At 61.1% G+C, this 54,474-nt stretch carries 63 protein-coding genes and 1 tRNA gene (1 of these 64 only partly in view); 41 read left to right on the top strand and 23 right to left on the bottom strand.

Going from position 1 to position 54,474, the window contains the following annotated elements; all coding sequences use genetic code 11:
• Positions 1-3, top strand: partial view of a VOC family protein gene (locus tag EOA13_RS22390; protein ID WP_127295919.1) — the 3' portion only. It extends 435 nt beyond the left edge of the window; the window shows 3 of its 438 coding nt (coding positions 436-438); its start codon lies off the left edge, out of view; the stop codon is at positions 1-3.
• 10 nt (positions 4-13) lie between these two features.
• On the opposite strand, the gene EOA13_RS22385 is transcribed toward EOA13_RS22390, so the two are convergent.
• The gene (locus EOA13_RS22385; RefSeq protein WP_013531854.1) at positions 14-319 is read right to left on the bottom strand and encodes a ribbon-helix-helix domain-containing protein; all 306 of its coding nucleotides are present in this window, start codon (positions 317-319) and stop codon (positions 14-16) included.
• Positions 320-527: 208 nt separating this feature from the next.
• Here EOA13_RS22385 and EOA13_RS22380 point away from each other — a divergent pair, with 208 nt between their 5' ends.
• From EOA13_RS22380 to EOA13_RS22370, 3 genes are all read left to right on the top strand, one after another.
• On the top strand, positions 528-923 hold the full coding sequence (locus EOA13_RS22380) for a VOC family protein (protein ID WP_127295918.1): 396 nt from the start codon (positions 528-530) through the stop codon (positions 921-923).
• An 81-nt stretch (positions 924-1,004) separates the two neighbouring features.
• Positions 1,005-1,535, top strand: a complete 531-nt coding sequence (locus tag EOA13_RS22375) for a gluconate 2-dehydrogenase subunit 3 family protein (protein WP_127295917.1) — start codon at positions 1,005-1,007, stop codon at positions 1,533-1,535.
• A 46-nt stretch (positions 1,536-1,581) separates the two neighbouring features.
• On the top strand, positions 1,582-3,153 hold the full coding sequence (locus EOA13_RS22370; RefSeq protein WP_127295916.1) for a GMC family oxidoreductase: 1,572 nt from the start codon (positions 1,582-1,584) through the stop codon (positions 3,151-3,153).
• A 64-nt stretch (positions 3,154-3,217) separates the two neighbouring features.
• On the opposite strand, the gene EOA13_RS22365 is transcribed toward EOA13_RS22370, so the two are convergent.
• Positions 3,218-3,631 (bottom strand): hypothetical protein, encoded by a 414-nt coding sequence (locus tag EOA13_RS22365; protein WP_127295915.1) that lies wholly within the window; start codon positions 3,629-3,631, stop codon positions 3,218-3,220.
• 312 nt (positions 3,632-3,943) lie between these two features.
• Here EOA13_RS22365 and urtA point away from each other — a divergent pair, with 312 nt between their 5' ends.
• The 6 genes from urtA to EOA13_RS22335 all read left to right on the top strand — a co-directional run bounded on the left by urtA (position 3,944) and on the right by EOA13_RS22335 (position 10,158).
• On the top strand, positions 3,944-5,254 hold the full coding sequence (gene urtA, locus EOA13_RS22360) for an urea ABC transporter substrate-binding protein (RefSeq protein WP_027036733.1): 1,311 nt from the start codon (positions 3,944-3,946) through the stop codon (positions 5,252-5,254).
• A gap of 97 nt (positions 5,255-5,351) precedes the next feature.
• Positions 5,352-6,965: an urea ABC transporter permease subunit UrtB gene (urtB, locus tag EOA13_RS22355; protein WP_127295914.1), complete on the top strand. Its 1,614-nt coding sequence runs from the start codon at positions 5,352-5,354 to the stop codon at positions 6,963-6,965.
• Positions 6,962-8,194, top strand: coding sequence for an urea ABC transporter permease subunit UrtC (gene urtC / locus EOA13_RS22350; protein WP_127295913.1), 1,233 nt, complete (start codon positions 6,962-6,964; stop codon positions 8,192-8,194). Before urtB ends, urtC begins: the two co-directional genes overlap by 4 nt.
• Before the next feature lie 6 nt (positions 8,195-8,200).
• A complete protein-coding gene (urtD, locus tag EOA13_RS22345) occupies positions 8,201-8,947 on the top strand; it encodes an urea ABC transporter ATP-binding protein UrtD (RefSeq protein WP_127295911.1) in 747 nt (248 codons plus the stop codon).
• A gap of 69 nt (positions 8,948-9,016) precedes the next feature.
• The gene (gene urtE, locus EOA13_RS22340) at positions 9,017-9,712 is read left to right on the top strand and encodes an urea ABC transporter ATP-binding subunit UrtE (protein WP_023813006.1); all 696 of its coding nucleotides are present in this window, start codon (positions 9,017-9,019) and stop codon (positions 9,710-9,712) included.
• A 269-nt stretch (positions 9,713-9,981) separates the two neighbouring features.
• Positions 9,982-10,158, top strand: coding sequence for a hypothetical protein (locus tag EOA13_RS22335; RefSeq protein WP_081738697.1), 177 nt, complete (start codon positions 9,982-9,984; stop codon positions 10,156-10,158).
• A gap of 48 nt (positions 10,159-10,206) precedes the next feature.
• Here the strand turns inward: EOA13_RS22335 and EOA13_RS22330 are convergent, their stop codons facing one another.
• The 8 genes from EOA13_RS22330 to EOA13_RS22295 all read right to left on the bottom strand — a co-directional run bounded on the left by EOA13_RS22330 (position 10,207) and on the right by EOA13_RS22295 (position 18,281).
• On the bottom strand, positions 10,207-11,358 hold the full coding sequence (locus tag EOA13_RS22330; RefSeq protein ID WP_127295909.1) for a GGDEF domain-containing protein: 1,152 nt from the start codon (positions 11,356-11,358) through the stop codon (positions 10,207-10,209).
• A 115-nt stretch (positions 11,359-11,473) separates the two neighbouring features.
• Positions 11,474-12,295 carry a DUF72 domain-containing protein gene (locus EOA13_RS22325; RefSeq protein ID WP_127295907.1) on the bottom strand — a complete coding sequence of 274 codons (822 nt, stop codon included), beginning with the start codon at positions 12,293-12,295 and terminating at the stop codon, positions 11,474-11,476.
• Between the two features lie 25 nt (positions 12,296-12,320).
• Entirely contained in the window at positions 12,321-12,785 is a 465-nt protein-coding gene (locus tag EOA13_RS22320; protein ID WP_127295905.1) for a GNAT family N-acetyltransferase, read from the bottom strand.
• Between the two features lie 31 nt (positions 12,786-12,816).
• Complete coding sequence (gene uvrA / locus EOA13_RS22315) at positions 12,817-15,738, bottom strand: excinuclease ABC subunit UvrA (RefSeq protein ID WP_127295903.1); 2,922 nt, start codon at positions 15,736-15,738, stop codon at positions 12,817-12,819.
• 575 nt (positions 15,739-16,313) lie between these two features.
• Entirely contained in the window at positions 16,314-16,748 is a 435-nt protein-coding gene (locus EOA13_RS39575) for a hypothetical protein (RefSeq protein ID WP_348629762.1), read from the bottom strand.
• 88 nt (positions 16,749-16,836) lie between these two features.
• Positions 16,837-17,442 (bottom strand): ATP-dependent Clp protease proteolytic subunit, encoded by a 606-nt coding sequence (locus tag EOA13_RS22305; protein WP_127295901.1) that lies wholly within the window; start codon positions 17,440-17,442, stop codon positions 16,837-16,839.
• Between the two features lie 24 nt (positions 17,443-17,466).
• Positions 17,467-17,970, bottom strand: a complete 504-nt coding sequence (locus tag EOA13_RS22300; RefSeq protein ID WP_127295899.1) for an SRPBCC domain-containing protein — start codon at positions 17,968-17,970, stop codon at positions 17,467-17,469.
• Positions 17,967-18,281 carry a metalloregulator ArsR/SmtB family transcription factor gene (locus EOA13_RS22295; RefSeq protein ID WP_013531836.1) on the bottom strand — a complete coding sequence of 105 codons (315 nt, stop codon included), beginning with the start codon at positions 18,279-18,281 and terminating at the stop codon, positions 17,967-17,969. The genes EOA13_RS22300 and EOA13_RS22295 overlap by 4 nt, the downstream gene beginning before the upstream one ends.
• Positions 18,282-18,508: 227 nt before the next feature.
• On the opposite strand from EOA13_RS22295, the gene EOA13_RS22290 reads away from it, so the two are divergent.
• The gene (locus EOA13_RS22290; RefSeq protein ID WP_127270744.1) at positions 18,509-19,030 is read left to right on the top strand and encodes a single-stranded DNA-binding protein; all 522 of its coding nucleotides are present in this window, start codon (positions 18,509-18,511) and stop codon (positions 19,028-19,030) included.
• Positions 19,031-19,147: 117 nt separating this feature from the next.
• Complete coding sequence (locus EOA13_RS22285) at positions 19,148-19,573, top strand: OsmC family protein (protein WP_127295897.1); 426 nt, start codon at positions 19,148-19,150, stop codon at positions 19,571-19,573.
• Positions 19,574-19,600: 27 nt separating this feature from the next.
• Here the strand turns inward: EOA13_RS22285 and EOA13_RS22280 are convergent, their stop codons facing one another.
• Together EOA13_RS22280 and EOA13_RS22275 are read right to left on the bottom strand one after the other, a co-directional pair.
• A complete protein-coding gene (locus EOA13_RS22280; RefSeq protein WP_127295895.1) occupies positions 19,601-20,230 on the bottom strand; it encodes a MarC family protein in 630 nt (209 codons plus the stop codon).
• Positions 20,231-20,371: 141 nt separating this feature from the next.
• On the bottom strand, positions 20,372-20,902 hold the full coding sequence (locus tag EOA13_RS22275; RefSeq protein ID WP_127295893.1) for a hypothetical protein: 531 nt from the start codon (positions 20,900-20,902) through the stop codon (positions 20,372-20,374).
• Positions 20,903-20,987: 85 nt separating this feature from the next.
• Here EOA13_RS22275 and EOA13_RS22270 point away from each other — a divergent pair, with 85 nt between their 5' ends.
• A complete protein-coding gene (locus tag EOA13_RS22270) occupies positions 20,988-21,812 on the top strand; it encodes an AraC family transcriptional regulator (RefSeq protein ID WP_127295891.1) in 825 nt (274 codons plus the stop codon).
• Between the two features lie 222 nt (positions 21,813-22,034).
• Positions 22,035-24,836 (top strand): DNA gyrase subunit A, encoded by a 2,802-nt coding sequence (gene gyrA, locus EOA13_RS22265; protein WP_127295889.1) that lies wholly within the window; start codon positions 22,035-22,037, stop codon positions 24,834-24,836.
• Between the two features lie 68 nt (positions 24,837-24,904).
• Here the strand turns inward: gyrA and EOA13_RS22260 are convergent, their stop codons facing one another.
• Positions 24,905-25,057 (bottom strand): hypothetical protein, encoded by a 153-nt coding sequence (locus tag EOA13_RS22260; RefSeq protein WP_081714296.1) that lies wholly within the window; start codon positions 25,055-25,057, stop codon positions 24,905-24,907.
• A 323-nt stretch (positions 25,058-25,380) separates the two neighbouring features.
• Here EOA13_RS22260 and coaD point away from each other — a divergent pair, with 323 nt between their 5' ends.
• The 7 genes from coaD (at position 25,381) to tgt (ending at position 29,876) form a co-directional block, all read left to right on the top strand.
• Positions 25,381-25,881 carry a pantetheine-phosphate adenylyltransferase gene (gene coaD / locus EOA13_RS22255; protein ID WP_127295887.1) on the top strand — a complete coding sequence of 167 codons (501 nt, stop codon included), beginning with the start codon at positions 25,381-25,383 and terminating at the stop codon, positions 25,879-25,881.
• 109 nt (positions 25,882-25,990) lie between these two features.
• A complete protein-coding gene (locus EOA13_RS22250; protein WP_245490450.1) occupies positions 25,991-26,485 on the top strand; it encodes a peptidylprolyl isomerase in 495 nt (164 codons plus the stop codon).
• A gap of 42 nt (positions 26,486-26,527) precedes the next feature.
• Entirely contained in the window at positions 26,528-27,040 is a 513-nt protein-coding gene (locus EOA13_RS22245; protein ID WP_127295883.1) for a peptidylprolyl isomerase, read from the top strand.
• A 12-nt stretch (positions 27,041-27,052) separates the two neighbouring features.
• On the top strand, positions 27,053-27,502 hold the full coding sequence (locus EOA13_RS22240; protein ID WP_109669161.1) for a DMT family transporter: 450 nt from the start codon (positions 27,053-27,055) through the stop codon (positions 27,500-27,502).
• Positions 27,502-28,590 (top strand): tRNA preQ1(34) S-adenosylmethionine ribosyltransferase-isomerase QueA, encoded by a 1,089-nt coding sequence (queA, locus tag EOA13_RS22235; protein ID WP_127295881.1) that lies wholly within the window; start codon positions 27,502-27,504, stop codon positions 28,588-28,590. Before EOA13_RS22240 ends, queA begins: the two co-directional genes overlap by 1 nt.
• Positions 28,580-28,753: a hypothetical protein gene (locus tag EOA13_RS37975; protein WP_164780251.1), complete on the top strand. Its 174-nt coding sequence runs from the start codon at positions 28,580-28,582 to the stop codon at positions 28,751-28,753. The genes queA and EOA13_RS37975 overlap by 11 nt, the downstream gene beginning before the upstream one ends.
• Complete coding sequence (tgt, locus tag EOA13_RS22230) at positions 28,746-29,876, top strand: tRNA guanosine(34) transglycosylase Tgt (protein WP_127295879.1); 1,131 nt, start codon at positions 28,746-28,748, stop codon at positions 29,874-29,876. The genes EOA13_RS37975 and tgt overlap by 8 nt, the downstream gene beginning before the upstream one ends.
• Before the next feature lie 4 nt (positions 29,877-29,880).
• On the opposite strand, the gene EOA13_RS22225 is transcribed toward tgt, so the two are convergent.
• A complete protein-coding gene (locus tag EOA13_RS22225) occupies positions 29,881-30,300 on the bottom strand; it encodes a DUF4864 domain-containing protein (RefSeq protein WP_127295877.1) in 420 nt (139 codons plus the stop codon).
• 266 nt (positions 30,301-30,566) lie between these two features.
• On the opposite strand from EOA13_RS22225, the gene EOA13_RS22220 reads away from it, so the two are divergent.
• The 16 genes from EOA13_RS22220 (at position 30,567) to EOA13_RS22145 (ending at position 47,317) form a co-directional block, all read left to right on the top strand.
• Positions 30,567-30,803, top strand: a complete 237-nt coding sequence (locus EOA13_RS22220) for an Lrp/AsnC family transcriptional regulator (protein ID WP_010909609.1) — start codon at positions 30,567-30,569, stop codon at positions 30,801-30,803.
• Positions 30,804-30,973: 170 nt separating this feature from the next.
• On the top strand, positions 30,974-32,386 hold the full coding sequence (locus EOA13_RS22215; RefSeq protein ID WP_023812984.1) for a circularly permuted type 2 ATP-grasp protein: 1,413 nt from the start codon (positions 30,974-30,976) through the stop codon (positions 32,384-32,386).
• Between the two features lie 156 nt (positions 32,387-32,542).
• Positions 32,543-33,484 carry an alpha-E domain-containing protein gene (locus tag EOA13_RS22210; protein WP_023812983.1) on the top strand — a complete coding sequence of 314 codons (942 nt, stop codon included), beginning with the start codon at positions 32,543-32,545 and terminating at the stop codon, positions 33,482-33,484.
• 85 nt (positions 33,485-33,569) lie between these two features.
• Entirely contained in the window at positions 33,570-34,364 is a 795-nt protein-coding gene (locus tag EOA13_RS22205; RefSeq protein ID WP_023812982.1) for a transglutaminase family protein, read from the top strand.
• Positions 34,365-34,496: 132 nt separating this feature from the next.
• Positions 34,497-35,228 (top strand): peptidase, encoded by a 732-nt coding sequence (locus EOA13_RS22200; protein WP_023812981.1) that lies wholly within the window; start codon positions 34,497-34,499, stop codon positions 35,226-35,228.
• Between the two features lie 101 nt (positions 35,229-35,329).
• Complete coding sequence (locus tag EOA13_RS22195) at positions 35,330-36,739, top strand: aspartate aminotransferase family protein (RefSeq protein WP_127295875.1); 1,410 nt, start codon at positions 35,330-35,332, stop codon at positions 36,737-36,739.
• Between the two features lie 78 nt (positions 36,740-36,817).
• Entirely contained in the window at positions 36,818-37,585 is a 768-nt protein-coding gene (locus EOA13_RS22190; RefSeq protein WP_127258922.1) for a DeoR/GlpR family DNA-binding transcription regulator, read from the top strand.
• 124 nt (positions 37,586-37,709) lie between these two features.
• Positions 37,710-39,236 (top strand): glycerol-3-phosphate dehydrogenase, encoded by a 1,527-nt coding sequence (gene glpD, locus EOA13_RS22185; protein WP_127295873.1) that lies wholly within the window; start codon positions 37,710-37,712, stop codon positions 39,234-39,236.
• Positions 39,237-39,278: 42 nt separating this feature from the next.
• Positions 39,279-40,358 carry an ABC transporter ATP-binding protein gene (locus tag EOA13_RS22180; protein ID WP_127295871.1) on the top strand — a complete coding sequence of 360 codons (1,080 nt, stop codon included), beginning with the start codon at positions 39,279-39,281 and terminating at the stop codon, positions 40,356-40,358.
• 10 nt (positions 40,359-40,368) lie between these two features.
• Positions 40,369-41,436, top strand: coding sequence for an ABC transporter ATP-binding protein (locus EOA13_RS22175; protein ID WP_127295869.1), 1,068 nt, complete (start codon positions 40,369-40,371; stop codon positions 41,434-41,436).
• Positions 41,437-42,303 carry a sugar ABC transporter permease gene (locus tag EOA13_RS22170; RefSeq protein ID WP_023812975.1) on the top strand — a complete coding sequence of 289 codons (867 nt, stop codon included), beginning with the start codon at positions 41,437-41,439 and terminating at the stop codon, positions 42,301-42,303.
• 1 nt (position 42,304) lies between these two features.
• Positions 42,305-43,228, top strand: coding sequence for a carbohydrate ABC transporter permease (locus EOA13_RS22165; RefSeq protein WP_027036701.1), 924 nt, complete (start codon positions 42,305-42,307; stop codon positions 43,226-43,228).
• Positions 43,229-43,230: 2 nt separating this feature from the next.
• Positions 43,231-43,512, top strand: coding sequence for a DUF2160 domain-containing protein (locus tag EOA13_RS22160; protein WP_023812973.1), 282 nt, complete (start codon positions 43,231-43,233; stop codon positions 43,510-43,512).
• 78 nt (positions 43,513-43,590) lie between these two features.
• The gene (locus EOA13_RS22155; RefSeq protein WP_127295867.1) at positions 43,591-45,315 is read left to right on the top strand and encodes an ABC transporter substrate-binding protein; all 1,725 of its coding nucleotides are present in this window, start codon (positions 43,591-43,593) and stop codon (positions 45,313-45,315) included.
• Positions 45,316-45,411: 96 nt separating this feature from the next.
• Positions 45,412-46,905 carry a glycerol kinase GlpK gene (gene glpK / locus EOA13_RS22150; RefSeq protein WP_127295865.1) on the top strand — a complete coding sequence of 498 codons (1,494 nt, stop codon included), beginning with the start codon at positions 45,412-45,414 and terminating at the stop codon, positions 46,903-46,905.
• 34 nt (positions 46,906-46,939) lie between these two features.
• Positions 46,940-47,317, top strand: coding sequence for a DUF6882 domain-containing protein (locus EOA13_RS22145; protein WP_245490449.1), 378 nt, complete (start codon positions 46,940-46,942; stop codon positions 47,315-47,317).
• Positions 47,318-47,514: 197 nt separating this feature from the next.
• Here EOA13_RS22145 and EOA13_RS22140 read toward each other — a convergent pair whose 3' ends face one another.
• On the bottom strand, positions 47,515-48,000 hold the full coding sequence (locus EOA13_RS22140; RefSeq protein WP_023812969.1) for a BA14K family protein: 486 nt from the start codon (positions 47,998-48,000) through the stop codon (positions 47,515-47,517).
• Positions 48,001-48,258: 258 nt separating this feature from the next.
• Here EOA13_RS22140 and EOA13_RS22135 point away from each other — a divergent pair.
• A tRNA-Lys gene (locus EOA13_RS22135) sits at positions 48,259-48,334 on the top strand.
• A 479-nt stretch (positions 48,335-48,813) separates the two neighbouring features.
• Here the strand turns inward: EOA13_RS22135 and EOA13_RS22130 are convergent.
• Genes EOA13_RS22130 through EOA13_RS22120 form a run of 3 tightly spaced genes read right to left on the bottom strand, consistent with a single transcriptional unit; the run spans position 48,814 to position 50,182 of the window.
• Complete coding sequence (locus EOA13_RS22130; protein ID WP_127295863.1) at positions 48,814-49,290, bottom strand: hypothetical protein; 477 nt, start codon at positions 49,288-49,290, stop codon at positions 48,814-48,816.
• Entirely contained in the window at positions 49,287-49,598 is a 312-nt protein-coding gene (locus EOA13_RS22125; protein WP_127295861.1) for a hypothetical protein, read from the bottom strand. The genes EOA13_RS22130 and EOA13_RS22125 overlap by 4 nt, the downstream gene beginning before the upstream one ends.
• On the bottom strand, positions 49,595-50,182 hold the full coding sequence (locus EOA13_RS22120; RefSeq protein WP_127295859.1) for a hypothetical protein: 588 nt from the start codon (positions 50,180-50,182) through the stop codon (positions 49,595-49,597). Before EOA13_RS22120 ends, EOA13_RS22125 begins: the two co-directional genes overlap by 4 nt.
• A 182-nt stretch (positions 50,183-50,364) precedes the next feature.
• On the opposite strand from EOA13_RS22120, the gene EOA13_RS22115 reads away from it, so the two are divergent.
• Positions 50,365-50,538, top strand: coding sequence for a hypothetical protein (locus EOA13_RS22115; protein WP_164780249.1), 174 nt, complete (start codon positions 50,365-50,367; stop codon positions 50,536-50,538).
• A complete protein-coding gene (locus EOA13_RS22110) occupies positions 50,535-51,038 on the top strand; it encodes a hypothetical protein (RefSeq protein WP_127295844.1) in 504 nt (167 codons plus the stop codon). Before EOA13_RS22115 ends, EOA13_RS22110 begins: the two co-directional genes overlap by 4 nt.
• Positions 51,039-51,082: 44 nt before the next feature.
• Here EOA13_RS22110 and EOA13_RS22105 read toward each other — a convergent pair whose 3' ends face one another.
• The 4 genes from EOA13_RS22105 to EOA13_RS22090 all read right to left on the bottom strand — a co-directional run bounded on the left by EOA13_RS22105 (position 51,083) and on the right by EOA13_RS22090 (position 53,446).
• A complete protein-coding gene (locus tag EOA13_RS22105) occupies positions 51,083-51,625 on the bottom strand; it encodes a hypothetical protein (RefSeq protein ID WP_164780247.1) in 543 nt (180 codons plus the stop codon).
• The gene (locus tag EOA13_RS22100) at positions 51,612-52,043 is read right to left on the bottom strand and encodes a type II toxin-antitoxin system antitoxin SocA domain-containing protein (RefSeq protein WP_127295840.1); all 432 of its coding nucleotides are present in this window, start codon (positions 52,041-52,043) and stop codon (positions 51,612-51,614) included. The genes EOA13_RS22105 and EOA13_RS22100 overlap by 14 nt, the downstream gene beginning before the upstream one ends.
• Before the next feature lie 73 nt (positions 52,044-52,116).
• Positions 52,117-52,428, bottom strand: a complete 312-nt coding sequence (locus tag EOA13_RS22095) for a hypothetical protein (protein ID WP_348629761.1) — start codon at positions 52,426-52,428, stop codon at positions 52,117-52,119.
• A gap of 79 nt (positions 52,429-52,507) precedes the next feature.
• Positions 52,508-53,446: an RNA ligase family protein gene (locus EOA13_RS22090; RefSeq protein ID WP_245490448.1), complete on the bottom strand. Its 939-nt coding sequence runs from the start codon at positions 53,444-53,446 to the stop codon at positions 52,508-52,510.
• Between the two features lie 29 nt (positions 53,447-53,475).
• On the opposite strand from EOA13_RS22090, the gene EOA13_RS22085 reads away from it, so the two are divergent.
• On the top strand, positions 53,476-53,703 hold the full coding sequence (locus EOA13_RS22085) for a hypothetical protein (RefSeq protein ID WP_127295835.1): 228 nt from the start codon (positions 53,476-53,478) through the stop codon (positions 53,701-53,703).
• Between the two features lie 348 nt (positions 53,704-54,051).
• Here EOA13_RS22085 and EOA13_RS22080 read toward each other — a convergent pair whose 3' ends face one another.
• Positions 54,052-54,258 carry a hypothetical protein gene (locus EOA13_RS22080; RefSeq protein WP_127295833.1) on the bottom strand — a complete coding sequence of 69 codons (207 nt, stop codon included), beginning with the start codon at positions 54,256-54,258 and terminating at the stop codon, positions 54,052-54,054.
• Between the last annotated feature and the right edge of the window lie 216 nt (positions 54,259-54,474).

Genomic DNA, 54,474 nt, shown 5'->3' with positions numbered 1-54,474 from the left:
TGAGCGCAATGCGCTAAGCAGCCTCCCGCTTCGGCACCATCTGCTCATCCATTCCTGGCCGATGGCCGCGCAGATAGAGCGCGCAGGTGGTGCGCAGCATCGACGCAAAGTTCGGGATGGCGCCGTTGATCTCTATGGCTTCGTCATAGAGCTTGGAGATGAATTTTGGCGTCGTCAGATTCTGGTTTTCAGCGATTTCGTCCAGCAAAGCCCAAAATGTCGCTTCGAGCTGGATGCTGGTCGAGTGGCCGTCGATGCGAATCGACCGGTTGATCTGGCGATAGCCTTCGGGATCCTGGCCCGCAAACACCCTGCACATCCGACAAACCTCCCATGATTGTTGATCTTGGGTGGACGGGCGTGCAGTTTGATACTGCTTGACCTGTCCCCATATGCATTCTCAGGCAAAATTGCCGGGCCGGCAATCGGACTTTCGTCCCGTTCGCGGTTGCTGGCGTGGTAACCGGCTGCCACCACCTTTTGTCCGTGCCGCGCATAATCGCCTCCACACCAGCGCGGAGACTGATTTGGCCAAGGCGATACACAGTATGATCCGGGTCCTCGACGAAGCCCGATCGGTCGATTTCTACAGAAACGCCTTCGGGCTCGATGTCGCCGACAGGCTGGATTTCGAGACATTCACTCTCCTTTACCTCAGCAATGCCGAGGCAGGGTTCGAGCTCGAACTGACCGTGAACAAGGATCGGCAGGAGCCTTACGGGCTCGGCGACGGCTACGGCCACTTTGCGGTCTCGGTCGTCGATCTCGACAGCGAACATGACCGTCTCGGTGCGCTCGGCCTCAACCCGAAGAAGATCGTCGAGTTCAATCGCGACGGGTCGCTGATCGCCCGCTTTTTCTTCATCGAGGATCCGGACGGCTACAAGATCGAGGTTCTGCAACGCGCAGGTCGCTTCCAATAGGAGACATAGCAGCCGCGCCGGCAGGCGCGGCGCCAGCAAACGCACTCTCAACAGTGCACATAGCAAGCAGGGAGGAATAAAATGGTCACGATCTATGACGCGAAGCCCGGGCTTTCACGTCGTGAGCTTCTCAAACGCGGCGGCATCGGCGCGCTGCTCGTCATCTCCGGCAGCGCCGTCATCAGCCCTGAGCATGCCTGGGGGCTCGAGACATCGGCACTCAAGCCCGAAACCATGGCGACGCTGATCCAGATGGCGCGCGACATCTATCCGCACGATCAGGTTCCCGACAAATATTACGCCGTTGCCGTGAAAGGCCATGACGAGCAGGCCGGCAAGGACGTCGCCTACAAGACAATGATCGAAGACGGTATCGCCGACCTCGACAAGAAGTCCGGTGACGGCGGCTACCGCGGCCTTGGCTGGGAGGACCAGCGAGTCGCCGTGCTGAAGCAGGTCGAGACGACGCCGTTCTTCCAGGCCATCAGAGGCGGCCTCGTGGTCGGCCTCTACAACCAGAAAGAGGTGTGGCCGATCTTCGGTTACGAGGGCGAGTCCTATTCCAAGGGCGGCTACATCGCGCGCGGTTTCGACGACATCGAGTGGCTCTGAGCCCCGTTGTTCCTGAACCCGCAAACAGAAATCATGGGAGGAAACCATGGCAGCTTCATTTGATCTGAACAACGACGGCGTCGTCGTCATCATCGGCTCGGGCGCCGGCGGCGGCACGCTCGGCAACGAACTCGCCCAGAAGGGTGTCGACGTCGTCATCCTGGAAGCCGGCGCGCGCCACGAATACGAAGACTTCATCAATGACGAGTGGGGTTCGTTCAGCCAGCTCGCCTGGACCGACAAGCGCACCACGTCGGGTGACTGGCGTGTGGCCAAGGATTTTCCCAACCTGCCGGCCTGGATCGTCAAGTCGGTCGGCGGTTCGACCACGCACTGGGCCGGAGCCTCGCTGCGCATCCAGGAGCATGAGTTCAAGACGCTGTCGACCTACGGCAAACTGGAAGGCGCCAACCTGCTCGACTGGCCGATCACGCTGGCCGAGATGGAGCCCTACTATGCCAAGGCTGAGGCCAAGATGGGCGTCACCGGCACCAATGACTGGCCGCGACTGCCGGGCAACAACAATTTCAAGGTGCTGAAGGCCGGTGCCGACAAGCTCGGCTACAAGGAATGCCACACCGGCAACATGGCGATCAACTCGGTTGATCGCGACGACCGCATGTCCTGCCAGCAGACCGGCTTCTGCTTCCAGGGCTGCAAATGGGGCGCCAAATGGTCGACGCTCTACACCGAGATACCCAAGGGCGAGGCGACAGGCCATCTCGAAGTGAGGCCCAATGCCATGGCGATCAAGATCAACCATGACGCCAGCGGAAAGGTGACCGGCGTCGTCTACGCCGACAAGGACGGCAAGCTGCAGGAGCAGAAGGCCCGCATCGTCGCGGTTGCCGGCAATTCGATCGAGAGCCCAAGGCTGCTGCTCAATTCGGCATCGGGAAAATTCCCCGATGGGCTTGCCAACTCATCGGGGCAGGTGGGCAAGAACTACATGCGCCACACCACCGGCTCGGTCTATGCCATCTTCGACAAACCGGTGCACATGTATCGCGGCACCACCATGGCCGGTATCATCCGCGACGAGGCGCGCCATGATCCGTCTCGTGGGTTCGTGGGTGGTTACGAATTCGAGACACTGTCGCTCGGCCTGCCGTTCATGGCAGCCTTCCTCGATCCGGGTGCCTGGGGCCGCTCGTTCACCACCGCACTCGATCACTACGACCACATGGCCGGCCTGTGGATCGTCGGCGAGGACATGCCACGGGCGGAGAACCGCATCACGCTGCATGCCGACGAGAAGGACGCGCACGGCATGCCGATCGCCGACGTGCATTTCGACGACCATCCGAACGACACGGCGATGCGCAACCACGCCTACAAGCAGGCTACGGCACTTTACGATGCGGTCGGCGCCACCCGCATCTTCCCGACGCCACCCTATCCGTCGACCCACAATCTCGGCACCAACCGGATGAGCGAGAAAGCGGAAGACGGCGTCGTCAACAAGCACGGCCAGGCGCACGACATCAAGAACCTGTTCGTGTCCGACGGCAGCCAGTTCACCACCGGAGCCGCCGAAAACCCGACCCTGACGATCGTGTCGCTCGCGATCCGTCAGGCCGACTACATCGCCGCGCAGATGTCAGCCAAGACGATCTAGTCACATCCTCCCGACTGACTGCTGGCGCGGAACCCGCAAGGTTCCGCGCCTTTTTCTTGCCGCCTTATTGCCTGGTGCAGGTCGAGGCGGTGAAGGCGCCGTCGGGTTGCTTCATGATGATGTCGAACGAGGGCACGGTTTCGCCGTCCAGCGTCGCCTGGGTCAGCGACAGTGAATTGCCGCCGGCGGTGTAGCCGCCCAATGGCCCCAGCCACGAGATCACGCCGTTTGCGTCCATTTGATAGTTATAGCCCTGCTGCACGGGGCCGAAGACGCGGAGGCTGGTGTAGGCCGGGCCGCTGTAGACGTTCCCCTTGATGGTGATGTCGCCGAGGCTGAGGAACATGCCAAGCAGGTACACTTCGCAATGATAGGTGCCGTCAGGCATCTTGCCGTCGCTGAAATCGGCTCGCGCGGCCCCGGGTGCCGCGGCCAGAAGCAGTATGCTGATGAAAATGCGTGAAATCCCTGAAACCATGACGTCGCTCGCTTGAAGAGCGAGCTTGCCCTATTTTTGCACCGCCCCGCAACATCGGTCGCCTGAGGCACGGCCGTTGAGATCAAAATCTAGGCAGTCGGAAGGAGTGAGTGAAAATTAGGCAATGACTGCGTAAGCTGCGCAAATTTCCCTCAATCGATTTCTGGCCGCCTCACTTTGTTTTGGAAGCCCTATATTCCAAGGCGCTGATATCTCTGAGCTATTTGTATCCTTTCGGGATCGCCAGAGCGGTTGGCATGGGGGTTGCATTGTAGTGTTGCGGTGCAATCAAACAGCTTGGGAGTCCGTAATATGAGGGGTAATTTCTCGACAATAACAAAAATGTTTTCGGCTGGTGTGGTCGCCGCCGGCCTGTTGACGTCCGCTCCTGTCAAGGCCGCCGACGATACGATCAAGGTCGGCATTCTCCATTCGCTGTCGGGGACCATGGCGATTTCGGAGACGACGCTGAAGGACGCCATGCTGATGCTCATCGACGAGCAGAACGCCAAGGGCGGCCTGCTCGGCAAGAAGCTCGAGGCGGTGGTTGTCGATCCGGCTTCCAACTGGCCGCTGTTTGCCGAAAAGGCGCGCGAACTGATTTCCAAGGACAAGGTCGCGGCGGTGTTCGGTTGCTGGACCTCGGTGTCGCGCAAATCGGTGCTGCCGGTGTTCTCCGAACTCGACAACATCCTGTTCTACCCGGTCCAGTATGAGGGCGAGGAAAGCGAACGCAACGTGTTCTACACGGGTGCTGCGCCGAACCAGCAGGCCATCCCGGCCGTCGACTACCTGATGAGCGAGGATGGCGGTTCGGTGAAGCGCTGGGTGCTGGAAGGCACCGACTACGTCTATCCGCGCACCACCAACAAGATCCTCGAAGCCTATCTGAAGGCCAAGGGTGTGGCGGCGGAAGACATCATGGTCAATTACACGCCGTTCGGCTTCTCCGACTGGCAGACCGAGGTTTCAGCGATCAAGAAGTTCGGTTCGGCCGGCAAGAAGACCGCCGTCGTCTCGACCGTCAACGGCGATGCCAACGTGCCGTTCTACAAGGAACTCGGCAACCAGGGCATCAAGGCCGAGGACATCCCGGTCATGGCCTTCTCGGTCGGCGAGGAAGAGCTTGCCGGTCTCGACACCGCGCCGCTGGTCGGCCATCTCGCCGCCTGGAACTATTTCGAGAGCGTCGACACGCCCGAGAACAAGAAGTTCATCGCCGACTGGCACAAGTTCATCAAGAACGACAAGCGCACCACCAACGACCCGATGGAGGCCCATTATATCGGCTTCAACATGTGGGTGAAGGCGGTCGAGAAGGCCGGGACCACCGATCCGGACAAGGTCATCGACGCCATGATCGGCGTGTCGGTGCCGAACCTGACTGGCGGCTATTCGACGATGATGCCGAACCACCACATCACCAAGCCGGTGCTGATCGGTGAAATCCAGGCCGACGGCCAGTTCGAAACTGTGTCGCGCACGCCGGGTCTGGTGATGGGCGACGAATGGTCCGACTATTTGCCTGATTCCAAGGACCTGATCTCCGATTGGCGCGCGCCTCTGTCCTGCGGCAACTTCAATGTTGCCACCGGCAAGTGCGGCGGTAAGGGAACGAACTGATACTCCCAGGGCTGACTTAGTCAGACCGCGCGTCCGGACGGCTTCCTCCGTCGTCCGGACGCCCATTTAAAACCTTCGAAAAGGGTAACGGAAGCCGATGACCTTTATCCGCGCAGGCTTGACGCTGCTGTTCCTGCTGGCGACGCTGTCGTCATCGGGCGCTGCCGAAGCCGATCTGCGCGGCATCATCGCCAAATTCGCCGCGGCCAAGGGCTTTTCCGAGATCGGAGCCGTCGTCCACGAACTGGCTGCTGCCGGCGATCCGGCGGTGGAGCGGCCGCTTGCGGCACTGGCCGACGGCAACCTCTATGTCCGCAAGGCCGATTCCCTGGTGTTCGTCGGCAAGGAAGCGGGCGAAAGCGTCCAGCTTTCCGACCCGTTGAGCGGCGAGGCATCGGGCGAGGCGGCCAAGGACGACATCACCAAGATCAAGGTCAACAACACGCTGCGTCGCGTCATCCGCGATGCGTTGGGCACGCTGACGCTCGGCGCCAAGGATCCGGCCGTGCGCATTGCCGCCGCCGACACCATGTTCAAGACGCCCGACGCCGCAAACATCGGACCGCTCGATGCGGCAATTGCCAGCGAGACCGTGGCCAGAGTCAAGGCTCTGCTCGAACAGGCTCGTGCCGCCTCCGTTCTGGTCTCCGACCGGCCTGAAGCCGACAAGCTCGCAGCAATTGCCCTGATCGGCGCGCGTGGCGACCGCGATGCGGTTTCCCTGCTCACCTCGGTCGAGGCGAATTCCACCGACGCGGTCAGGCAAGCGGCGACAGCCGCGATCGCCAACATCAATTCGACGCTGGCCTTCTGGGATGCCGGGCAGAACATCTGGTACGGCATCTCGCTGGGCTCGGTGCTGCTGCTGGCGGCAATCGGCCTCGCCATCACCTTCGGCGTCATGGGCGTCATCAACATGGCGCATGGCGAGATGGTCATGCTCGGCGCCTACACGACCTTCGTCGTCCAGCAGGTGATCCGTACATCCTTCCCGGACCTGTTCGACTGGTCGCTGGTCATCGCACTGCCGCTGGCCTTCCTCGTCGCCGCTCTGGTTGGCCTGATCATCGAGCGCGGCGTCATCCGTTTCCTCTATGGCCGGCCGCTTGAAACGCTGCTGGCGACATGGGGCGTCTCGCTGATCCTGCAACAGGCCGTGCGCTCGATCTTCGGGCCGACCAACCAGGAGGTCGGCAACCCCTCATGGATGTCGGGCTCGTTCAATGTCGGACAGTTGGCGATCACCTGGAACCGCCTGTGGATCCTGGTTTTCGCGCTCGCTGTCTTCGGCATCCTGCTCTACGTGATGAAGCGCACGCCCTGGGGCCTGCAGATGCGCGCCGTCACCGCCAACCGGCGCATGGCCGCCTCGATGGGCATCAGGACGCCATGGGTAGACGCGCTGACTTTCGCGCTCGGCTCCGGCATTGCAGGCATTGCCGGTGTCGCGCTCAGCCAGATCGACAACGTCTCGCCCAATCTCGGTCGCGGCTACATCATCGACAGTTTCATGGTCGTTGTCTTCGGCGGCGTCGGCAATCTGTGGGGCACGCTGGTCGGCGCCTTCTCGCTCGGCATCGTCAACAAGTTCCTCGAGCCCTATGCGGGCGCGGTGCTCGGCAAGATCGTCGTGCTGGTGCTGATCATCCTGTTCATCCAGAAGCGCCCGCGCGGCCTGTTCGCGCTCAAGGGCAGGGCGGTGGAAGCATGATCACGGGACGCTTCTTTGCCGCCGGCGCGGACCGCCGCATCGCCATCACGATCTTCATCCTGCTGGCGGTGGCCGTCATCGTGCCGCTGCTCAACCTTGCGGTGTCTCCTACCAGCGCCTTCTACATCCCATCCTACATTGTCGCGCTGACCGGCAAATATCTCTGCTATGCGCTGCTCGCCTTGGCGCTCGATCTTGTCTGGGGCTATTGCGGCATCCTTTCGCTTGGCCACGGCGCCTTCTTCGCGCTCGGCGGCTATGCGATGGGCATGTATCTGATGCGCCAGATCGGCTCACGCGGCGTTTACGGCAATCCCATCTTGCCCGACTTCATGGTGTTCCTGAACTACAAGGAATTGCCGTGGTTCTGGTATGGTTTCGACCATTTCTGGTTCGCCGGCCTCATGGTGCTCGCGGTGCCCGGTCTGCTCGCTTTCGTCTTCGGCTGGTTCGCCTTCCGTAGCCGCGTCACCGGCGTTTATCTCTCGATCATCACCCAGGCGATGACATACGCGCTGCTGCTTGCCTTTTTCCGCAACGATATGGGGTTCGGCGGCAACAACGGCCTGACCGATTTCAAGGATATTCTGGGCTTCAACGTGCAGGCCGACGCGACGCGTTCGGCGCTGTTCGCGGCCAGCGCCGTGATGCTGGCACTTGCCGTGTTCGTCACCTGGGCGATCGTCGGCTCCAAATACGGCAAGCTCCTGATGGCGGTACGCGATGCCGAGAGCCGCACGCGCTTCCTCGGCTGGCGGGCCGAGAATGTAAAACTGTTCGCCTTCACCATCTCGGCCGTCATGGCCGGCATTGCCGGCGCGCTCTACGTGCCGCAGGTCGGCATCATCAATCCGGGCGAGTTCGAGCCGGCCAATTCGATTGAAGTCGTCGTCTGGGCGGCTGTCGGCGGACGCGGCACCATTGTCGGGCCGATCATCGGTGCGTTGCTGGTCAATGCCGGCAAATCCTGGTTCACCGGCGTGCTGCCGGAATTCTGGCTGTTTGCATTGGGCGGGCTGTTCGTCGCCGTCACGCTTTTGCTGCCCAAGGGCATCATCGGCATGTGGGATTCCTGGCGCGGCAACGCCAAGGCGTTGCGGGCAGCTTCGATTGCCGAGGAAGCCGGCACCGATGCCGACGTGCCGCCGCCGGCGAAAATCGTTCGCAGCGAGGCGAGAAAGCCCGGCGACTGGTCCGCCAGCAACCCCGAACCGCAGCCGGCGGAGTGAGCGATCATGTCGAAGTCGAACACGATCCTCTATCTCGACGGCGTCTCGGTCTCCTTCGACGGCTTTCGCGCCATCAACAATCTGTCGCTGGTGCTCGACAAGGGCGAGATGCGCGCCATCATCGGCCCCAACGGCGCCGGCAAAACGACGATGATGGACATCGTCACCGGCAAGACGCGGCCCGATGAAGGCGAAGTGTTCTTCGATGGCCAGGTCGATCTGACCAAGCATGACGAGGCCGAGATCGCCATGATGGGCATCGGCCGCAAGTTTCAGAAGCCGACCGTCTTCGAAAGCCACACGATCGAGGAAAACCTGATGCTGGCGCTGAAGGGGCCGCGCTCGATCTTCCCGGCGCTGTTCCATCGCCGCTCGACCGCCGAGACGCGGCAGATCGATGACATCCTCGGCATCATCCGGCTTGGCGACAAGCGTGACGAATTGGCGGCCAATCTGAGCCATGGGCAAAAGCAGTGGCTCGAGATCGGCATGCTCCTGGCGCAGGATCCGAAACTGCTGCTGGTCGACGAACCGGTCGCCGGCATGACCGATGCCGAGACCGAGGAAACCGCGCGGCTGCTCAAGGATATTGCCCGCGACCATTCGGTCATCGTCGTCGAGCATGACATGCATTTCGTGCGCGAGCTCGGCGTCAAGGTCACCTGCCTGCATGAGGGCTCGGTGCTGAGCGAAGGCACACTTGATTTCGTGTCGGCCGACGAGCGTGTCGTCGAAGTCTATCTGGGGAGATGAGCATGGTCTGGCGGGTGCAGTTCCATCACTTCGATCTGTCGTTCCTGCGGTTCTGGAAAAGGCGCTGACATGCTCGAAGTTTCCAATGCCACGCTGCACTACGGCGCCGCCCAGGCACTGCGCGGCGTGTCGCTGAAGGCGGGCGCCGGCAAGATCACCTGCGTGCTCGGCCGCAACGGCGTCGGCAAGACCAGTTTGATGAGATCGATCGTCGGCCATCACCGGCTGACGAGCGGAAGCGTTGCCTTCGAGGGGAAGGCGCTCGACCGGAGCGCGGCGTATGACCGCGCCCGGTCGGGCATCGCATTCGTACCGCAGGGCAGGGAGGTCTTTCCGCTGCTCACTGTGCGGGAGAACCTGGAATCAGGCTTCGCGCCGCTGAAACGGGCCGACCGCAACATTCCGGCGCATGTCTTCGAATTGTTCCCGGTGCTGAAGCAGATGCTCGGCCGTCGAGGCGGCGATCTTTCCGGTGGCCAGCAGCAGCAGCTCGCTATCGGCAGGGCGCTGGTGATGCGGCCGAAACTGCTGGTGCTCGACGAGCCGACCGAGGGCATACAGCCTTCGATCATCAAGGACATCGGCCGCGCCATCCGCTACCTGCGTGACCAGGCCGGCATCGCCGTGCTTCTGGTCGAACAATATCTCGATTTCTGCCGCGAGTTGGCCGACGAAGTCAACATCATGGACCGTGGCGTGATCGTCCATACCGGCCCGGCGGAAGATCTGGACCGGGCTGATGTCAGGAAGTTCCTGACCGTCTAGAATCGGCGGTGAACTTCAGTTGGCGATCCTAAGTTCTTGGCAAGTCCAATATTTCTCCTTCTGATCACCTGCGTCTCTGGCACGCCGAGCATCGCGTGCTAGTCTTTTCCTTGGCTTTGTGAGTCGGCCGCTTCCGTATCAGTCTGGTTATCGCAGATCGAGGAGCACGGCCAATGCCGGGCAAGTTTCACGCAAGCAAGGCTGCCTAGCTTCCCTCCTGCGATCTCTGTCGTTCAAACGCGTTTGGGCACACAGGCTAAGGGACAGCCATGGAACGTTACGTCGAGGATTACCAGAAGCGGCGGCTTATCGAACGTGTCGATATCATCGCTGCCATCAACATCTTGAGATCACAGGGCTGCGATTACGACGATCTGATCGAGGAGATCACCAAGGTCTTCTATGTCGATCTCGATACCTTCAATGAGATTGTCATGGCGGCCTAGGAGCGCATTCGTCTACCCCCGATCAGAGGCCGGTGTTGATACGCGCGATCAGCCTGCGCGCCTGAACGCAGAGGCGGTGACGCGGTTGCGGCCTCCGCGTTTGGCGTCGTAGAGCGCCTTGTCGGCGGCGTTGAGCACCTTGTCGAAGCCGAGGCCTTCCTTGGTGCCGAATGCAAATCCGGCACTAACCGTGCATATCAGCGAACCCGTCTCGGTTTCGATGCAGTGCGCGGCGAAAGCTGCCCGTATGGCCTCGGCGGTGGCCTCCACCGTTTCGGGCAAGGTCCGCTTGAGCACCAGCGCGAATTCCTCGCCGCCCATGCGCGCGGCGACGTCGGCCGGGCGGAGATTGCCGGCGAGTTCCCGTGCGAACACCTTCAGCACCTCATCGCCGGCGGCGTGGCCGAATTCGTCGTTGATGGCCTTGAAGTTGTCGAGATCGAAGACGACCACCGCCGTGAAGGCGCCGACCGGCGTATCGCCGTGCAGGTCGAACAGGGCGCGGCGGTTGAGCAGGCCGGTCAGCGGGTCGGTCAGGGCATTGTGGCGGTGATGCCGGGCAAGGCGTCCCTGGTTCAGGGCCAGGGAAAGCGCCCCGATGCCGGTCATGCTGGCGATGACGATGATGAGGCTCAGTTCCTCGGCCCAGTTGCTTGGCGCATGTCCAAGGACCAGCTTCCCCTCCGAGGCTAGAACCATGGCGCAGAGAGCGAACGATGCGGCCGTGGCCGAATAGAGCGCGGTGATACCGATCGTCAGGGCAGGGGCTTCGTCGCGGCCTTTCCAGTATTCGACCGCCGTTGCGAACAGAAGCAAGGCGGCGAAGGCATTTTCGAACATGAAGCCCAGCCCGTCATAGCCTAGAGCCATCGGAGGCAACGTCACGGCCAGCGAAATGGCGCTGCCAAACGCCGTTCGCGGCACTGGCGAGCCGCCGGTTCTGAACTGATAGGCCGCGCCCAGCATTGTCGAGAAACCGAGCAGGAGGAAAGCCAGCGTGGCGATGCCCAGCAGGCGCCCGGGCATTTCGATATAGGCGTCATAGACGAAAATATCGCCGACCACGAACACCAGGCTGGTCGCCCATGTCAGCAGGAATCTCTCCGAGCGAGCGGTCAGCCACATGCCAAACAATGTCAGGCTCAGGCAGGCAGCGGAAAAACCGACAGCCAACAGAAGTGAAGTGTAGTCGAGCGACATGCCCCTCGTCCTTGCCCGCGGCGGCCCAAATCTGTGACTGGTTCAGCTGGATTCATGCAGCAAGGAGGTATCGATAAGGTTACGACGATGGCGAAGATGCCATGATTCCGCTGCGTCAGGGCACCGGCTGACCCTGGTCCACCCGCTTCATCAGTGCCATGGCGCCGAACGGCGCGCGCACCTTGCCCTCGGTGATGAAGTAGACGAACACGTCGCGCGGCTTGACCGGCGCATCGGTGGCGGGGTCGGCGCGCCGCAGGTCGGCCGGCTGCTTGCCTTGCGCCCAAATCTTTACCCGCGCGGCCCATTCATCGAGGCCTTTCGGCGTGTAGCAGTCGGGATTGTCATCGCTGCCGGTCTGCAGCCGGGCGTAGACGAAATCACCGGTGACATCGGCGATATCGGGATATTTGGCATGGTCGGCGTAAACGATCGCGGCCTTGTATTTGCGCGCCAGGGCAGCGAATTCCGGCACGACAAAACTGTCGTTGCGGACTTCGAGCGCATGGCGCATCGCAACGCCGTCCTGCTTTTCCGGCAGCAGTTTCAAAAAGGCTTCGAAATCGCCCGGATCGAATTTCTTGGTCGGCGCGAACTGCCACAGGATCGGCCCGAGCTTTTCACCGAGCGCGGCAACACCCGAGCCGAGGAAGCGCATCATCGATTCGCCGGCCTCGCCGAGCACGCGCCGGTTGGTGACGAAGCGGTTGCCCTTTAGCGAGTACACGAAACCGTCCGGCGCCTCGTTGCCCCATTTAACGAAGGTCGGCTCCTTGAAGCTGGAATAGTAAGTGCCGTTGACCTCGATGCTCGGCACCTGGCGAGTGGCGTAGTTCAGCTGCTTGGCCTTGGGAAGCTTGTCGGGATAGAAGGACGTATCCCAGGGCTCGAAGGTCCAGCCGCCCATGCCGGCGCGGATTGTTCCCGATGTGCTCATTGTCGTCCTCCCAAGTGAAGAAAAATCAGGCCGTTTCATCGACTGGTTTTGCCATGTCAACGAGCACCCATCCTGGCCGATAAGGATTGGGCCGGCGACCCGTTTCGTGGAAACCGTAGGCCAGATAGAGCGCGATGTTCCGCTCCATCCTGGCGTTGGTGTAGAGCCGGATCTCGGGCAGGCCCCACAGGCGTGTCTGTTCGTCGGCGTGTTTGAGCAAGGTGATCCCGAAGCCCTTGCCCTGAAAATCAGGGGAGACCGCGACGGAGAAGATCATCGCGTGGTCGTCATGCCGTTCCAGTGTGAGCACTCCGGCAATTTCGCTGCCGCTCTCTAACACCCACACCTCGCCGCCCTCAATGCGCGGCGCATAGTCCTCGGTGACCGGGATCGGCGGTGCGCCGAACAGGGCGATGTACGGTGCATAGGCCGCTTCGGTCAGCGAGACGACGGTTTGGAGATCGCCGGCAAGCGCTCTTCTGATTTTCATTCAAAAGCTCTCCAGGCGCCAACCGGTCCGATCACTCCGCCGCTTCGCGCTTGCCTCCGGGGCGCCGCTCCAGCAGTTCCTTGAGGAACTGGCCGGTGTAGCTGCGCTTCTCGCGCACGATTGCTTCCGGCGTGCCGGAGGCAACCAGTTCGCCGCCGCCGTCGCCGCCTTCGGGGCCGAGGTCGAGCACCCAGTCGGCGGTCTTGATCACTTCGAGATTGTGCTCGATGACCACCACCGTGTTGCCCTGGTCGACCAGTTCGTGCAGCACTTCCAACAGCTTGGCGACGTCGTGGAAATGCAGGCCGGTGGTCGGCTCGTCGAGGATATAGAGCGTCTTGCCGGTTGCCTTGCGCGACAGTTCCTTGGCCAGCTTGATGCGCTGCGCCTCGCCGCCTGACAGCGTCGTCGCCTGCTGGCCGATGTGGATGTAGCCGAGGCCGACCTGCTTCAGCGTTTCGAGCTTGTCGCGCACGCCGGGCACGGCGGCGAAGAAGTCGACGCCTTCCTCGACCGTCATGTCGAGCACGTCGGCGATCGACTTGCCCTTGAACACGACATCGAGCGTCTCTCTGTTGTAGCGCTTGCCGTGGCAGACGTCGCAAGTGACGTAGACGTCGGGCAAAAAGTGCATCTCGATCTTGATGACGCCGTCGCCCTGGCAGGCCTCGCAGCGGCCGCCCTTGACGTTGAAGGAGAAGCGTCCCGGCTGGTAGCCGCGCGCCTTGGCTTCGGGCAGGCCAGCGAACCAGTCGCGGATCGGCGTGAAGGCGCCGGTATAGGTGGCGGGATTCGAACGCGGCGTGCGACCGATCGGCGACTGGTCGATGTCGATGACCTTGTCCAGGAATTCGAGGCCCTCGATGCGGTCGTGGTCGGCCGGATGTTCGCGCGAGCCCATGATGCGTCGCGAGGCGGCCTTGAACAGCGTCTCGATCAGGAAGGTCGACTTGCCGCCGCCGGACACGCCGGTGACGGCGGTGAAGGTGCCGAGCGGGATTTCGGCGGTGACGTTCTTCAGATTGTTGCCGCGCGCGCCGACGATCTTCAGGCGGCGGTTCTTCTTCGCTTCACGCCTGACACCAGGCGTCGCCACTTCGAGCGCGCCCGACAGATATTTGCCGGTGATCGAATTGGGATTGGCCATCACCTGCTGCGGCGTGCCCTGGGCGATGATCTCGCCGCCATGGATGCCGGCGGCCGGGCCCATGTCGACGACATAGTCGGCATGCAGGATGGCGTCCTCGTCATGCTCGACGACGATCACCGTGTTGCCGATGTCGCGCAGATGCTTCAGCGTATCGAGCAGACGGGCATTGTCGCGCTGATGCAGGCCGATCGACGGCTCGTCCAGCACATAGAGCACGCCGGTAAGACCGGAGCCGATCTGCGACGCCAGCCGGATGCGCTGGCTTTCGCCGCCCGACAGCGTGCCGGAATTGCGCGACAGCGTCAGATAATCGAGGCCGACATCGTTGAGGAAGCGCAGCCGCTCGCGGATCTCCTTCAAGACCCGCACCGCGATCTCGTTCTGCTTGTCGTTGAGGGATGCGGGCAGGTCGGTGAACCATTTGTCGGCGTTGCGGATCGACTGCTCGGTGACTTCGCCAATGTGCTTGCCGGCAATCTTCACCGCCAGCGACTCGGGCTTCAGCCGATACCCCTTGCAGGCCGGGCAGGGCGTGGCCGACATGAAGCGCTCGATTTCTTCACGCATCCAGGCGGATTCGGTCTCTTTCCAGCGCCGCTCGAGATTGGGAATGACGCCTTCAAAGGTCTTGGTGGTCTTGTAGGAGCGCAGGCCGTCATCATACTGGAAGGTGATTTCGCGCTCGCCCGTGCCGTGCAGGATGGCTTCCTTGGCCTCTTCGGACAAATCCTTGAACTTGTCGCCAAGCTTGAAGCCATAAGCCTTGCCCAGCGCTTCCAGCGTCTGCGCGTAATAGGGCGAGGTCGACTTCGCCCACGGGCTGACGGCGCCGTCGCGCAGCGAGACGTTTTCGTCCGGCACGATCAGATTGCCGTCGATGGCGCGCTGGCTGCCGAGACCGTCGCAGGTCGGGCAGGCGCCGAACGGGTTGTTGAACGAGAACAGCCGCGGTTCGATTTCCGGAATGGTGAAGCCGGAGACCGGGCAAGCGAACTTTTCCGAGAACAGGATGCGCTCATGCGTCTCGTTCTTCGACTTGTTGACCGAATCCTCGCCGGTCTGGCTGGCATCGAGCGGCTTGTCGGCGAATTCGGCGACCGCCAGCCCATCGGCCAGCTTCAGCGCCGTTTCGATGGAATCGGCGAGCCGCGTTGCGAGATCGCCGCGCACGACGATGCGGTCGACGACGACGTCGAGGTCATGCTTGTACTTCTTGTCCAGCGCCGGCACGTCGGCGATTTCGTAGAAGACGCCATCGACCTTGACGCGCTGAAAGCCCTTTTTTTGCAACTCCAGCAATTCCTTGCGGTACTCGCCTTTGCGGCCGCGCACCATCGGCGCCAGGATGAACAGGCGCGTGCCTTCCTCGATCGCCAGCACGCGGTCGACCATCTGCGAAACCGTCTGGCTCTCGATCGGCAGGCCGGTGGCCGGCGAATAGGGGATGCCGACGCGCGCAAAAAGCAGCCGCATATAGTCGTAGATCTCGGTGACGGTGCCGACCGTCGAACGCGGGTTCTTCGAGGTGGTCTTCTGCTCGATGGAAATGGCGGGCGACAGGCCGTCGATCTGGTCGACGTCAGGCTTCTGCATCATCTCAAGGAATTGCCGCGCGTAGGCCGACAGGCTTTCGACGTAGCGGCGCTGGCCTTCGGCGTAGATCGTGTCGAAGGCAAGCGATGACTTGCCGGACCCCGACAGGCCGGTCATGACAATCAGGCTGTCACGCGGCAAGTCGAGATCGACATTCTTCAGATTGTGTTCGCGCGCCCCGCGAATGGAAAGATATTTATGGTCGGCCATAGCCGGTCGCCGCCTCAGAATCTGGAATTTCCTGGAATGGCGGGTTTTCCCGGCCATCCCCTATGTAGGTAGTTTTGCCGCCACGTCGAGAGACGCCACAGTTCCCGACCAAAGCGTTTAACCGTCTTTCGCGTGAACGGGCAAGCGGAAAGAACAAAGGCCGAACACGCTCCTGACAAAGCTGTGCAAAAGCTGACCTGCACGTAACCTCCCGGCGATCACATTTTTCGGTAACCGGCTATTGATGGTTGACGCCACCAGCTGACGGGAGCAGTCTCCAGCAGTCAACGAAGACGGCCGTCTTTCGATGGCCTCGCCGCCCAAAGGCGGCCTGCGAGACGCCGCAGGCATTTGCGATTTGTGCTTCGTGACGACAACGTCGCAATGGACAAAGGAGCGGAGCTATGACGCCACCGGATCGTCCCATAGGGTTCCAGTTGGTACTGGAGCGGCGGCAGGCATAAGTGCCAGGGTTTAGCGTTTTCGCCACCCGACAAACCGTGACCTGCCATATCCCCGTAAAAATCAGAGACTGTTAGTCGGATCGTCGGTTGAACGCCGCGTTGCATCCGAAATCAAATGCCGGCAGTACACTCCCGGTAGAGATTGGATTTGAGATCCAAAAAGGCCCCGTCCGTTTGCGCAAAGCACGGCGGGGCCGTTTTCATGTGCGGATTGTCTGTTTGGCGCAACGCAGCACGCGCCGACAGACTGTCAGTGGCGCGGCGGCCCGATCGAGCGGCGCCGACATCGACGGTGATGCTGCCGGAAATCCTGACATCCGTATCGCCGATCTTGAACTGGCCGTTGCCGTTGCCGGGAAACGCGTCGTCGGGCTCCGGAGCCGGCTTGGCGATGCGGTAGTCACCGGTTACGCCGGGCAGGGCGCCTTTTTGCGTTGACGGCGAACTGTCTTCGGCAAGTGCCGCGCCGCTGGTGAGGCCCGCAATGGCGAGCGCTATAACGGCGATGACGCGGTGCAATGATCTGGACTGATGAGTGTCGGTCATCCCAAGACTATAGTGGCGCGCCGCCGATGGAACCAGACCGGCATCGTCAAATCTTCGACAGCCGGACGTACTCCGATCCGGCCCTGGCTCACGCCGCCTTTTTTCGCGTGTCGAAAACATGGTCGACGATGCCCCATGCCTGGGCCTCGCGGGCGGTCATGAAGTGGTCGCGGTCCAGCGTGCGCTCGACCTCTTCATAGCTGCGGCCGCAATGCTGCGCGTAGAGTTCGGCCATGTGCCGTTTCGTCCGGCCGATGCGCTCGGCATGGCGCTGGATGTCGGAGGCCTGGCCCTGGAAGCCGCCCAGCGGCTGGTGCAGCAGGATGGTGGCGTTCGGCAGGGAAATTCGGCGCCCCGGTGTGCCTGCCATCAGCAGGAACGAGCCCATCGATGCGGCAAAGCCCATGCATACGGTCGACACCGGGCAGCTGATATATTGCATTGTGTCGTAGATCGCGAAGCCGCTGGTCACCACGCCGCCCGGCGAGTTGATGTAGAGCGAGATCTCCTTGTCGGGATTGTCCGATTCCAGCGACAAAAGCTGCGCGCAGACCAGCGCCGAAATGTCGTCGTTGATCTCGCCGTTGATGAAGATGATGCGCTCGCGCAGCAGCCGTGAAAAGATGTCGAAGGCGCGTTCGCCGCGGCTCGATTGCTCGATAACCATCGGCACCAGACTGGCAACACCGCTCATTATCTCTCTCCGTCCGTTTTGTTTTCAGGCCGCGCGAAGCAGGAGGCGAGGCGTGTTTGCGGCGATTGGCTTAGATGACCTGTTTGCACCGAGCGAAAGCAGACAGCCGGCGCCTGTCATGGCGACAGCAGGCATGGCCTTGCGGGCAAAGCCGTCATGGACGACACGCAGATGCGTGCCGCCGGAAACGGTTCGGGCAAGTGTGAAGGTGACAATGCTGTCCAATGGGCTGTCGAGCGGATCCTGCCTAGCTGCGTCGCCCGGCTGCTCCCGCCAGGAATAGCGCAGCAGCTTCTCGGGTTCGGCGTCGAGGATTTCGCATTCGACCGGCGTGTCCGGTCCGGCGAAGGCAAAACGGTTGCCGATCTCGGGGCTGATGTCGTTCGGCATCATCCAGGCGGCCAGCAATTCCGGTACGGTCAGAGCCCGCCATACCTTTTCCGGCGGCTCGGCAAGCTCGTACTCGAACTCGAGCGCATCCGGGGGGTCGCTTTGGCCGTCGTTGGTCGTTGATCCCGCCTTCTTCATTGATCCATGTCCTTCAAAACCGCCTTCAGCCTTTCGATGCGTTCCGGCCAGAAGGTCCGGTAGCGTTCGATCCAGGAGAGCAAGGGGGCGAGCCCCTGCGGATCGGCGCGGTAATAGGCGTTGCGGCCGGCTCGCCGCTCGACCACCAGGCCTGCGCCACGCAGCACCGCCAGATGCTGCGACACCGCGGGCTGCGACACCGTCATCCCGGTGCGCAATTCCGACACGCTCATCTCGCCGGCGGCCAGCCGCTCAAAGACGGCGCGGCGCGTCGGGTCGGCCAGTGCGCGAAAAATCTCTGCTTCGATCATGGCAAAAGCATAAGTGCATACTTATCGATTTGGCAAGCGGTCTTTTCGGGCCCATATGATCGGCTTCGGCATTGCTGCCATTCCTTGACAATAAGCAGCGATACGGATAAGAACGAAAAGGGAACAAAAAACCTTGTGGGTAAAGGCAGCCATGGCAAGCGGCGATCGCCTGCAGCCTGTAAGGTGCTGCGACAAAAATTTGTTTCGGATGAGCGCGGAGAAATATCATGGCGGGTAGCGTCAACAAGGTCATTCTGGTCGGCAATCTCGGCGCGGATCCCGAAATCCGTCGCCTGAATTCGGGTGAACCGGTCGTCAACATCCGCATCGCCACATCGGAAAGCTGGCGCGACAAGAATTCCGGCGAACGCAAGGAAAAAACCGAGTGGCACAACGTCGTCATCTTCAATGAGGGCATCGCCAAGGTGGCGGAGCAGTATCTGAAGAAGGGCATGAAGGTCTATGTCGAGGGCCAGTTGCAGACGCGTAAATGGCAGGACCAGACCGGTGCCGACAAGTACACAACGGAAGTCGTGCTGCAGAAATTCCGCGGTGAGCTGCAGATGCTCGACGCACGCGGACAGGGCGAGGGCGGTCAGGTCGGCGGCTATACCGGTGGCGGCAGCAGCCGTGGTTCCGATTTCGGCCAGTCCAGCCCGAGCGAAGGCTTCAATCGCGGTGGTGGCGGTGCCAAGAGCGGCGGCGGTGGCGGTTCGTCGCGCGAATTGGATGACGAAATCCCGTTCTGATCGCAACAGTCATGTCAGACACAGTGCCCCGAGAGTCATTCATGGACTTTCGGGGTTTTGCATCGTGATTGAGGCTGACCGGGCCGATCAACGAAATACGGTGAGAGGACGAGTTGGGTGAAAGCACGCGTAAAGTGGGTCGAGGAGCGCACCTTCGTCGGGGAATCCGGCAGCGGTCACAAGGTCGTGCTCGGAACAGCGCACGGACCGGAAGGCAGGACGCCGGGGCCGAGCCCGATGGAACTGGTGCTGATCGGAACCGGCGGCTGTTCGGCCTATGATGTCGTGCATATCCTCGAAAAGGGCCGCGAGGCGGTCGAGGACTGCGTCGTCGAACTCGACTCCGACCGGGCGGAAACCGAGCCAAGAGTGTTCACCCGCATCCACATGCATTTCGTCGTCAAGGGCCGGGCGCTGTCCAGCGACAAGGTCAAACGGGCAATCGACCTTTCGATCGAAAAATATTGCTCGGCCTCCGCGATGCTTGCCAAGACCGCCACGATTACCCACGATTTCGAGGTCATCGACACGACGGCGAAGTAGGGCCGGCTTCGGCGGCAGCTCGTCGCGTTACCCCGCCATCAGCGCCTTGATGCCGTCGGCGACGAACTGCACGGCCAGTGCCGCCAGGATGACGCCGAGCAGCCGGGTCAGGATCGAGCGGCCGGTCTGGCCGAGGATGCGGTCGATGCGTTCCGACAGCACGAACACCAGATAGGTGATGGCGAGGGAGACGAAGATGATGCCGACCAGGGCGGCCTGCGCGGCAAATCCCTGAAATGAACCGGAAAGCAGCACCGTCGCCGAAATCGCGCCGGGGCCGGCGATCAGCGGGATCGCCAGCGGGAAGGCGGCGATGTTGTGGATCATGTCCTTGGTGATGGCGACGTCGCCGATCTTCTCCTTGCGGTCCTGCCGGCGCTCGAACACCATCTCGAAGGCAATGAAGAACAGCAGGAAACCGCCGGCGACGCGGAAGGCCGGCAACGTTATGCCGAACACCGACAGGATCGAGGCCCCGGCAACCGCAAACAGCGCCATCACCAGGAAACCGATGATCGAGGCGCGCACCGAAACCTGCTGGCGCTCCTCGCGGTTCATGCCGCGCGTCACGGCCAGGAACAGGGGCGCCAGGCCAGGCGGATCGATGGTCACGAGAATGGTGACGAAGGCGTTGAACAGGCTGTCGAAGCTCGGCATCTCTGACCCTCCCGCCGGCCGTGCCCGGACAGAATATTGGTAGAGCAAAGCCCGGTCGGTGGGAACTGTCAGCGGGAAAGTGGTTGATGCCGGCGCGAAGATCGCGACGCTTTTATTCTGGGCTGCTGCATTCCTCGGCGATCAAACCTCTCGGCGCGCCAGGAACTCGACTTCCAGCCGCCATGTCGCGCCATTGTCTTGCGAGCGTTCGCCCAGCCATCGGAAGGAGTTTTCGGTGATGCGTGAAAAGCTCCAGCGTACTGAACTGCCGGTGCCGTCGGCGCCCACTTGCACGATCGTGTCACCCTCGGCGCGGCCGAGCTGGCGGCTGAAATACTGGTTGCGCGGGTCGCTCCAGAAGATGTGCCAGGCATCCGCGCGGGGATCATAGACGCGCAGCGTCGTGCCATAAAAAGTCCATGTGCCCAAGGATGGCGAGGGGCCGGCATCACGCGCGGGCAGGATCCAGACGTCCTGTATCGCCCGGCCTTCCATCACCCAGCCGAAATGCACCTCGCCACGCCCGGTCAGCACGGTGCCGTCCTCGAGATGGCGCGAGGCGTTGAAAGTCCAGGCGCCGATGAAGCGGCCGTAAAGGCTCAGTTTTTCGGCAAGCCCTTCGATCGGTCCGGGGCTGTGCAGGGCTTCGGCAAAAGAGGATTGGTCGAACATGGTTGCGGTCTCTTCTTGTCAGGAGACCAGGAGGAGTAGGCCGTGATGGGGTTCTGGGCTTGGGAAAAATTGCTATATTTCGTCCATGACAGCGACAACGCATACGCTTGCATCCGGCCCCGGCTGGCGCGTGACGGACGTGATCTGCTCGGCTGGCGCTGGCGATCGGCCTTTCGAGGAAGCTCATCAGGATTTCTGTGTGGCCGCCGTCACCAGCGGCACGTTCCGCTACCGCGCGCAACAAGGTACGGCGATGCTGGCGCCCGGCGCCCTCCTGCTCGGCAATCCCGGCACATGTTACGAGTGCGGGCATGAACATGGCAGCGGCGACCGTTGCCTGTCGTTTCATTTCGGGCCGTCCTACCTGGAACGGATCGTGGCTGGCGTGCCGGACGCCAGGAAGCTGGCCTTCGCCACACCGCGCCTGCCGCCTTTGCCGGTGCTGGCGCCACTGCTGGCCGAGGCGGAAGCCGCGCGCGAGACTGCCGACATGGATGCCTTCGAGGAAATTTCCCTGCGCATAGCCGGTGCCGCCGCGACGGCTGCCACCGGAGGCACGCATGTCAGGCACGCGCCGAGCCGCCGCGATCAGAAACGGGTAGCCGAGGCAGTGCGGCGGACCGAACTGGACGCCGATGGGCCTGTCTCGCTTTCAGCGCTTGCCGATGAAACCGCGACCAGTCCGTATCATTTCCTGCGCATCTTCCGACAGGTCGCGGGCGTGACGCCCTACCAATTCCTGCTCAAGACCCGGCTGCACAGGGCCGCGGTACGGCTGCGCATGTCGGACGATACGGTTTCGGCGATCGCTTTCGAGGCTGGCTTCAACGATCTGTCGACCTTCAATCGTCGTTTTCGGCGGATCATGGGGGAGACGCCGGGCCAGTATCGCAGCCGCCGTGGCGCATAGGCTGTTTCTGCTTCGTGAATCGGCCTCGTGCCCGCAAAAAGGTAGACACGCAGGCTTTTGCGTCGGGGCGGCGAAAACCGCCTTGGCCATATCGTCGCAATCAGCGGTATCCATTTGAAATTACCACCAAAAATGACACTGGAAAAGTGCCTGACATGTTGGAGTTTCAGCCTTGCTTCCTATATAAGCACCAAGTGATTCCTGATTAGATTGTGATCCGATTTGACCGACCAGAAGACACCGCGCGGCGCCGACGGCGGCCCCAACGGCATCGAGCCGATATCCATCGTCGAGGAGATGCAGCGCTCCTATCTCGATTACGCCATGAGCGTGATCGTCAGCCGTGCGCTGCCGGACGTGCGCGACGGCCTCAAGCCGGTGCATCGCCGCATTCTCTTCGCCGCCCATGAGAGCGGCTACCATTGGAACCGCAAATATGTGAAGTCGGCGCGTCCTGTCGCCGACGTGATGGGTAAATACCATCCGCATGGCGACGCCTCCATCTATGATGCCTTGGTGCGCATGGCGCAGGACTGGTCGCTGCGCGTTCCGTTGATCGACGGGCAGGGCAATTTCGGCTCGATCGACGGCGATCCGCCTGCGGCGATGCGCTACACGGAAGCGCGCCTGACCAAGGTCGCGCACGAGCTCCTGGAGGATATCGACAAGGACACCGTCGATTTCCAGGACACTTATGACGCGTCGGGCAGCGAACCGAAGGTTCTGCCGGCACGGTTTCCCAACCTTTTGGTCAACGGCTCGGGCGGCATCGCCGTCGGCATGGCGACCAACATCCCGCCGCACAATCTCAGCGAAATCTGCAACGGCGCCATCGCCCTAATCGACAATCCGGCGATCGACCTGCCGGCGTTGATGGAGATCATTCCGGGACCGGATTTCCCGACCGGCGGCATCGTGCTTGGCCGTTCGGGCATCTACAACGCCTATTCGACCGGCCGTGGCTCCATCGTCATGCGCGGCAAGGTCAACATCGAACAGCGCGGCAATGACCGCGAGTCGATCATCATCACCGAAGTTCCCTACCAGGTGAACAAGTCGTCGATGATCGAGAAGATGGCTGAACTGGTGCGCGACAAGCGCATCGAGGGCATTTCCGATATCCGCGACGAGAGCGACCGCCAGGGCTACCGCGTCGTCATCGAATTGAAGCGTGACGCCGTTGCCGACGTCATCCTCAACCAGCTCTATCGCTTCACGCCGCTGCAGACCTCCTTCGGCGCCAATATGGTGGCACTGAACGGCGGCAAGCCGGAAGTGATGAACCTGACCGATATGCTGAAGGCGTTCGTCGCCTTCCGCGAGGAGGTGATCACAAGGCGGACGAAATTCCTGCTGCGCAAGGCGCGCGACCGCGCCCATGTGCTGGTCGGTCTCGCCATCGCCGTCGCCAATATCGACGAGATCATCAAGCTGATCCGCACCGCTCCGGATCCGCAGACGGCGCGTGAGCAGTTGATGGAGCGGCGCTGGCCCTCTGGCGACGTGGAATCTCTGATCCTCCTGATCGATGACCCGCGTCATCGGATCAATGAAGACGGCACCTACAATCTGTCAGAGGAACAGGCGCGCGCCATCCTCGAACTGCGCCTGCAGCGCCTGACCGCGCTCGGCCGCGACGAGATCGCAGACGAGTTGAACACGATCGGCGCCGAAATCATCGATTACCTGGACATTTTGTCTTCCCGCGCGCGCGTCCAGCAGATCGTCAAGGACGAGCTTGCCGCCGTGCGCGACGAGTTCGGCACGCCGCGCCGCACCGAACTCACCGACGGCGGTTCGGACATGGAAGACGAGGACCTGATCCAGCGCGAGGACATGGTCGTGACGGTGAGCCATTCCGGCTACATCAAGCGCGTGCCGCTGTCGCTCTACCGGGCGCAGCGTCGCGGCGGCAAGGGCCGCTCCGGCATGTCGACCAAGGAAGAGGATTTCGTCACTCGGCTGTTCGTGGCCAACACCCATACGCCGGTGCTGTTCTTCTCCTCGCGCGGCATCGTCTACAAGGAAAAGGTCTGGCGGCTGCCGATCGGCAATCCGCAGTCACGCGGCAAGGCGCTGATCAACATGCTGCCGCTGGAGCAGGGCGAGCGCATCACCACCATCATGCCGCTGCCGGAGGACGAGGCCAGCTGGGGCGAACTCTACGTGATGTTCGCCACCACGCGTGGCACCGTGCGCCGCAACGATCTATCCGACTTCGTCCAGGTCAACCGCAACGGCAAGATCGCCATGAAGCTGGAGGAAGAAGGCGACGAGATCCTCGGCGTCGAGACCTGCACCGACAAGGACGACGTGCTGCTGACCGCCAGTTCCGGCCAGTGCATACGCTTCTCCGTCGGCGACGTGCGCGTCTTCCAGAGCCGCAATTCGGTCGGTGTGCGCGGCATAACCATGGCCGAGACCGATCGCATCATCTCGATGTCGGTGATCGAGCATGTCGATGCTTCGCCGGCGGAACGCGCCGCTTACCTGAAGCGCGCGGCAGCAGAGCGGCGTCTGGCCACGGAAACGGCCGGCGAAGAGGAAGAGATCGCGCTGACCAATGAGGAGATCGGGGAGGAGACGGAGCTTTCCGACAGCCGATACGAAGAGCTCAAGGCGCACGAACAGTACGTGCTGACGGTGACCGAATTCGGCTACGGCAAGCGTTCGTCGTCCTATGATTTCCGGCTGACTGGACGCGGCGGTAAAGGCATCCGCGCCACCGACGTGTCGAAGGCAGCCGAGATTGGCAGGCTGGTGGCGACGTTCCCGGTCGGCAATGACGACCAGATCATGCTGGTGTCGGACGGCGGCACCGTCATCCGGGTGCCGGTCAACGGCATCCGTTTCGCCAGCCGCGCCACCAAGGGCGTGACCATCTTCAACACGGCTGAAGGTGAAAAGGTGGTTTCGGTCGAGCGGATCTCTGAGCCGCAATCGGACGAGGAAATCGAAGAGACCGTTGAGGGCGGCGCTGATGTCGCTCTGGCGCCTGACGCCGGTCCTGAGGGGGCGGACTAAGTCCGGAATCCGCGTATTGACATGGCAACGCCGGCCAGTTGGCCGGCGCGGCAGCAAATCAGGCTTTATCAGTAGTGACGATATGGCTTGCGCGGGCCGAAGCCTTCGAAGCGCTTGGTGTTTGCCTTGACGCGGATGCGTTGTGCCTCCTGATGCAGCCCAAAGACGGTGGCGATCAGCATGGCGACGGTCATTGCGGTGGCGAGCATGTAGATCAGCATGTGCGTGTTCTCCTGCGCCTAACAACGGATAGATGGGATTTTGGTTTCATCTTATTAAGGTGCAACCTAGTGAACGCTGCGTGAAGGCTTCGTGATCAGCGTGTTCATCTGTCGTTCATGTGCCGGAAAAGGTTCATGGCCAGCGCGCCGATCGGGATTTGCCTTTGCGAGAGAGGCTCGCTAGAGCCTGTTCCATCTTGATGGACGGAAGATGGAACAGGCTCTAGCTTTCATTTGAGCATGATCTCTAGGACAAACGAAAAACCGTTTGTCCGCAAAAACCGGTTTCCACTTTTTGGGATCATGCATTAGAAGCACCAGCCATGACTGAACGCATCGCCCTCTATGCCGGCTCCTTCGACCCGCTGACCAACGGCCATCTCGATGTGCTGAAGGCCTCGCTGGCCGTGGCCGATATCGTTTATGCGGCGATCGGCATCCATCCGGGCAAGCAACCGCTGTTTTCCTTCGAGGAGCGGGTGAAGCTGATCGAGACGGCGACGAAGGCGGAATTCGGCAGCGACGGCGCCCGTATCAAGGTCGTCGCTTTCGACGGGCTGGTCATCGACGCGGCCAAGAAGCAGGGCGCCTCGATCATGATCCGCGGCCTGCGCGACGGCACCGACCTCGACTATGAGATGCAGATGGCCGGCATGAACGAGACCATGGCGCCTCAACTGCAGACGGTTTTTCTGCCCGCCAGTCCTTCGGTACGCACCATTACCGCCACACTTGTTCGCCAGATTGCCTCGATGGGCGGCGACATTCGCCCCTTCGTGCCGGCGGCGGTTGCCGGTGCGCTCACAGCCAAGTTCAAGAAGTAAGTTTTCGGAGAAAACCATGCAGCTGAAAAAGCTAGCCTCGTTCCTTGTCGTGCTCGCCGGTCTTGTGGCTGCGTCGGTCTCGGCTTTCGCCGCCGACCCGGAAAACACAATGATCATCACGCTGAAGGACGGCGACGTCACCATTGCGCTGAGGCCCGATCTGGCGCCAAAGCATGTCGAGCAGATCAAGAAGCTGGTGCGCCAAGGCGCCTATGACAACGTCGCCTTCCACCGCGTCATCGACGGCTTCATGGCGCAGACCGGCGACGTCAAGTTCGGCAATATGAAAAAGGGTTTCAGCGCCGAGGCCGTTGGCACCGGCGGTTCCGACCTGCCCGACCTGCCCGCCGAATTCTCACAGACCGAACATTATAAGCGCGGCGTGGTCGGCATGGCCCGCTCGCAGGACCCCAATTCGGCCAATTCGCAGTTCTTCATCATGTTCGCTCCGGCACCGCCCCTCGATGGCCAGTACACCATCGTCGGCAATGTCGTCAGCGGCATGGAACTGGTGGATCACATCAAGAAGGGCGACCAGGCGGACAACGGCACGGTCTCCGATCCCGACCGGATGATCAAGGTGCGCATCGCCGCCGGCAAGTAAAGTTGTCAACTAACTCTGTTTTTCTGAAAAAGGATATCTGACATGGCCGAAATCAAGGACCGCGAGAACGCGCTCATCATGGAAACGACCAAGGGCAATGTGTTCATCGAACTTTTCCCCGACCTGGCGCCTGGCCATGTCGCCCGCATCAAGGAACTGGCCAGGGAAGGCGCCTATGACGGCGTGGTCTTCCACCGCGTCATCGAGGGTTTCATGGCGCAGACCGGCGACGTCAAGTTCGGCAATTCGAGCAAGCCTTCCTTCGCGCCGTCCCGCGCGGGCATGGGCGGCTCTGAAAAGCCGGATTTGAAGGCTGAATTCTCCAACGCCAACCATGCTCGCGGCACCTGCTCGATGGCCCGTTCGCAGAACCCGAACTCGGCCAATTCGCAGTTCTTCATCTGCTTCGACGATGCCGCCTTCCTCAACCGCCAGTACACGGTCTGGGGCCAGGTCATCGAAGGCATGGACAATGTCGACAAGATCAAGCGCGGCGAGCCGGTGCAGGATCCCGACAAGATCGTGTCGCTGAAAGTCGCGGCCGACGTCAAGTAAGGGCAGACGACAATGATGGGCGTCGTCTGGTCGCTTCTCGGCATCCTGTCCGGCGCCTTCATTGCCATTCAGGCCCCGATCAATTCGCAGCTGGCGCGCGGCCTGGGCCTCCCGGTCGCGGCGGCTGCGTTTTCGTTCCTGTCGGGCGCGATCGTGCTCGGCATCATTTCCGTCACGGTGGTGAAGCTGCAGGGCATCTCGCTCGACTGGAAGGCGCCGGCGCCCTGGCTGTTCGTGGCCGGCGGCATGCTGGGCGGTTTCTATGTCACGCTGTCGACGATTCTGACGCCGCGCATCGGTGCCGCCGCGCTGATGGCGTTTCTGGTGGCCGGCCAGCTGCTGGCCGGCATGCTCATCGACCGCGTCGGCTTCCTCGGCGTCGCGGTGCGTGAAATCTCGCTCGGCCGCATCGCCGGCGCGGTGCTGCTGCTGGCCGGAGCGCTGCTCGTCCGGCTCTACTGATGCGCGTCGACCTCTTTGACTTCGATCTACCGGAGGAGCGCATCGCGCTTCGCCCGGCGGAACCGCGCGACAGCGCCAAGATGCTGGTGGTCAAATCAGGCGAAGGGCTCGACGACCGCAGGGTTGGCGACCTGCCGTCCTTACTCAGGGCCGGCGACGTGCTGGTGTTCAACGACACCAAGGTCATTCCAGCGCAGCTCAAAGGCATCCGGCGGCGGGGTGAGGCGACGGCGCAGGTCGAAGCCACGCTGCATATGCGCATGGCGCCGGACCGCTGGCTGGCCTTCATGCGGCCGGGCAAGCGCATTGCCGCCGGCGACCGCATCCATTTCGGCCATGACGGCAATTCCTGTTTCCTCGGCCAACTCGACGCCACGGTGATCGAGAAAGGCGAGGGCGGCGAAGCACTGCTCGGCTTCGACCTGTCGGGGCCCTTCCTTGACGAGGCGCTGCACACGGTCGGGCATATTCCGCTGCCGCCCTACATCGCCTCGAAGCGCGACGACGACGAACGCGACCGGGCCGATTACCAGACCATCTATGCAAGCGAGGAAGGCGCCGTCGCGGCACCGACCGCGGGCCTGCATTTCACGCCGGAGCTTTTTGCAGCGCTTGACGCCAAGGGCATCGAACGCCGCTTCGTCACCTTGCATGTCGGCGCCGGCACGTTCCTGCCGGTGAAGGCGGACGACACTGCCGACCACAAGATGCATGCCGAGATAGGTTCGGTAAGCGCGGAAACAGCCGACGCGCTGAATGCGGCCAAGGCGAGGGGCGGGCGCATTGTCGCCGTCGGCACGACCTCGCTGCGTCTGCTGGAGAGTGCGGCGCGTGAGGACGGTACTCTGGCTGCGTGGTCCGGTCCGACCGATATCTTCATCACGCCCGGCTACCGTTTTCGCACCGCCGACGTGCTGATGACCAATTTCCATCTGCCGCGCTCGACGTTGTTCATGCTGGTTTCGGCCTTCAGCGGCCTCGACACGATGCGTGCGGCCTATGCCCATGCGATCGAGAACTGTTACAGATTCTATTCCTATGGCGACGCAAGCCTGCTTTTCCGAGCGGAGACGAGCGATGGACGATGATCTGCAAGCCTTTGACCGTGATGCGCTGGTCGCGGAAGTGAAAAAACTGCGCGCGGGCATTCGCCAGCACCGCGATTCCACCATTCGCGGCATCCACTACCGCCAGTCGCTCGACAAGCAGGCACCGGGCGCTCCGGTCCACGACAAGGAATTCAATGGCTAAGCCGTTCAGCTTCAAGATTCTGGCAACCGACGGCAAGGCGCGGCGCGGCGTGATCGACATGCCGCGCGGCGAAATCCGCACGCCGGCCTTCATGCCGGTCGGCACCGGCGGCACCGTCAAGGCGATGTATATGGACCAGGTGCGCGGTGTCGGCGCCGACATCATCCTGGGCAACACCTATCATCTGATGCTGCGGCCCGGCGCCGAGCGCGTCGCGCGGCTCGGTGGCCTGCACGAGTTCGCCCGCTGGCCGCATCCAATTCTGACCGACAGCGGTGGTTTCCAGGTGATGTCGCTGTCGAAGCTGAGAAAGCTGACCGAAAAGGGCGTCACCTTCCGCTCGCATATCGATGGCGCTGCCTACGAGATGTCGCCGGAGCGGTCGATCGAGATCCAGGGACTGCTTGATTCCGACATCCAGATGCAGCTCGACGAATGCACGGCGCTGCCGGCCGAGATGAAGGAGATCGAGCGCGCCATGGAGCTGTCGCTGCGTTGGGCCGAACGCTGCAAGACGGCGTTCGGCGATCAGCCGGGCAAGGCGATGTTCGGCATCGTGCAAGGCGGCGACAACGCAGCGCTCAGGGTGCGTTCGGCGCAGGCGCTGAGCGCGATGGAGCTGAAGGGCTACGCGGTTGGCGGCCTGGCCGTCGGCGAGCCGCAAGCGGTGATGCTCGACATGCTCGACATCACCTGTCCGGAACTGCCAGCGGACAAGCCGCGCTATCTGATGGGCGTCGGCACGCCTGACGATATCCTGAAATCGGTGGTGCGCGGCATCGACATGTTCGACTGCGTTATGCCGACACGGGCCGGCCGGCACGGCCTTGCCTATACCAGGCGCGGCAAGGTCAATCTGCGCAACGCCCGCCATGCCGACGATCCGCGGCCATTAGACGAGGAAAGCGATTGCCCGGCGGCGCGGGACTATTCCCGCGCCTATCTCCACCATCTGGTGCGCTCGCAAGAAGCGCTCGGCGCCATGCTTTTGACGTGGAACAACCTGTCCTACTACCAGAAACTGATGCAGGACATCCGCACTGCGATCGAGGCCGGCGCCTTCGAGGCACGCGGCGCGGAAATCACCGAAGGCTGGGCGAGGGGCGATATACCGTTGCTATGAGGCCTCAAGTGCTAAGCGAGTTCGACGCACGCAGGCTGCAGCCGGTGATCTGGAATGTGCCGTCGGGCTGCTGCTGCAACGTGTAGACAGCCTCGTAATCCTTGCCGTCGGGACCGACGATCAGCACTTGCTGCACAATCGAACCCGGAGCCGTCTCCTCGACCTTGCCGAAGGAATAGGTCTGCGGCTTGCGCACCGGCGGGTAGCCGTTGGTCACCATGTTCATGAAGGCGTCGACGGTCGGGAAAATCCGTTTCACATTCGGGGCGGCGAAGCTGTAGGCGGTGGCGCCGTCATTGGCGATGAGGGCCTTCAACTGACCGTCGATGACAGACTGCCCTGCCTTGATTTCGGCGTCGCCGGCAAACGCCGACGACACGAAGATGAATGGAACGATTGTGAATGCGAAAAAGGCGCGGCGCATGGCCTGTCTCCGTTGTCCCGCGAAATATCTTCCCTCAAAAACGTGCTGTCCGAAGACGCATCATAACATACGCTTGGCGGTGCATCCCGGTTTCAGCGATGGTGAATATTCATCTCGCTCGGTTCAAGCGCGGCATGCCGGTGGCGGACCTGCGAGAGACGGCAACCCAGGCCCGAGCCGGCTGAGCATTCATTCCAGCGCTTGAAAGCCCGCCTCCAGTCTGCCAGAAGGGCCGCTTGGACTTGGACGTTTAGCGGGACGAAGCCATGAAGGCGTTTTTCGTGCAGATCAAATGCGAGCTCGGCAAATCCTATGAGGTTGCCAGCGCGCTTGCCGATGCCGAGATCGCTTCGGAAATCTACTCCACCGCCGGCAACTACGATCTGCTCGCCAAATTCTATGTCGACGACGAGGAAGATGTCGGCCATTTCGTCAACGAGAAGGTGCAGATTCTCCCCGGCATCAAGGACACGTTCACCGTGGTGACGTTCCGCGCTTTCTAACTGCAAACCCACTTGCCCGGACACGAGGCAAAGCCTGATTACTGTCATATTTCGGCTGCCTCAATTTTAGGCAGGCGCAACATACTGATCGCCCCTATCTCCCAAATCACCGATTGCGCTTGATTTTCTCCGGCGACGCCAGTGAAATGGCGTCACAGGGGAGTATGCGATTGGCAGCGTTCGATGAAATGCTTCCGGAAGTCTCCGGATTGAGAAGACCGTATTCGGCTTATGATCGCTGGCTGAAGGAGCAGGATCCGGCCAGGCTTACCGAGAAGATGCAGGACGCCGAACGCGTCTTCCGCAAGACCGGCATCACCTTCGCCGTCTATGGCGAGCAGGAAGCCTCCGAGCGGCTGATCCCGTTCGACATCGTTCCCCGCATCATTTCAGGCAATGAATGGCGGCGCCTCACGCAGGGCATAGAGCAGCGCGTGCAGGCGCTGAACGCCTTCCTCGACGACATCTATCATCGCCAGGAAATCCTGCGCGCAGGGCGCGTCCCCAGGGAATTGATCGCCAGGAACGAGGCCTTCCTGCCGGAGATGATCGGGGTCAGGCCGCCGGCCGGCGTCTACACCCATATCATCGGCGTCGACATCGTCCGCATCTCGGAGGACGAATTCTACGTGCTGGAGGACAATGCGCGCACACCGTCGGGCGTCTCCTATATGCTGGAGAACCGCGAGACGATGATGCAGCTGTTCCCCGAGCTGTTCCAGAAGATCAAGGTGCGGCCGGTGGAAAACTACCCTCAGCTTCTGCGCCAGTCGCTGGCGGCGGTGCGGCCGCAAAGCACAAAGGGTGCGCCGACCATTGCGGTGCTGACGCCCGGCAGTTTCAACTCCGCCTATTTCGAACACGCCTTCCTCGCCGACCAGATGGGCGTGCAACTGGTCGAAGGCCAGGATCTGCGGGTCGTCGACGGGCATGTCGCGATGCGCACGACCGAAGGCTACAAGCAGATCGATGTGCTTTACCGCCGCGTCGATGATTCCTTCCTCGACCCGCTGACCTTCCGGCCGGACTCCGCACTTGGCATACCCGGCATCATGGATGTCTATCGGGCCGGCAACATCACCATCGCCAACGCGCCGGGCACCGGCATTGCCGACGACAAGGCGATCTATTCCTACATGCCCGAGATCATCGAATTCTACACCGGCCGCAAGGCGATCCTGGGCAACATCCCAACCTGGCGCTGCTCGGAGCCGGACAGCCTGAAATACGTGCTCGAACACATCGACGAACTGGTGATCAAGGAAGTGCACGGTTCCGGCGGCTACGGCATGCTGGTTGGGCCGGCAGCAACCAAGAAGGAATGCGAGACGTTTGCCAAGAAACTCCAGGCAAAACCTTCGAATTACATCGCCCAGCCGACGCTCGCGCTGTCGACATGCCCGATCCTGACGGAAAAGGGGTTGGCGCCGCGCCATGTCGATCTCAGGCCTTATGTGCTGGTCTCCGACCGCATCCAGATCGTGCCCGGCGGGCTGACCCGCGTCGCGCTGAAGGAAGGCTCGCTGGTGGTCAATTCCTCGCAGGGCGGCGGGACGAAGGATACGTGGGTGCTGGATGATTGAAGTGAGTGAGTAAGGAATTAGGCAGTAGGCAGCAGGCAGCAGGCAGCAGGCAGCAGTGGAAGCAGAGGACAGGGAAATGCCATATTCCATTGAGTTTCAAACTCTTACTATTCCCTACTGCCTATTCCCTACTCACTAGCCCGAGGGGCCAATTCAATGCTTTTAGGCCGCACCGCCAACGGGCTCTATTGGATGAACCGCTATATCGAGCGGGCGGAAAACATGGCGCGCTTGGTCGATGCCGGCCTGCGCATGGCGCTGACCCGCACGCAGAGCGCCTCGGAAGAGTGGAGTTCGGTGCTGCTCAGCGCCGGTTCCGACGTCACCTTCAGCCAGAAATATTCTGACTATACCGCCGCCAATGTCGCCGACTTCCTGTTGCGCGACACGTCGAACCCGTCGAGCACGATGGCGTCGATCGAGACGGCCCGCAACAATGCCCGCATGGTGCGTACCGCGCTGACGCGCGAAACCTGGGAAAGCATCAACGAAGCCTGGATGTCGCTGAAGCGGATGCTGGCCAGGCCGATCGACGAGCGCGACCTACCCAGCGTGCTCGACGCCATCAAGCGCGAGACGGCGCTGATCCGCGGCTCGTTCTACGGCACCATGCTGCGCAACGAGATCTTCGACTTCTCGCAGCTCGGCACTTATGTCGAGCGCGCGGACAACACGGCGCGCATCCTCGACGTGAAATATTATGTGCTGCTGCCGTCGATCTCCTGGGTCGGCTCGACGCTCGACAATTATCAGTGGGAATCGATCCTGCGTTCGGTCTCGGCGCATCGCTCCTATCGCTGGGTCTACGATGCCGATTACAAGCCGACCAACATTGCCGATTATCTGATCCTCAACGTTCGTATGCCGCGCTCGCTGATGTTCTGCTATCGCTTTCTGTCGGAGCATCTGAAATTCCTCGGCGACGATTACGGCGAACGCCATGCCTGCCACGCAACGGCCGAGAAGACGCAGACAATGCTGAGAGCCGGGTCGATCAAGGGCATATTCGACGCCGGCCTGCATGAGTTCCTGGCCAATTTCATTCGCGACAACACCAAGCTGGGCGAAGAGATCGCACAAGATTATCGGTTCAATTGAGCATGGTCCCGAAAGGTGGAGCCGGTTTTCTCAGACAAACGGAAACCGTTTGTCTGGAGATCGTGCTCACAAACGGAATAGAAGCATGCGGCTGAAGATCACCCACCGGACCGAGTACCGTTACGACGCGCCGGTGCACTATCTGTTGCAGCGGCTGCGGCTGCTTCCGGTCAGCGGATCGACGCAGACCGTTCTGTCCTGGGCTCTGGCGATCGAAGGCGCGCGTGAAGAGGTTCGCTTCGTCGACCATTTCGGCAACGACACAAGGCTGTTGAGCGTCGAGGGCGAGCGCGACTTCATCACTGTGGAAGCATCAGGCGAAGTGGTGACGCGCGACACCGCGGGTGTCTCGGGACCACACCAGGGCTTTACGCCGCTCTGGCTGTACAGCCATGAGACACCATTGACGACGATCGGCAGCGGTGTTCGCGATCTCGCCGCGTCGGTCGGCAAGGGCAGCGACATTGAAAGGCTGCACCGGCTGATGGCCATCATCGGCGAACGCGTCGCCTACACGCCCGGCACCACCAACGCGACGACGCCGGCGGAGGAAGCCTTGGCGCTCAAGACCGGGGTCTGCCAGGATCATACCCATATCTTTGCCGCCGCCGCCCGCGCCATGGGCTTTCCAGCTCGCTATGTCAGCGGCTATCTGATGCTGGATGCCACGGTCGAGCAGGCGGCCAGCCATGCCTGGGCCGAAGCGCATGTCTCGGGTCTCGGCTGGGTTGCCTTTGATGCCGCCAATGGCATTTCACCCGACGAGCGTTATGTAAAGGTGGCAACGGGCCGCGATTACCGCGACGCCACGCCGGTGTCGGGAATTCGGCTGGGACAGGCGGAAGAACGGCTTGCGGTCACCGTCACGGTGGAGCAGTAATCCTCCGCACGATTGCTGCCGAGCGATTCATCGTTTCAAGGAACGCCGAACCGCTCTATCCCCTTGTTTTAACGCAATTCCGCACGGAAAACCGCTTCACACTTTTCCTGGAATTGCTCTAGAAGAGATTCCATGACCTATTGCGTTGGCCTGAAGATCGACCGCGGGCTCGTGTTCATGTCGGACACGCGCACCAATGCAGGCATGGATTCCATCTCCACCTTTCGCAAGATGCATGTCTGGGAAGAGCCGGGCGAGCGTGTCATCGTTTTGATGTCGGCGGGCAATCTGGCGACGACGCAGGCCGTGGTCAGCCTGCTCGACGAGCGCACCAAGGCGATCTCCGAAAGGCATTCTACGGTGCTCGAAACGCCGTCGATGTACCAAACGGTCCGCATTGTTGGCGACACGGTCAAGGAGGTCATCGCCAATTCGTCACCCGCTGGCGAAAAGGCGGATTCCTATTTCAATGCGTCCTTCATCCTCGGCGGTCAGATCAAGGGCAGCGAGCCGCGCCTGTTCATGATCTATCCCGAAGGCAATTTCATCGAATCGACCGATGACACGCCGTTTTTCCAGATCGGCGAGACCAAATACGGCAAGCCGATCATCATCCGCGCCTACGAAAGGACGATGAGCCTGGCCGAGACGGTGAAGCTGCTTTTGGTGTCGTTCGATTCGACGTTGAAGTCGAACCTGTCCGTCGGCTTGCCGCTCGACCTGCTCTTCCTGGAGAAGGACGCCTTCAAGGTCGGATTGAAGAAGCGGATCGGCCAGGATGACCAGTACTACCGCACGATCTCCGACGGCTGGTCGAATGCGCTGAAGACGGCCTTTGCCAGCCTGCCGGATTTCCCCGGCTGAGGCGTGCGGCATCCGTTGCTGGTTGCATATATTTCACGCGTTAATTAATAAGGAGGCCAGCCGCGATGGATGGTGGCGGTCGATCATGTCGGGAGGACAGGATGAACAACGATGATTTCCGGCAATGGTCGCGGCGCGCCGCCGACTGGGGCGCTGACTATCGCAACAATCTGCGCGACCGCCCCGTGCGGCCACTGGTAGAACCCGGCGCCATTTCTGGAAGCATTGAGGTTTCGCCGCCCGAAGACGCCGAACCGATGGACCGGATCTTCGCCGACTTCGAAGAGAAGATCCTGCCGGGAATGACGCATTGGCAGCATCCGCGTTTCTTCGCCTATTTCCCGGCCAATGCGGCGCCGGTCTCGGTGGTGGCGGAATATCTGGTTTCGGCGATGGCCGCGCAATGCATGCTCTGGCAAACGTCGCCGGCGGCGACCGAACTCGAAACGCGCACCGTCGACTGGATGCGCCAGGCGCTCGGCCTGCCCGAAGGGTTTTCCGGGGTGATCCAGGATTCAGCCTCGTCGGCGACACTGGCCGCGGTGCTGACCATGCGCGAGCGGGCGCTCGATTGGCAAGGCAACAAACAAGGCCTGGCAGGGCAGGCGCGGCTGCGCATCTATTCCTCCGATCAGGTGCACACGTCGATCGACCGGGCGATCTGGGTGTCCGGCATCGGCGAGGACAATCTCGTGCGCATTCCGGTCGGCGGCCGCTTTCGCGCCATGGACACGGCAGCACTCGAGGCGGCAATCGCCGCCGACCTGGAAGCCGGCATGCAGCCGGCCGGCATCATCGCTTGCGTAGGCGGCACCAGCACCGGCGGCACCGACGACATTGAAGCGGTTGTCGAGGTCGCACGGCGGCATGGGCTTTATCTTCACGTCGACGCCGCCTGGGCCGGATCGGCGATGATCTGTCCGGAGTATCGGCATTTCTGGACAGGCGTCGAAGGCGCCGATTCGATCGTCTTCAATCCGCACAAATGGCTGGGCGCGCAGTTCGACTGCTCGATCCAGTTCCTGCGCGATCCCGAGAGCCATGTCAGGACGCTGGCCATCAAGCCGGATTATCTGAAGACGCACGGTCATGACGGCATCATCAACTATTCCGAATGGTCGGTGCCGCTTGGCCGGCGCTTCCGCGCGCTGAAATTGTGGTTCCTGCTGCGCGCCCATGGCCTGGAACGCCTGCGCACGATGATCCGCAATCATGTCGGGTGGAGCGAAGGGTTGGCGGCGCGGCTGGCAAGGGAGCCGGATTTCGAGATCGTCAGCGAACCGATGCTGTCGTTGTTCTCGTTCCGACACAAGACCGCAACCGATGCGGACGAGCACAATCTGCGCCTGGTCAATGCGATCAACGACGATGGCCGCATCTACCTGACGCAGACGAAAGTCGATGGACTGATAGCAATCCGCTTCCAGGTCGGCCAGTTCGAGGCGACCGCCGCCGATATCGATGCGGCTTTTGTCGTTATCACAGAAATCGCACGTGGCCTGGATCGCTGATTTCGTTAGCCGGCTTATGCTTTCCATCGATTTCGTTTTCGACTATAGACAAGAAAAACGAAAACGGGAGGTTGCCCCATGTATCTGTCGCCACGCCATGCCGAGATTATCCAGATGGCCAAGGATCATGGCCGCGTGCTGGTAGATGATCTGGCCACCCACTTCAATGTGACGCCGCAGACCATACGCAAGGATCTCAACGATTTGTGCGACCAGCGGCTGCTCTCGCGTATCCATGGCGGCGCGCTGTATCCCTCCGGCATCGAGAACATGGAGTATGAGGCGAGACGCAAGATCGCCGCCGACGAAAAGGAGGCGATCGGCCGTGCGGCCGCCAGGTTGATTCCCGACAATGCCTCGCTGTTCATCAACATCGGCACCACGACAGAGTCGGTCAGCAAGGCGTTGCTCGATCACAACGGTCTCATGGTCATCACCAATAACATCAATGTTGCCAATAGGATGCGGATATATCCCTCGATCGAGGTGGTGATCGCCGGCGGGGTTGTGCGCGGTTCCGATGGCGGTGTGGTCGGCGAGGCGGCGGTCGACTTCATCAGGCAGTTCAAGGTCGACTACGCGGTGATCGGTGCATCCGCCATCGACCATGACGGCGCCTTGCTCGATTTCGATTTTCGCGAGGTCAAGGTGGCGCAGGCGATCATCGCCAATGCAAGGCATGTCATCCTGGTTTCCGACCAGACCAAATTCGAGCGAACCGCACCGGTGCGCATCGGCCATCTGTCGCAGGTCAACACCTTCATCACCGATCGTTGCGACATCCCGTCAGTGCGCAAGATCTGCCAGGAGGCCGAGGTTCAGCTGATCGAGACGTCGCTCGCCTAGGCGGTTTTCACCCGATACACGCGCTCGTGATATTTCGTTTGACATTCGTTATCATTTCGAAATAATTCCGACACGGTTTCGTAAAAGCCCAAAAATGGTGCAATGCGAAATCGTTGGAGGAATTGTGGACGCATCTCCGATCCGTGACATTTTCGTCATAGGTGGCGGCATCAATGGCTGCGGCATTGCCCGTGATGCCGTCGGTCGTGGCTTTTCCGTGTTTCTCGCCGAGATGAACGACCTCGCCAGCGGAACCTCCTCGGGTTCGACCAAATTGATCCATGGCGGCCTGCGCTACCTCGAATTCTACGAATTCCGCCTGGTGCGCGAGGCGCTGATGGAGCGCGAGGTTTTGTGGAAGAACGCGCCGCACATCATCTGGCCAATGCGCTTCGTGCTGCCCTATGCCAAGGGCCTGCGCCCGGCCTGGCTGATCAGGCTCGGTCTCTTCCTCTACGACCACATTGGCGGGCGCAAATTGCTGCCCGCGACCCGGACGCTGGACATGGCCAGGGATCCGGCCGGTAAGCCTTTGAAGCCGCTGTTCAAGAAGGCCTTCGAATATTCTGATGGCTGGGTCAATGACGCGCGGCTGGTGGCGCTGAACGCACGTGATGCCGCCGACCGCGGCGCCACGGTCCGCACCCGCACGAAAGTGACCGGCGCGCGCCGCGAAAACGGCCTGTGGGCAATCCAGATCGAGGATCTGCAGACCGGCGAGACCGAGGAGATCAAGGCGCGACTGCTGGTCAATGCCGCCGGCCCCTGGGTCGATCATGTACTGTCCGGCGTCGTCGGGCTCAACGATGTGCACAATGTCCGCCTCGTGCAGGGCAGCCACATTGTCATCGCCAGGAAGTTCGACGATCCCCGCGCCTATTTCTTCCAGAACAGGGATGGTCGCATCATCTTCGCCATCCCCTATGAGGAAGAGTTCACCCTGATCGGCACCACCGACCAGGATTATCCCGGCGACCCGCATGACGTGAAGATCAGCGACACCGAGATCGACTACCTCTGCGCCGCGGCAAGCGAATATTTCGCGGAACCGGTCAAGCGCTCGGACATCGTCTGGACCTATTCGGCCGTCCGTCCGCTCTATGATGACGGCGCCTCCAAGGCGCAGGAAGCGACGCGCGACTATGTGCTCAAGGCCGATGGCGGCGAGGGCGCCGCCCCGATCGTCAACGCCTTCGGCGGCAAAATCACCACCTATCGCCGGTTGGCGGAATCGATGCTGGAAAAGATCGAGGGTTTTCTTGGCAAACGCGGCAAGCCGTGGACTGCAAACGCGCCGTTGCCGGGCGGCGATTTCCCGGCCACCGGTTTCGATGCCGAAGTGGCGAAATTGAAAACCGCTTATCCATTCCTCGACGCGCGCCTGGCTCGCCGGTTGACCCGGCTCTATGGAACCCGCGCGAGGATGCTGTTGGGGCTGGCCAAATCGAACGTCGATCTCGGCCGCAACTTCGGCGCCGATCTCTATGAGGCCGAGGTGCGCTATCTCGTTCAAAACGAATGGGCCGTCACATCAGAAGATGTATTGTGGCGCCGGACCAAGCGCGGTCTGCATCTCAGCCGCGAGCAGGTGGCGGCGCTCGATGAGTTCATGCGCGGCATAAGCCGGCGCCATGTTGCGGCTGCCGAATGAAGAGGGGTTTGAGCTGATGCGGAAGGCCTGGGAGGAGGCGTCATGCTGGAACTGAGAAACGTCACCAAGGCGGTCGGCGCGGTCGAGCATATAAGCGACGTGTCGCTGACGCTCCAGCACGGCTCGCTCAACGTCCTGCTCGGACCTACGCTTTCCGGCAAGACAAGCCTGATGCGACTGATGGCCGGCCTGGACGTGCCGACCTCCGGTTCGATCTGGTTCGACGGCCAGAATGTCACCGGCGTGCCGGTGCAGAAGCGCAAGATCGCTATGGTCTACCAGCAGTTCATCAACTATCCGGCGATGACCGTTTATGAGAACATTGCTTCGCCGCTACGGGTGGCCGGCGTCGAGCAGGCCAGGATCGACAGCCAGGTACGTGAAGCCGCCGCTCTTCTCAAGCTGACACCCTATCTCGACCGCACGCCGCTCAGCCTGTCGGGCGGCCAGCAGCAGCGCACCGCGCTGGCGCGCGCCATCGTCAAGAACGCAAGCCTGGTCCTGCTCGATGAACCGCTCGCCAATCTCGACTACAAATTGCGCGAGGAACTGCGCGCCGAATTGCCCAGGATATTCGCGGCCGCCGGCACCATCTTCGTCTACGCCACGACCGAGCCGCACGAGGCCCTGCTGCTTGGCGGCAACACGGCGACGCTTTCGCAAGGCAAGATCACCCAGTTCGGACCGACCATCGAGGTGTTCCGCAAGCCGGTAGATCTGGTGACAGCCAGGACGTTTTCCGATCCGCCGCTCAACACCATCGTGCTCGCCAAGAAGGGTCGGGATTTCCTGCTCGAGGGCGGCGTGAACCTGCCGGTGCCGACCGAACTCTCCGGCATTGCCGACGCCCTCTATACGATCGGTTTTCAGCCGCACCACCTGTCGCTCGAGCGGCCCAATGCGGCGGCGGTGCCGGTGCGTGCCAAGGTGACGATCACCGAGATCACCGGATCGGAGAGCTTCATCCATCTCGATTTCGCCGATGCGCGCTGGGTCATGCTGACCCATGGTATCAGGCATTTCGAGCCAGACGAGGTGGTCGAGGTGTTCATCGATCCGCGCCACATCATGGTTTTCGACGAGCACGGCAGCGCCGTGACTGCGCCGAAGCTGGCGGCTTGAGGGCAAAGAGATGGCACGCATCGACGTCAACCATGTCCGACATTCCTACCTGCCGAACCCGCAGAAGGACGCCGATTTCGCGCTCAAGGAAGTGCATCACACCTTCGAGGACGGCGGCGCCTATGCGCTGCTTGGGCCCTCGGGCTGCGGCAAGACCACGCTGCTCAACATCATTTCGGGCCTGCTTCATCCCTCGCACGGCCAGCTGCTGTTCAACGGCAGGGACGTGACCAATCTGTCGACGCAGGAGCGCAACATCGCGCAGGTGTTCCAGTTCCCGGTCATTTACGACACCATGACCGTCTACGACAATCTGGCCTTCCCGCTGCGCAACCGCGGCGTGCCGGAAGCCGATGTCGACCGCAAGGTTCGCGAGACGTTGGAGATGATCGATCTGGCGTCCTGGGCGAAGAAGAAGGCGAGGGGCCTGACCGCCGACCAGAAGCAGAAGATCTCGCTCGGCCGCGGGCTGGTGCGCTCCGACGTCAACGCCATCCTGTTCGACGAGCCGCTGACCGTCATCGATCCACACATGAAGTGGGTGCTGCGCTCGCAGCTGAAGCAGTTGCACCGCCGCTTTGGCTACACCATGGTCTATGTGACCCACGACCAGACCGAGGCGCTGACCTTCGCCGAGCAGGTCGTGGTTATGTATGATGGCGGCATCGTGCAGATCGGCACACCAGCCGAACTGTTCGAACGGCCACGCCATACCTTTGTCGGTTATTTTATCGGCTCGCCGGGCATGAACGTCATGCCGGTGGCAATCGACGGCAAGACCGCGACGCTCGGCTCGCAGCGCATCGAACTGCCGGGCGCACCCAAGTCAGCCAGCGGCGCCGTCGAGCTCGGCATCCGTCCCGAATATGTCCGGCTCGGCCGCGAAGGCATGGCCGTGCAGGTCAGCAAGGTCGAGGATCTCGGCCGCCACAAGGTGGTGCGCGCCAAGCTCGAAGGCCGCGATATTTCTGCCGTGATCGGTGAGGACGAGACCCTGCCCGCCGATCCGAAGGTGCGGTTCGACCCGGCCGGCATCAACATCTATGCCGATTCCTGGCGTGTCGAGATGGAGGCCTAGATGGAGAAGACCTGGAACAACAAGGCCTGGTTCATGGTGCTGCCGGTCCTCCTGCTGGTGGCGTTCTCGGCGGTGATCCCGCTGATGACGGTGGTCAACTATTCGGTGCAGGACACGTTCGGAAACAACGTCTTCTTCTGGAACGGCTCGGACTGGTACACCGAAATCCTGGAGTCGGAACGCTTCTGGCTGTCGATGGTCCGCAACCTGATCTTTTCCGCAACCATCCTCGCCATCGAGATTCCGCTCGGCATCTTCATCGCTCTCAACATGCCCAAGAAAGGCTGGGGCGTGCCGGTCTGCCTGGTGCTGATGGCTCTGCCGCTGCTGATCCCGTGGAACGTCGTCGGCACGATTTGGCAGGTATTCGGCCGCATCGACATTGGCCTGCTCGGCTACACGCTGTCGGCGCTCGGCTTCGACTACAACTACGTCAACGATCCGACTGATGCCTGGGTGACGGTCATCCTGATGGACGTATGGCACTGGACAAGCCTCGTCGTTCTGCTCTGCTACGCCGGACTGGTCTCGATCCCCGATGCTTTCTACCAGGCGGCCAAGATCGATGGTGCATCACGCTGGGCAGTGTTCCGCTACATCCAGCTGCCGAAGATGAACCGCGTGCTTCTGATTGCAGTGCTGCTGCGCTTCATGGACTCGTTCATGATCTACACCGAGCCGTTCGTGGTCACGGGCGGAGGCCCTGGCAATTCGACGACGTTCCTGTCGATAGACCTGGTCAAGATTGCGATCGGTCAGTTCGATCTCGGGCCGGCGGCCGCCATGTCGATCATCTACTTCCTGATCATCCTTTTGCTGTCTTGGGTGTTCTACACCGTCATGACCAATGTCGATGCGGAGCGCTGAGATGAGCGGCGCCAACGAAGGAACGACGAGGCAGGACCGAGTGCGTGAGACGGCGGTTTCGGACGGGCTCGCCAGCACATTGTCGCAGGACCAGCTTGCGCGGCTGATGCGCCGGCGCGGCGAAGAATCCCGGTTCTGGTGGTTGGTGCCGACGATCTACATCATCTTTCTGATGCTGCCGATCTACTGGCTGGTCAATATGAGCTTCAAGACCAATCAGGAGATCCTGGGCGCGTTTTCGCTGTGGCCGAAGAGCCCGACCCTGGCCAACTACATCGTGATCTTCACCGACCCGTCCTGGTACAAGGGCTACATCAATTCGATCATCTATGTCGTCATGAACATGGTGATCTCGGTTTCGGTGGCGCTGCCGGCGGCCTACGCTTTCTCGCGCTACCGGTTCCTCGGCGACAAGCACCTCTTCTTCTGGCTGTTGACCAACCGCATGGCGCCGCCGGCAGTGTTCGCGCTGCCGTTCTTCCAGCTCTATTCGGCATTCGGGCTGATCGACACGCATATCGCGGTGGCGCTGGCGCACTGCCTGTTCAACGTGCCGCTGGCGGTCTGGATCCTCGAGGGTTTCATGTCCGGCGTGCCGAAGGAGATCGACGAGACCGCCTATATCGATGGCTATTCCTTCCCGCGCTTCTTCCTGAAAATCTTCATGCCGCTGATCGCAAGCGGCGTCGGCGTGGCCTGCTTCTTCTGCTTCATGTTCTCATGGGTCGAACTGCTGATCGCGCGGACCTTGACCACGACCGCCGCCAAGCCGATCGCGGCGATCATGACGCGTACGGTCTCGGCCTCCGGGCTCGACTGGGGCGTGCTGGCCGCCGCCGGCGTGCTCACCATCCTTCCAGGCGCGCTCGTGATCTGGTTCGTCCGCAACTACATCGCCAAGGGCTTTGCCCTGGGGAGGGTATGACCATGAACCTCACCTGGATGGCATGGACGCTGCCAACGGCGATCTTTTTCATCACGATCCTGGTACTGCTCTGTGGCATGGCGGTCTGGGAATACGCTTCGCCTGGCGGCAATCCCCGGGTCGGCCTCCTGCGCTTCGAGACGACGCGCGGCGACCGCCTCTTTGTTTCGCTGCTCGGCAGCGCCTTTATCCATCTCGCTTGGCTGGGTCTTGTCGGACCCAACCTGTGGTGGGCTCTCGCTCTCTCCGTAGTCTACGCCGTCGGCGTGTTCCGCTACGTATAGAGGGGGAAACTGTTGGAGCGACCGCGTGCCGGCGGCCGCCCCAGATCGCACTTGAAACTGAAAAGTGGAGGAAACGAAATGCGAAGGCAATTTTTAACATCAACGACTGCGCTTGTCCTGCTCTGGGGAGCAGGCCAGGCCTACGCCGGAATGGATGAAGCCAAGACCTTCCTCGATACCGAAATCAAGGACTTGTCGACGCTCGATCGCGGCGCCCAGGAAGCCGAGATGCAATGGTTCATCGATGCGGCGAAGCCTTTCGCCGGGATGGACATCAAGGTGGTCTCCGAGACCATCGATACGCATAGCTATGAGTCCAAGGTTTTGGCGCCCGCCTTCACCGCGATCACCGGCATCAAGATCACTCACGACCTGATCGGCGAGGGCGATGTCGTCGAGAAGCTGCAGACGCAGATGCAGTCGGGCGAAAACATTTACGACGCCTACGTCAACGACTCCGACCTGATCGGCACCCACTGGCGGTACCAGCAGGCGCGCAGCCTGACCAAGTGGATGGCGAATGAGGGCAAGGATGTCACCAATCCCAACCTCGACCTCGCCGACTTCATCGGCACCAAGTTCACGACCGCTCCGGACGGCGACCTCTACCAGCTGCCCGACCAGCAGTTCGCGAATCTCTACTGGTTCCGCTACGACTGGTTCAACGACGAGAAGAACAAGGCCGATTTCAAGGCCAAGTACGGCTACGACCTCGGCGTTCCGGTCAACTGGTCGGCCTATGAGGACATCGCCGAGTTCTTCACCGGCCGCGAAATCGACGGCAAGAAGGTCTATGGCCACATGGACTACGGCAAGAAGGACCCCTCGCTCGGCTGGCGGTTCACCGATGCCTGGCTGTCCATGGCCGGCAATGGCGACAAGGGCCTGCCGAACGGTCTTCCGGTCGACGAATGGGGCATCAAGGTCAACGAGAAGTCGCAGCCTGTCGGCTCGTGCGTCGCGCGCGGCGGCGACACCAATGGCCCGGCTTCCGTGTATTCGATCCAGAAGTACCTGGATTGGCTGAAGGCCTATGCGCCGCCGGAAGCCCAAGGCATGACGTTCGGCGAATCCGGCCCCGTCCCGTCGCAGGGCACGGTCGCGCAGCAGATGTTCACTTACACCGCCTTCACCGCCTCCTTCGTCAAGGAAGGGCTGCCGGTCGTGAACGCGGACGGCACCCCGAAATGGCGCTTTGCTCCCTCGCCGCATGGCGTCTACTGGAAGGACGGCATGAAGCTCGGCTACCAGGACGTGGGTTCATGGACGCTTCTCAAGTCCACGCCTGACGATCGCGCCAAGGCCGCCTGGCTCTATGCGCAGTTCGTCGTATCGAAGACGGTCGACGTGAAGAAGAGCCATGTCGGCCTGACGCTGATCCGCGAGTCGACGATCCAGGACAAGAGCTTCACGGAACGCGCTCCGAAGCTCGGCGGCCTGATCGAGTTCTACCGCTCGCCGGCCCGTGTTCAGTGGTCGCCGACCGGAACGAACGTTCCGGACTATCCGAAGCTGGCACAGCTCTGGTGGCAGGCGATCGGCGATGCGTCGTCGGGTGCCAAGACGGCACAGGAGGCGATGGACTCGCTTTGCTCTGAGCAGGAAAAGGTCATGGAACGCCTGGAAAAGGCCGGCATCCAGGGCGATATCGGCCCGAAGATGGCCGAAGAGCATGACCTCGCCTACTGGAACGCCGACGCGGTCAAGAAGGGCAATCTCGCTCCTCAGTTGAAGATCGAGAACGAGAAGGAAAAGCCGGTCACCATCAATTACGACGAGTTGGTGAAGAGCTGGCAAAAGTAAGACTGTTCTAAGCGGGCGTCTGCGCCCGTGTGACATTGGGGGAGGCGGCATCTTGCCGTCTCCCCTGTTTGTGTAAAGACAAAGCGGGGAGGCATAATGACCGGATATATCCTTGCCATCGACCAGGGCACGACTTCGACCCGGGCGATACTGTTCGACGGCGAGATGAAGGTCGCCGGCAGCGGGCAAAAGGAATTCGCCCAGCACTATCCGGCTTCCGGCTGGGTCGAGCACGATCCCGAGGATATCTGGGCGAGTGTGGTGTCGACCGTGAAGGCGGCGCTGAAGAAGGCCGGCCGGAATGCTTCCGACGTGGCCGCGATCGGCATCACCAATCAGCGCGAAACCGTGGTCATCTGGGACAGAGCGACCGGCAAGCCGATCCACAATGCCATTGTCTGGCAGGACCGGCGCACCGCGCCGCTGTGCCAGAAACTCAAGAAGCAAGGGTTGGAGAAGACATTCACCAAGAAAACCGGGCTGCTGCTCGATCCCTATTTTTCCGGCACCAAGATCGCCTGGATGCTGGACAAGGTGAAGGGCGCCAGAAAACGCGCCGAGAAAGGCGAACTGCTCGCCGGCACCATCGACAGTTTCCTGATCTGGCGGCTGACCGGCGGCAAGGTTCACGCCACGGACGCCACCAACGCCTCGCGCACGCTGGTCTACAACATCGCTGAGAATGCCTGGGACGACGAGCTGCTGTCGATCCTCAACATCCCGGCAAAAATGCTTCCCCAAGTGAAAGACTGCGCCGATGATTATGGAATCACGGAGAAAAATCTCTTTGGTGCCGAGATTAAAATCCTCGGTGTCGCCGGCGACCAGCATGCGGCGACCATCGGCCAGGCCTGCTTTGAGCCGGGCATGATGAAATCGACCTACGGCACTGGCTGCTTTGCGCTGCTCAACACCGGCAGCGATCTGGTGCGTTCGAAGAACCGGCTCTTGACCACCATCGCCTACCGGCTGAACGGCAAGACGACCTATGCACTGGAAGGCTCGATCTTCATTGCAGGGGCCGCGGTGCAGTGGCTGCGCGACGGCATCAAGGTGATCGGCAAGGCCGAGCAGAGCGGCAAATTGGCGGCCGAGGCTGATCCGACGCAAAATGTCTATCTGGTGCCGGCCTTTGTCGGGCTGGGCGCGCCGCATTGGGATGCCGAAGCACGCGGCGCCATCTTTGGGCTGACCCGCAATTCCGGCCCGGCGGAGTTTGCCCGCGCCGCCCTGGAAGCCGTGGCCTACCAGACACGCGACCTGCTCGACGCCATGCGCAAGGACTGGAAGGGCGCCTCAGCCAAGACCGTGCTTCGGGTCGACGGCGGGATGGTAGCGTCCGACTGGACCATGCAGCGTCTGGCCGACATCCTCGATGCGCCGGTCGACCGCCCGACCATTCTCGAGACGACCGCGCTCGGTGCAGCCTGGCTGGCCGGCTCAAAAGCTGGCGTTTGGCCGGATGCCAAGAAGTTTGCGAAGAGTTGGGCCCTCGAACGGCGCTTCAAGCCGGCCATGGATGGCTCCGCGCGCGCAGTCAAGCTTGCTGGCTGGCGCGATGCTGTGCGCAGGACGCTCAGCGTGTCATAAACAGCCATCAGTGGCGGGTGATGGGGCGCGAGGAATGCAGCCAGACTGGTATCCTGCTTGGCGCGACGAGGCTATCGAACAGCTGAAGGCCAAGAATGCACGCTTGAAAAAAGATCTCCACCTCGGTAGCTGGTTGCGCTATGACTATGACCTGACGGCCGGAACGCTTCTGTTCTCGCAAGACGGGGTCGCCAAGGTCGTCACCGAAATCCAGATTGTCGGCTCAACGAGCACGGAGGCCGGAAACTGGCTGTGGGCTTGGGCAAATTCCAGCCTGCCCAGCGAGCTCCTCAGCGATGCAAAGCTAGTCCGATCCTTCGGAGAGCAGAATGGCATCGACGAACTGGCCCAAGCCTATGCGACGGATGCGGACATGCGCTGGAAGTGGTTGGTTGGGAACTCAGTGCGGTGATGGCCCGTATCTGCAATGGGTTGGGTATCTATCGTTGTCCCAGCAGAGAGGACGGCGGTGGCTTTTATCTGATGCTCAAGAGCATCAACTGGGCAAGCTGACGGCAACTGTTCGTCTTCCGGCCAAAGGATCAAAAGCCCGCGCCGTTGCCGGCGCGAGCTCCACTAACGCATCTCAGCTACTTAAACGGGCCTTGATCAGTAAGGCGAACGGCACTCCTTGCGAGGGCCGTAATTCGGCTGGAACGTGTTGTCCGAAGCACGGTAGCTGCGATAGCGGTCGTAGCACCATTGGACGTGGGCGTTGCCTCCGTAGACGCGGTTGTTTTCGTTGTTGATGATTGCGCCGGTAATCAGCGCGCCAGTAGCGAAGGCGGCAAGCGGGAACCAATAATCGCCGTGACGACGGTAGCCGGGGCGATATTCGCGATAGCCGCGATGGCCGTTCCAATATGCGCCGCGATTGCGGGAAAAATTGCGGTCACGCGAAAAACTGCGGTCACGCGAAAAATTGCGATTGTGGCGGTCCTTACGCCACTCCCGGTACTGGACTGTCTGCACATCCGGCACCGCGACCTGGGATTGCGGCACATAGTTCGGTTGGGCATTAACGGACACCGCCTCCGCCGCAACGAATGTGACGGAGAGAGTGGCCGCCAGCAGGCTCGTTGTGATTCTGTTCATTGGTCTTCTCCTCGATAGTTTGGCGGACGTCCCTGTGCCGGGAAAACGAGCGGCGCATACAATTGTTCCCCAGACTGGATGCCGCTGTCGGGCAGAAATGCCAGTGTTCCCTTGGCTGTTCTCCCACCGATGGCGCGGCTGGCAAGTGTCGCGACAGGGCGAAGCCGCCCGTGTTTGCGAGCCCTCTTTTTCCGGTTGACCGGTCGAGGCACTCTCCCTATGTTCCGCGCAATTTCGAGGGCCGCCTTTCGCCCGCGGGAGCGCGTAGCTCAGCCGGTAGAGCAACTGACTTTTAATCAGTAGGTCATGGGTTCGAATCCCATCGCGCTCACCAAACAAAATCAAGCACTTAGAAGATGTTTTAAGTGTTTGCCGGGACAGGGCAGGGAGCTTCGGCTAACGCACGGCTAACAAAAAGCCCGCTGCCAGGGAACAGCAGCGGGCGCTAGTTCGGGAGGAAATGAAACCGCGTCGCGGTCAAGGGGCGTCCCCTTTGCCCGTGGCTACGTTACGCCTCGCCTATCTAGATAATAAGCGCGCGCCAGTTGAAGCTGGCATATTCCAGGTTGCGTGACTTTTCTGTCACAAGAAAGCCCGCCTGAGAGGCGGCCCTCCTGTCCGGTGCCAATTGCGGCGCCAATCCTTTCCTGCAACTATCGGCATAAGGATGGAGGGACCATGAGGCTGATCAGATCGTTAGTGAATAGGGCTTGGCAATGGCTGCTGCTGCAACTCGAAAAGGCCGGCAGGGGCTAAGCAAAAAGCCCGCCACCGTGAGGCAGCGGGCCATACTTCCCACCGTGCGAATATTTATCAGTCGGGCGATCGAATAGACATCTGGCGCCCTGGCTGTTTTGTGATCGGATGCGCCGCGAGAAACGCCTCGTCGGCCGCTATCAGCGCGGCGATTTCTGCTGCCTTGATCGGAAGGCACTGATCCTTAGCCGCAGCCTGTTTCCACTGGACGGCAGCGCGATCGGGAGCGGGAGCGCGGATTTGCTCGGCAATCGCCTGCCGCCTTCTTTCAACACAGTGCTGGCGCCGGTGTTCGAACTCGGCGGCGGCGGCGGCATCCTCCAGAACTGACTGCGCGTGAAGGCTCTTGGCGAAAAGATAGTCCTGTTCCGCCTTGGCGAGGCCGGTGACAGCTCCGGCTTTTCGCCAGTTCCCAGCGCGCGCTCTACGCATGAGGTGGTTGTGATGCGTGTCTACCAGGGCTGCATCCGGCAACGGGTCCAGGCATTGCTGCATGAAAGCCGATAACGCCTTTCGGTTGATGGTCGCACTCATAGCGACACCTGCGACTGGTCGGTTTCCCAAGTGACCGGTTCGCCATCGCATTGATCCGGCTCAGCGTCGTGGCCGTCCTCGTCGTCGCAGTTGTCTTGCTCCAGATCATCGAGGCAGCCTAGGGACGGTTCGTCGTCTGCGGTTTCCTCCAGGTCGCAATCTACTTCCATCAGGTCGAGCGCGGTGATCAACGACATTGCGCGTTCTAGGAGGTCGTTCAGACGCTTCTCGACCGACTGGCGCCATTGGCGTGGGTCCATGCCCCTCGGCATCCCAAGGGGCTTCAGGGCCGACAGTTGCGCGCTCATGACTTTGCCCTCGCCAGCCATAGACGTTTGGCTTCTGCATTGTCGCCGGGAGCTTCGGCCCACTCGTCCATGGCCTCAAACAGATCCCCGGAAAGGCGCCTGATGCGATCGTCGATGGTTTCCGCCGCCGCAGTTGCCCCTGCACCGCCTGCGGCAATGCGCCGGATGTCAGCCGCGATTGACGCAAAGGCCTCATTGTCAGGAAAGTCATCGAGGCCGAGACTGTCGGACGCTCGGAGCTTGACCGCCATTCCTTCCAATGTGTGGGCCGGGATTGCGAAAATGCGATGGCCGATCACCCACATGGCTTTCGAACATTCCAGATCGTCGTCTTCCTTGGCGGTGACGGTGGCCACTCCTGCGGCCATTGCTTCCAAGCGCTCCAGATCCCTGCCGATCTGGTCGGACTGAGCCTGGAGGGCCCCCATCTCGGCGTCGAGCCGCAAGAGTTCGGCGTCGGGATGGATGTCAACAATTGCTGGCGCCGCCACCACACTCCCTACGAGCGGAAGCGAGGCCAAGACGCCAAACATGGCGCGGCGGGAAAATCTCCCGATGGTCGGCATTACCTCGGCAGCGGGCATAGCTTCGCCGGCCGCCGGAACATGGGTGTTCGGCATTATGGTTGCTCCAGTTGCTTTAGTTACGGTTGTATGTAAAACATACGCTTGTACGCAAAGTCAACGGGAATAGTTACAACTGTATGCAAAATGCTCCATTGACGCCCGAAGCAAACCGAGCGGCCCGCGCCATTCTGCGATGGTCAGTGCGCGACCTTGCCGAGAAGGCAGGTATCGCCTTCACCACCGTACATAGGTACGAGCAGACTGGCATCGCGACAGAGACCACCAAGGCGAAGATTGTCGCTGCCTATACGGCGCATAATGTCGACATAACCAATGGCGAAGGTACCGGCGCAAGGCTAAGGAAGGCCAAATGACCATTTTCTATCACTTCACGTCAGCCGATGCTCTATTCGGCATCGGGCTTCATGGTCTTACGGTCGGCGATGTACCCACCGACATCCGCAAAGGTCGTGGTGTCATAGGCATCTGGCTCACCACGTCAGAAGCGTCGCAAGGTCACGGTCTAGATCGGAGTGGTCGGCACAAGCGCCGATATAGGTTAGCTGTTGACCTTCCCCCGGATGCCGAGAACCTTCATTCATGGCAGGCGTGGTCTGCTCGCCATGCAACAGCCGAGACGGTTGTGGGGTTGCATGGCACTGCCGATGCTTGGCCAACGTGGTGGATCTTTTTGGGGGTGATAAAGCCGAGCCAGATTGTTGGATGCTTCGATACAGAAGTCGGAGTTCCGGTTTCCGACTGGCAAGAAATTCTAACTGAGCAGAGCAAGGCTGCAGTCGTGCCGCCGTGGCGCCGCACTGCTTGGCAAAAGAAAATGCTGAAGCAGGTCACCAAAGCCTTGCAGAAACGCTGACATCGCCAAGCGCTCCCCTAAAGGGAGCCGGCTTGCGTTTGAAATTAGTCTGGCTCGGTCGGATAAATCTGGTGGGTCGGGTCAAACCACAGAATCTCGAATTTGTTGACTATGCGATGGCCCCAAAGCCGACGTTTGTTCCCAAGACGGAATCGAAAAATAACGTCTGCATAGCGTTCGATTTCAACCATTCGTGATTGGGCTTCGTCACAAATCTCCGTCGTGTCCATGTTGTGATGCATCTTATGGCCGGAGTCCGAGGATGGGCGGTCAATCTCCCCCCAGGTCAACTTTTCCCATTCCGTAAGCTTTGGAAGGATAAGGCCTTCCCAATCGCTAGCAGACCAATCCCGAGCGACGCCCCATGACCACGAATGTTCGCGATCCGGTTTCTCGCATGCCCAAGTCATTTGCAGAGAGAACACCGATCCTGGGTCGGCGCCTGTGCGAACCTGCTTTTCATCAACAACATCGGCGCCTAATCGAATACCACCAATCGGGAGTCTCTCCCGAAGGCGGACAGATTTTTCCTGCTCTTTGAGTTTAGCCGCTAAGTCTCGCGCTATACGCGCTTCACGCTTCGACATTTTGAGAAAGCGTAGAATAATACTCTGAAATACGGTCAAGAGTAATTTCGGTATTCCGACCCCGCGCGTAAGCTTCAGCCCATGGGGCTTCCATGTGCGTCAGGTCACTAAGCCATTGAGCGTCCTTGTCGCCATAAAAGTCCAGTACGAGGGCGACTGTGTCTTGCTGGACGCCTTGGACATTATTGCTGTTGCCGCCGGGCACGCCGCCAACTTTGAAATGGCCGCGCGTTGCTTCCCATAGAGCTCTGACTACCGGACCATTATCCCACGCTTCGATTGGCTCGGGGAACAGCTGCGCATCGTCCCAAACAATAGACCAAGCTTGGCTGTAATAAACCAGCTTTTGCATTTTCATGACCGTCATCGGGCCACGGTGTTCCAAGATATATTGCGCTACGTCGATTGCCGATGGCATCGCCCGTTTCCTCCGATATACAGAATTCTATCTGATTTGGTTCACATGGGGAACCGTTAGATGGCAGCAATGGTTACCCAATGTGCTTTTTATATGGCCCGCGCTTGCCTGGCTCCGGACTGTCAGGGCACGGGCCGCTCGGGCCACTCTCCTTAACTGCGATCACCGGTCCTGTCCCGTTCCATCGAATGAACGGCGCATCCTTGCCGGTGATGTCCTTGATCGCCTTCAACAGCGCCTCATGCGTGTTTTGCAGCGCCCTGTAATGCTCGCTCATAGGCGATAGAAGCGGCTTGACGATGCTCTTGTGCAGCGCTTCCGCTGCCGCCACGAAGCAGTCGATTTCAGCCTGTGAGAGATGTTTGGACGGTTTAGTCCTGGCCATTGGCGATCTCCGTTTGTTTGAAGGGTCGCCGCAACGGGAGGATTATATTCCTCTCCCCGGCGAACCGGCAAGACCGTCTTTAGGACTCTTCCCTGAAATTCTGCACCGACGCATGGCGCAGCTTGCGCTCACCACGTAGCGTCCTGACGCTCGCCTTGATGGGCTTGACCCATTCGACGTCCGAAGTAACTACCGCACTCGGCAGGCCCTCCGGCGGGCCACTGCGGGCCTGCTGCACACGTTTCCATAGCCGGTCCTTGATTGCGTTGGTCGTGGCGATCACAGCCTTGCCAACATACTTCCCGTCCCGTGCAAACAGCCCCTCGGTCCACTTGCCGGCCTGTCGCTTCACGCCAATCAGATCAAACTCGGAGATGTCCCAGCATTTGATTTTCAGCCAGGCCTCGTTCTTGGCGCCGCTGCGGTAGGAGCTTTCCCGTCGCTTCGAGACTATGCCTTCGAGGCCCATTTTCTCGGCTGCATTGAAGAACTCGGCACCGCCGCCCTCGACATGCTGACTGTACTGAATGATGCCTTGTGCCGGCTTGATCAGGTCCCACAGGATCGCCTTGCGCTCAATCAATGGCCGCTGGCGCAGATCCTCACCGTCCTTGTGCAGGATGTCGAAGGCGACGAAGGCAAGCAACTCGGCGTTCCAGACCATCCGGGAATGCATGGCATGGAAGTTCGGCCGGCCGTCCGGGTCGGGCGCAATCATCTCGCCGTCGAGGATGAAGGATTTCGCCTTGAGCTTCTCGGCAGCGGCGACAATCGGCCAGTAACGCTTGGACCAATCGATACCTGTGCGGGTGAAGGCCCGAGCACCAGCCCAGTCGAGAATGACCTGGGTGCGAAAGCCGTCATACTTGATCTCGTGGATCCAGTCGTCGCTGACCGGCGGCGTCTCGACCAGGATCGGTTCCTGCGGCTTGATGAACTTCAGCCGGTCTGCGGCGTTACGCATGCAATCGATGCTCCACCCGCCATTACAAGGCGCGCCGGGCTGATTTGGTTGCATTTTAGCAAAATTGAATGTGAGAAAAATTGATGAAGATCGAAGCCGACGAATGCCGCGCAGCGCTGACACTGATCCGGCGCACAATCGAGGAACACTGCCCGCCCGGCGTGCTGCCGAGCGAAGAGATGGTCAACGGGCTCTATGGTCCGGAACTGACCCATGAGGCGCAAGCGATCGCTGCGGCAATCGTCGCAACTATCGACCAGATGCAATTGCGCGTGATGATGAAACCGCCTTCGCCCAGTATCAGATCGTAGGCCTCACTATTTCCTTCATATCTATTTCTTGCGTAAGCTGTGCGATGGCAAAGGAAGAGTTCCAGGCAAACTGGCGTGGGGCACGCAAATATCAATTTGACGAGGAAACCCGTCGGAAGCAGGCCGCGCTCGATCGTAGGTTCCCCGATCCCGATCCTTTGCCGCAGCCAATCGAGCCAGTACCGATCATCGAAGCAGCGGCGCACTTACCAAAGCCGCAACCGAGACCGCGCGGTCTCTCCATCGCAGTAATGCTTCTACTATTCGCGACCCTCGCCTCGATCGCGGGCGATGCCACAATTGTTGCGCAGACAACGAACACCTCCTCCCACCCAACAGGCCGCGAGACTAGCCGTCGCCTAGGTATTCCATCACGACGCCGAAATCTGGCGTGCCGTGGACATAATGCCATTTGATCCGCCAGAGACCAGTTTCTTCAAGCCATTCGAGTGCATGGACCAAGCTGTGCCCGGCGCCAAATTTCGTTGTGACCAAGTCGTTGACTGTTTTGATTCCGCCCGCGCGGAACGCCGTCACAAATTCATCGTCGGCCATTGGACAATCCCTCCGCATGTTGGAACGGATGATGCTAGGCTATTTCGCAGGGGATTCACATTCGATCGATTCCGATCTAGAATCTCGGGATGGACGCGATCTTCGATGACATCGCCAGCGCCCTCAGAGAGCCCCGCCAGGACGTGTGGCGTCCTGTCCGCGCCTTTGCCCTGGATGTTGCCGCCAAGCTGTTCCTAGGCCTCGCTGTTGGCCTAG

Origin of the sequence: Mesorhizobium sp. M7A.F.Ca.US.011.01.1.1, from assembly GCF_003998295.1 — a bacterium.
Classification (GTDB): domain Bacteria; phylum Pseudomonadota; class Alphaproteobacteria; order Rhizobiales; family Rhizobiaceae; genus Mesorhizobium.
Note: the sequence above shows the minus strand (reverse complement) of the source record. Positions and strands in the feature narration are given on the sequence as shown.

Coding starts and splice junctions, on each gene's coding strand:
- EOA13_RS22205 (WP_023812982.1), top strand. CDS start 33,570: ATGCGGCTGAAGATCACCCACCGGACCGAGTACCGTTACGACGCGCCG.
- EOA13_RS22105 (WP_164780247.1), bottom strand. CDS start 51,625: ATGTCGAAGCGTGAAGCGCGTATAGCGCGAGACTTAGCGGCTAAACTC.
- EOA13_RS22125 (WP_127295861.1), bottom strand. CDS start 49,598: ATGAGCGCGCAACTGTCGGCCCTGAAGCCCCTTGGGATGCCGAGGGGC.
- EOA13_RS22145 (WP_245490449.1), top strand. CDS start 46,940: ATGCAGCCAGACTGGTATCCTGCTTGGCGCGACGAGGCTATCGAACAG.
- EOA13_RS22160 (WP_023812973.1), top strand. CDS start 43,231: ATGAACCTCACCTGGATGGCATGGACGCTGCCAACGGCGATCTTTTTC.
- urtE (WP_023813006.1), top strand. CDS start 9,017: ATGCTCGAAGTTTCCAATGCCACGCTGCACTACGGCGCCGCCCAGGCA.
- EOA13_RS22295 (WP_013531836.1), bottom strand. CDS start 18,281: ATGATCGAAGCAGAGATTTTTCGCGCACTGGCCGACCCGACGCGCCGC.
- coaD (WP_127295887.1), top strand. CDS start 25,381: ATGACTGAACGCATCGCCCTCTATGCCGGCTCCTTCGACCCGCTGACC.
- EOA13_RS22080 (WP_127295833.1), bottom strand. CDS start 54,258: ATGGCCGACGATGAATTTGTGACGGCGTTCCGCGCGGGCGGAATCAAA.
- EOA13_RS22375 (WP_127295917.1), top strand. CDS start 1,005: ATGGTCACGATCTATGACGCGAAGCCCGGGCTTTCACGTCGTGAGCTT.
- EOA13_RS22305 (WP_127295901.1), bottom strand. CDS start 17,442: ATGAGCGGTGTTGCCAGTCTGGTGCCGATGGTTATCGAGCAATCGAGC.
- EOA13_RS22300 (WP_127295899.1), bottom strand. CDS start 17,970: ATGAAGAAGGCGGGATCAACGACCAACGACGGCCAAAGCGACCCCCCG.
- EOA13_RS22140 (WP_023812969.1), bottom strand. CDS start 48,000: ATGAACAGAATCACAACGAGCCTGCTGGCGGCCACTCTCTCCGTCACA.
- EOA13_RS22195 (WP_127295875.1), top strand. CDS start 35,330: ATGAACAACGATGATTTCCGGCAATGGTCGCGGCGCGCCGCCGACTGG.
- EOA13_RS22090 (WP_245490448.1), bottom strand. CDS start 53,446: ATGCAACCAAATCAGCCCGGCGCGCCTTGTAATGGCGGGTGGAGCATC.
- EOA13_RS22180 (WP_127295871.1), top strand. CDS start 39,279: ATGCTGGAACTGAGAAACGTCACCAAGGCGGTCGGCGCGGTCGAGCAT.
- EOA13_RS22335 (WP_081738697.1), top strand. CDS start 9,982: ATGGAACGTTACGTCGAGGATTACCAGAAGCGGCGGCTTATCGAACGT.
- EOA13_RS22325 (WP_127295907.1), bottom strand. CDS start 12,295: ATGAGCACATCGGGAACAATCCGCGCCGGCATGGGCGGCTGGACCTTC.
- tgt (WP_127295879.1), top strand. CDS start 28,746: ATGGCTAAGCCGTTCAGCTTCAAGATTCTGGCAACCGACGGCAAGGCG.
- EOA13_RS22220 (WP_010909609.1), top strand. CDS start 30,567: ATGAAGGCGTTTTTCGTGCAGATCAAATGCGAGCTCGGCAAATCCTAT.
- EOA13_RS22260 (WP_081714296.1), bottom strand. CDS start 25,057: ATGCTGATCTACATGCTCGCCACCGCAATGACCGTCGCCATGCTGATC.
- EOA13_RS22175 (WP_127295869.1), top strand. CDS start 40,369: ATGGCACGCATCGACGTCAACCATGTCCGACATTCCTACCTGCCGAAC.
- EOA13_RS22280 (WP_127295895.1), bottom strand. CDS start 20,230: ATGCCGAGCTTCGACAGCCTGTTCAACGCCTTCGTCACCATTCTCGTG.
- EOA13_RS39575 (WP_348629762.1), bottom strand. CDS start 16,748: ATGACCGACACTCATCAGTCCAGATCATTGCACCGCGTCATCGCCGTT.
- EOA13_RS22210 (WP_023812983.1), top strand. CDS start 32,543: ATGCTTTTAGGCCGCACCGCCAACGGGCTCTATTGGATGAACCGCTAT.
- EOA13_RS22385 (WP_013531854.1), bottom strand. CDS start 319: ATGTGCAGGGTGTTTGCGGGCCAGGATCCCGAAGGCTATCGCCAGATC.
- EOA13_RS37975 (WP_164780251.1), top strand. CDS start 28,580: ATGGACGATGATCTGCAAGCCTTTGACCGTGATGCGCTGGTCGCGGAA.
- urtD (WP_127295911.1), top strand. CDS start 8,201: ATGTCGAAGTCGAACACGATCCTCTATCTCGACGGCGTCTCGGTCTCC.
- EOA13_RS22100 (WP_127295840.1), bottom strand. CDS start 52,043: ATGCCATCGGCAATCGACGTAGCGCAATATATCTTGGAACACCGTGGC.
- EOA13_RS22270 (WP_127295891.1), top strand. CDS start 20,988: ATGACAGCGACAACGCATACGCTTGCATCCGGCCCCGGCTGGCGCGTG.
- EOA13_RS22365 (WP_127295915.1), bottom strand. CDS start 3,631: ATGGTTTCAGGGATTTCACGCATTTTCATCAGCATACTGCTTCTGGCC.
- EOA13_RS22120 (WP_127295859.1), bottom strand. CDS start 50,182: ATGCCCGCTGCCGAGGTAATGCCGACCATCGGGAGATTTTCCCGCCGC.
- EOA13_RS22275 (WP_127295893.1), bottom strand. CDS start 20,902: ATGTTCGACCAATCCTCTTTTGCCGAAGCCCTGCACAGCCCCGGACCG.
- uvrA (WP_127295903.1), bottom strand. CDS start 15,738: ATGGCCGACCATAAATATCTTTCCATTCGCGGGGCGCGCGAACACAAT.
- EOA13_RS22155 (WP_127295867.1), top strand. CDS start 43,591: ATGCGAAGGCAATTTTTAACATCAACGACTGCGCTTGTCCTGCTCTGG.
- EOA13_RS22130 (WP_127295863.1), bottom strand. CDS start 49,290: ATGAGTGCGACCATCAACCGAAAGGCGTTATCGGCTTTCATGCAGCAA.
- EOA13_RS22170 (WP_023812975.1), top strand. CDS start 41,437: ATGGAGAAGACCTGGAACAACAAGGCCTGGTTCATGGTGCTGCCGGTC.
- EOA13_RS22330 (WP_127295909.1), bottom strand. CDS start 11,358: ATGTCGCTCGACTACACTTCACTTCTGTTGGCTGTCGGTTTTTCCGCT.
- EOA13_RS22200 (WP_023812981.1), top strand. CDS start 34,497: ATGACCTATTGCGTTGGCCTGAAGATCGACCGCGGGCTCGTGTTCATG.
- EOA13_RS22370 (WP_127295916.1), top strand. CDS start 1,582: ATGGCAGCTTCATTTGATCTGAACAACGACGGCGTCGTCGTCATCATC.
- queA (WP_127295881.1), top strand. CDS start 27,502: ATGCGCGTCGACCTCTTTGACTTCGATCTACCGGAGGAGCGCATCGCG.
- EOA13_RS22225 (WP_127295877.1), bottom strand. CDS start 30,300: ATGCGCCGCGCCTTTTTCGCATTCACAATCGTTCCATTCATCTTCGTG.
- EOA13_RS22165 (WP_027036701.1), top strand. CDS start 42,305: ATGAGCGGCGCCAACGAAGGAACGACGAGGCAGGACCGAGTGCGTGAG.
- EOA13_RS22110 (WP_127295844.1), top strand. CDS start 50,535: ATGACCATTTTCTATCACTTCACGTCAGCCGATGCTCTATTCGGCATC.
- EOA13_RS22290 (WP_127270744.1), top strand. CDS start 18,509: ATGGCGGGTAGCGTCAACAAGGTCATTCTGGTCGGCAATCTCGGCGCG.
- EOA13_RS22095 (WP_348629761.1), bottom strand. CDS start 52,428: ATGGCCAGGACTAAACCGTCCAAACATCTCTCACAGGCTGAAATCGAC.
- EOA13_RS22240 (WP_109669161.1), top strand. CDS start 27,053: ATGATGGGCGTCGTCTGGTCGCTTCTCGGCATCCTGTCCGGCGCCTTC.
- EOA13_RS22245 (WP_127295883.1), top strand. CDS start 26,528: ATGGCCGAAATCAAGGACCGCGAGAACGCGCTCATCATGGAAACGACC.
- EOA13_RS22085 (WP_127295835.1), top strand. CDS start 53,476: ATGAAGATCGAAGCCGACGAATGCCGCGCAGCGCTGACACTGATCCGG.
- EOA13_RS22190 (WP_127258922.1), top strand. CDS start 36,818: ATGTATCTGTCGCCACGCCATGCCGAGATTATCCAGATGGCCAAGGAT.
- glpK (WP_127295865.1), top strand. CDS start 45,412: ATGACCGGATATATCCTTGCCATCGACCAGGGCACGACTTCGACCCGG.
- urtC (WP_127295913.1), top strand. CDS start 6,962: ATGATCACGGGACGCTTCTTTGCCGCCGGCGCGGACCGCCGCATCGCC.
- EOA13_RS22320 (WP_127295905.1), bottom strand. CDS start 12,785: ATGAAAATCAGAAGAGCGCTTGCCGGCGATCTCCAAACCGTCGTCTCG.
- urtA (WP_027036733.1), top strand. CDS start 3,944: ATGAGGGGTAATTTCTCGACAATAACAAAAATGTTTTCGGCTGGTGTG.
- urtB (WP_127295914.1), top strand. CDS start 5,352: ATGACCTTTATCCGCGCAGGCTTGACGCTGCTGTTCCTGCTGGCGACG.
- EOA13_RS22250 (WP_245490450.1), top strand. CDS start 25,991: ATGATCATCACGCTGAAGGACGGCGACGTCACCATTGCGCTGAGGCCC.